This is a genomic window from Paraburkholderia phenazinium, assembly GCF_900142845.1.
Lineage (GTDB): Bacteria > Pseudomonadota > Gammaproteobacteria > Burkholderiales > Burkholderiaceae > Paraburkholderia > Paraburkholderia phenazinium_A.
In genome coordinates, this window is sequence record NZ_FSRU01000002.1 from 2,517,331 (window position 1) to 2,574,023 (window position 56,693).

Consider the following 56,693-nt stretch of genomic DNA (forward strand, 5'->3'; position numbering starts at 1 on the left):
ACCCCAAGGACAACGCGACGGCGCCGCGATCGGCGCGAACGCCGACACCGAGCGGTAGATCTGCGGATTGCGCAGCGCCAGCATCAGCGCGCCGTGGCCGCCCATCGAGTGTCCGAAGATGCCGAGGCGCTCGCCGTCGACCGGCAGGTTGGCAAGCACGGTCTCACGCAGTTCGTCGCGCACGTAGGAGTACATCCGGAAGTGCCTCGACCACGGTTCTTCGGTGGCATCGACATAGAAGCCCGCTCCCACGCCGAAGTCCCACGCTGCGCTTTCGCCGGGGATGCCCGCACCGCGCGGACTGGTGTCCGGCGCGATCAGGGCGATGCCGTGGCGCGCGGCGAAGCGCTGCGCGCCCGCCTTGATCGGGAAAGTCTCCTCGGTACAGGTGAGCCCGGCGAGATAGAACAGCGCCGGCACGCGCACCGCAGCCGCTTCGCCGCCGTGCAAGGCCTGCGGCGGCAAATACACCGAAAAGCGCATGGGCAATCCGGTGACCTTCGAGTCATGCCTGTAGAAGCGTTGCACGCCGCCGTGGCAAGCGTGCGCAGCTAGCAGTTCGAGCATCGCGCGCTCCCTTGGTTGCTCAGTGAGTCCGGCGTCAGTACAGCACGACCGAGCGGATCGACTCGCCCTTCTTCATCAGGTCGAAGCCTTCGTTGATGCGTTCGAGCGGCAGGCGGTGCGTGATCAGATCGTCGATGTTGATCTTGCCTTCCATGTACCAGTCGACGATCTTCGGCACGTCGGTGCGGCCGCGAGCGCCGCCGAACGCCGAGCCCTTCCATTCGCGGCCCGTCACGAGCTGGAACGGACGCGTGCTGATTTCTTCTCCGGCCGCCGCCACGCCGATGATGAACGACTGCCCCCAGCCCTTGTGCGTGCACTCCAAAGCCTGGCGCATCACCTTGGTGTTGCCGATGCATTCGAACGAGTAATCGGCGCCGCCGTCGGTCAACTGCACGATATGGTCGACGACGTTCTCGACTTCATTGGGGTTGATGAAGTGCGTCATGCCGAACTTCTTCGCCAGTTCGACGCGGCCCGGGTTGATGTCGACACCGATGATCTTGTCCGCACCCACCATCTTCGCGCCCTGGATCACGTTCAGGCCAATGCCGCCCAGGCCGAACACCACCACATTCGCGCCCGCCTCGACCTTGGCCGAATACACGACCGCGCCGACGCCCGTCGTCACGCCGCAGCCGATGTAGCAGATCTTGTCGAACGGCGCGTCTTCACGCACCTTCGCCACGGCAATTTCCGGCACGACGATGTAGTTCGAAAACGTGGACGTGCCCATGTAGTGAAACAGCGGCTTGCCGTCCAGCGAGAAACGCGAGGTGGCATCGGGCATCAGGCCCTTGCCTTGGGTGGAGCGAATCGCCTGGCACAGGTTGGTCTTGCGCGACAGGCAGAACTTGCACTGGCGGCACTCGGGCGTGTAGAGCGGAATCACGTGATCGCCCTTCTTGAGCGTGCCGACACCAGGCCCGACGTCGACGATCACGCCCGCGCCTTCATGGCCGAGAATCGCAGGGAAGAGGCCTTCCGGGTCCGCGCCCGACAGCGTGTAGTAGTCGGTGTGGCAGATGCCCGTCGCCTTCACTTCGATCAGCACTTCGCCTGCGCGCGGCCCTTCGAGATCGACCTCTTCGATCGTCAGCGGTGCGCCGGCTTTCCATGCGATGGCGGCTTTCGTCTTCATGATGAATGCTCCTGTAGTTCCCTGAATCGTTCTCTGAATGCAAGGCATGCAGCCGCGCCGTGGCGCCGGCAGGCATGCCGTGACTTGCGTCCGGTCGTCATGCCCGCTTGCGCGGGTTGTCGAACGGAGCGTGTTCCGTGGCCGGCGCCTATGATCGCCGAAAACGCCGTCATGCGTATTCCAGCACTCGCCGCGTCATTGCTCATACACGACATCGCGTCACACCACGCGAGCGCCTCCGCAAAGCGCCACTCGCGGGTTAACCCCGCCATCCGGGAAGCGGCGTCAAAACAGCACTATGCGTCGCTTCGAATACACCTCATGGATTTTCACACATATCGCTTTTGCCCGACCCGCTGGCGCCCCTACGAATTCGCACCGCAGCAAGGGGCTCACAGCCGGTTTGCGCAGCATAGGCATTTCGATTGCCTTTCAAACCGCCCTCACCCATATGATCATCGCGAAGCCGGGAATAGGCCCCAGTGGTCTTGTTGCGCCTTTTCTCTCCGCATACCTTGGAGCCATCCCAAAACGAGATGGTGGAGAGAGACAAGATGCAATCGAACACGGTTCACCCGTGCGACGAGCGACTGCCCGCAGGCCAGTTGCTCACGCTCGGCATTCAGCACGTCCTCGTGATGTACGCGGGTGCAGTGGCGGTGCCGCTCATCATCGGCAGCGCGCTCAAACTGCCCAAGGATCAGATTGCGTTTCTGATCAGCGCCGACCTCTTCTCGTGCGGTATCGCGACGCTGATCCAGACGCTCGGCCTGTGGATCTTCGGCATTCGCCTGCCCGTCATCATGGGCTGCACGTTCGCGGCCGTCGGCCCGATGGTGGCGATCGGCACCAACCCGAGCCTGGGCATCCTCGATATCTTCGGCTCCACCATCGCGGCGGGGGTCATAGGCATCCTGCTCGCGCCCGCCGTCGGCAAGTTGTTGCGCTTTTTCCCGCCGGTGGTGATCGGCGTGGTGATTTCCGTGATCGGGCTCTCGCTGATGGAAGTCGGCATCAACTGGGCGGCCGGCGGCGTCGGGAACCCCGACTACGGCAACCCGGTCTATCTGGGCCTGTCGCTGGTCGTGCTGACGCTGATCCTGATGATCAACAAGTTCGGCAAGGGCTTCATCGCCAACATCTCGGTGCTGCTCGGCATCGTCGCCGGCTTCGTGATCGCGGCGCTGCTCGGGCGCGTCAACATGGCAGGCGTGACGGCCGCCCCGTGGGTCGGCATCGTGATGCCGTTCCACTTCGGCTTGCCGCACTTCGATCCGCTCGCCATCGCGACGATGGTCACTGTGATGTTCGTCACCTTCATCGAATCGACCGGCATGTTCCTCGCGGTCGGCGATATGGTGGATCGTCCGGTGGATCAGAAGACACTGGTGCGCGGCCTGCGCGTCGACGGTCTGGGTACGCTGATCGGCGGCATCTTCAACTCGTTCCCGCATACGTCGTTCTCGCAGAACGTCGGGCTGATCGGCGTGACGGGTGTGAAAAGCCGCTTTGTCTGCGCGATGGGCGGCGTGATTCTCGTGCTGCTCGGTCTGTTTCCGAAGATGGCCCAGGTGGTCGCCTCGGTGCCGGCATTCGTGCTCGGCGGCGCGGGGATCGTGATGTTCGGGATGGTGGCCGCGAACGGCATCAAGGTGCTGTCGAAGGTGGACTTCGTGAAGAACCACCACAACCTGTTTATCGTCGCGGTCAGTATCGGCCTCGGGCTCGTGCCGGTGGTCTCGCCGCATTTCTTCGAGAAGCTGCCGCCGGCGCTCTCGCCGCTGCTGCATAGCGGGATTCTGCTTGCTTCGGTGTCCGCGGTGGTGCTGAACCTGGTGTTCAACGGCGTCAAAGGGGAACGTGCGGCGAAGCGTGAGATCCGCCGCGCCGGACATGATTTCGACGGGCGTGGCGGGAATGACGACGCGGCGGCTGGCGATGAGATGTTGCGGGCGGTGGATCTGCATTGAGGTGAGACTGAGGGATAACTGAGGTACAACCTCAGGACAGTGAGCGATAAGGCATCTACCCTGCGCTCCAAACAAAAAAACGCCACGGCAAGCCGTGGCGTTTTTCTTTGCTGCACGCGAAGCGGATTCCGCAAAAGAACCCGCCCGCGCCTGCTGCCTTAGGCTTAGTTCACCGAAGCCGCGGAAGCCACCGCCGGCGTACTGGCCGCGCTATAGTCGACCGGCGCATCGGCCGGGCGCGGTTGTTCGCCGCTGCGCTCGATCCAGCCGCCACCCAGGTACTGGTACAGATCGACCAGGTTCGTGAGACGGTTCAGACGCGCCGCAATCAGCGACTGCTGCGCCGAGTACAGGTTGGTCTGCGCAGTCAGCACAGACAGGTAGCTGTCCACGCCGTTCTTGTAGCGCAACTCCGACAGAGTCAGCGCGCGCTGTTCAGCAAACGTATTGCGCTCGAGTGCCTGGATCTGCTGATCGTACGTGCCGCGTGCCGCGAGACCGTCCGCCACTTCCCGGAAGGCCGTCTGGATCGCCTTTTCGTACTGCGCGATCTGGATGTTCTTCTGGATGTGGGCGAGATCGAGATTCGCCTTGTTCTCGCCACCGGTGAAGATCGGCAACGTGATCTGCGGCGCAAACGACCACGCCGCGGAACCCGGCTTGAACAGCCCACCCAGCGACGGGCTCAGCGTGCCGAAATTGCCGGTCAGCGAGACCTTCGGGAAGAACGCAGCGCGCGCCGCCCCAATGTTCGCGTTCGCAGCAAGCAGGCTCTCTTCAGCCTCGACGATGTCCGGACGACGCGTCAGCAGATCGGACGGCAAGCCGGCCGGGATGTCCGTGAGGAGATCCTGATCGCCAAGCTGCTTGCCCACCGGCAGATCGTCCGGCAACGGCTCACCCACCAGCAGCACAAGGGCGTTTTCCGCCTGCGCCCGCAGACGCGCCTGCGCCTGCTGGTTCGCCAGCGCCTGCTGGACCACCGTCTCGGCCTGACGCAGATCGAGCTCGGAACCCGTACCCGTCTCGAACTGCAGCTTCGTGATGTTGTACGAGGCCTGCGCCGTGTTCAACGTATCCTGGGTGACCCTCAGCAGATCGTCATCCGAGAGCAAGGTCAGATACTGGTCCGCCACCGACGACACCAGCGCGATTTCCGCCGCCTTGCGAGCCTGGGCCGTGGACAGGTATTGGTCCAGGGCCTGGTCCTTCAGGCTGCGAATCCGGCCGAAGAAGTCGAGCTCCCACGACGCGTTGAGCCCCACCGAATATTCGGTCGTGAGCTCCTGACCCGGTAGCGAAAGATCCGTCGGCGTACGCGTCTTGGTCTCCGAACCTGCCGCGTTGATGGTCGGGAACAGGCTCGAGCGCGCCACCCGGTACTGCGCCTGCGCCTGCTGGATATTCAGCACCGACACGCGCAGATCGCGGTTGTTCTTCAGCGCAAGCTCGATCAGCCGCTGCAGACGCGCGTCGGCGAAGAAGTCGCGCCAGCCGATGTCCACCGCGGCCTGGCCGTTGGCGCTACGCGCGCCCCCGCCCGCCGCGCCCGGCTGCGTCGCGTACACGCCGCTCGCCGGGAACGCGCCGGAGACCGGCGCGGCCGGCCGCTCGTATTTCGGCTCCATCGTGCAAGCCGTTGCGAGGAGCGCGACCGCCACTGCAATCAAAGAGTGTTTTTGCATCTCAATGTCCTTCCTTGCCCGAGCCGTTGCCGCCCTGCGGGTCATGAGGATGGTGCTGGTTATAGTGTTCGAGCGCCTCATCCGGGTCTTCTTTCTCGCCGCCGAACTTCGCACGAACCACGACGAAGAACATCGGGATCATGAAAATCGCGAGGAAGGTGGCGGTCAACATCCCGCCGATCACGCCGGTACCAATTGCGTGCTGGCTCGCCGAGCCCGCGCCGTTACTGATAGCCAGCGGCATCACGCCGAGAATGAACGCGAGCGAGGTCATCAGGATCGGCCGCAACCGCAGACGCGCCGCTTCCAGCGCGGCCTCGATCGGCCCCATGCCTTCACCCTGCTGCAGCTCGCGGGCGAATTCCACGATCAGAATCGCGTTCTTCGCCGACAGCCCCACCGTGGTCAACAGACCCACCTGGAAGAACACGTCGTTCTCGAGGCCACGCAGCGTGGCAGCCAGCAGTGCGCCCAACACGCCGAGCGGCACCACCATGATCACCGAGAACGGGATCGACCAGCTTTCATACAGTGCCGCGAGACACAGGAACACGACGAGGATCGAGATGCCGTACAGAATCGGCGCTTGCGAACCGGACTGGATTTCCTGGAACGACAGACCCGTCCATTCGTAACCGATACCGGCCGGCAGCTTCGCCGCAATCGCTTCGATGGCCGCGTTCGCCTGACCCGTACTCTTGCCCGGCGCCGCCGCACCCTGGATTTCCACTGCGGAAATACCGTTGTAGCGCTCCAGCTTCGGCGAGCCATACGTCCACGCGCCGCTGGCGAATGCCGAGAACGGCACCATGGTGCCCGCACCGTTACGCACATACCACGCGTTCAGGTCTTCCGGGTTCATCCGGAACGGCGAATCGCCCTGCAGATACACCTTCTTGATCCGGCTGTCCGTATCGAGGAAGTTGTTCACGTAGGAGGACGCCCAGGCGATCGAGAACGTCTGGTCGATCGTGGCGAGCGAAACACCCAGCGCCGACGCCTTCTCGTGGTCGATCGTCACCTTGAACTGCGGCGTGTCGTTCAGGCCGTTCGGACGCACCTGCGCCAGCATCGGGTCCTTCGCCGCCATGCCGAGCAGCATGTTACGCGCTTCCATCAGCTTCTCGTGACCCACCCCGGCACGGTCTTCCAGTTCGAAGTCGAAGCCGGCTGCGGTGCCGAGTTCAGGAATCGACGGCGGGTTGACCGGATACACCAGCGCGTTCTTGTAGCCCGCGAAGTGCATGAACAGACGCCCCACCAGAGCCTGGACCTTTTCGTCCGCATGTTGGCGCTGCGAGTAGTCCTTCATCCGCACGAACACCAGACCCGCGTTCTGGCCACGACCCGCGAAGCTGAAGCCGTTCACCGTAAACACGGATTCGACGATGCCCTTCTCGGTGGTGAGCAGGTAGTCCGAGATGTCCTTCAGCGCGTGCGCCGTGGTTTCCTGGGTCGAGCCCGACGGGGTCTGCACCAGCACGAACATCGTGCCCTGGTCTTCATCCGGCAGGAACGACTTCGGCAGACGCACGAACAGCATCCCCACCGCCACGATCACCACCAGGTAGATGATGAGCCAGCGGCCCGAGCGCTTGATCACGTGGTGCACGCCGCTGTGGTACTTGTCGCGGCTCTTCTCGAAGGTCCGGTTGAACCAGCCGAAGAAGCCTTTCTTCTCTTCGTGATGGCCCTGCGGAATCGGCTTGAGAATCGTCGCGCAAAGTGCCGGCGTCAGCACCAGCGCCACCATCACGGACAGCACCATCGCCGACACGATGGTCAGCGAGAACTGCCGGTAAATTGCGCCCACCGAACCGCCCGAGAACGCCACCGGCACGAACACCGCCGACAGCACGAGCGCCACGCCGACCAGCGCGCCGGTGATCTGGTCCATGGCCTTGCGGGTCGCGTCGCGTGGCGACAAGCCCTCTTCGGCCATCACCCGCTCGACGTTCTCCACCACCACGATCGCATCGTCCACCAGCAAGCCGATGGCGAGCACCAGGCCGAACATGGACAGCACGTTGATCGAGAAGCCCACCGCACTCATGATCGCAAACGTACCCAGCAGCACCACCGGCACCGCGATCGTCGGAATCAACGTCGCGCGCAGGTTCTGCAGGAACAGGTACATCACGAGGAACACCAGCACGATCCCTTCGAGCAGCGTCTTGACCACTTCCTCGATCGACAGGCGCACGAACGGCGTCGTGTCATACGGGTACTTCACGACGAGACCGTGCGGGAAGTACTTCGACAACTGCTCGATCTTCGCACGCACCGCGTTGGCCGTAGCCAGCGCGTTGGCGCCCGTGGCAAGCTGAATACCGAAGCCTGCCGTCGGCACGCCGTTGTACTTCGTGTCGAAGTTGTAGTTTTCGCCGCCCAGCTCGATACGCGCCACGTCCTTCAGCAGCACGCGCGAGCCGTCCTGGTTCACCTTCAGCAGAATGTTGCCGAACTGCTCCGGCGTCTGCAGCAAGGTGGCTTCGCTGATGGTCGCCTGCAGCAGTTGCCCCGGTACCGCAGGCGTGCCGCCGAGCGAGCCGCCCGACACCTGGACGTTCTGGTTCGTGATGGCCGTCTGCACATCAACCGGCGTCAGGCCGAAGTTGTTGAGCTTGTTGGCGTCGAGCCAGATCCGCATGGCGTACTGCGAGCCGAACAGCGTGACCGTACCCACACCGTCGATCCGGCTGATCGGATCTTCGATGTTCGAGGCGACGTAGTTCGCCAGGTCATACTTGTTCATGCTGCCGTCTTCGGAGTTGAAGGCCATGACGAGCAGGAAGCTGCTGCTCGACTTGGTGACCTTCGTCCCCTGCTGCTGCACTTCCTGCGGCAGAAGCGGCGTGGCGAGCTGCAGCTTGTTCTGCACCTGCACCTGCGCAATGTCAGGATTGGTGCCGGCCGCGAACGTCAGCGTGATGGTCGCCGTGCCCGAGTCGTCCGAGGTGGACGACAGGTACAGCAAGTGGTCGAGACCACTCATCTGCTGCTCGATCACCTGCGTGACGGTGTTTTCAACCGTCTTCGCCGACGCGCCCGGATAGGTTGCGCTGATCTGGATAGCCGGCGGTGCAATGGTCGGGTATTGCGCGATCGGTAGCGTAAAGATCGACGCGATGCCCGCGAGCATCAGGATGATGGCGATCACCCATGCAAAAATCGGGCGATCGATAAAGAACTTTGCCATGAAACAGGCTCCCTGTTATTACGCGCCCGATGCAGCAGAGGCAGCTTGTGCCGACTGCGCACCGCTGGCGGCCGGCGCACCTTGAGCAGTGGCGTCGGAAGCGGGTGTGGCAGGCAGTTGCGCGGGGACGGTCTTGACTTCCATGCCCGGGCGAACCTTGTCGGTGCCTTGCACGATCACGCGGTCGCCGGCGTTCAGGCCGCTATCGACGACCCAGTTCGAACCGTACGTGGCCGACGTGACGAGCTGGCGCAACGCAACCTTGTTGTCCGCACCGACGACCAGCGCCGTGGGCGTACCCTTCTGGTCATGCGTAATGCCGATCTGCGGCACGACGATCGCCTTGTCGTTCAGGCCTTCCTCGATCCGCGCACGCACGAACATGCCCGGCAGCAGCACGCCGTCCTTGTTCTGGAACAGCGCGCGAACCGTGACCGAACCCGTGCTCTGGTCGACCGTGACGTCGCTGAACTGCAGCTTGCCGGTTTCCGAATAGGTGCGGCCGTCTTCGAGAATCAGCGCGACCTTGGCGGCATCCGGGCCGGTCGTCTTCAGACGCCCTTCCTGCACTTCGCGGCGCAGCTTCAGGCCGTCGAGGCTCGATTGCGTCAGGTCGACGTACATCGGGTCGAGCTGCTGCACGGTGGACATCAGCGTGGCCGCGCTCGCCTGCACATAGGCGCCCGGCGTCACCTGCGAAATGCCGACCTGGCCGCTCACCGGCGACACCACGTCCGTGTAGCCGAGGTTGATCTGCGCCGTATCGACCGCCGCCTTGCCCGACGCGACGTCTGCTGCCGCCTGGCCTTCCGAGGCCACGGCGTTGTCGTAGTCCTGCTTGCTGACCGCATTGGCCGCGACCAGCACCTTGTAGCGGTTGGCCTGGGCGGTGACCGACACCAGATTCGCCTGGGCCTTGGCCAGCGTCGCCTTGGCGCTATTCAAGGCGGCGATATACGGCGCCGGGTCGATCTTGTAGAGACGCTGGCCGGCCTTCACCTGGCTGCCTTCGGTGAATTCGCGGCGCAGCACGATGCCGTCCACCCGCGCGCGCACTTGCGCCACGAGAAACGCATTGGTACGGCCCGGCAGTTCGGTGACGACAGGCACGGCCGTCGGTTCGACGGTCACGATGCCGACTTCCGGCGTTTGTTGTGGCGGGGCCGATTGTTTTGGTCCGCACGCTGCCAGCAAGATGGCAGCCGTCGCGGCACTGATTAAGCGAAATGGAACCCGTTCGACGCGCATGGAGCGACCTCTGTCAAGGCTGAGAGAATGAAAAAGTGCGCGCATCCCTACCCCGGGGACAACAGCGCACACATGCGTCTCGCGACGCGTGACCGGAAGCCCAGTGCTGCGAACCTCGCTGGACATCCATTGGTGAATGGCACCAAACCCGGAAATGCCGCACGGCGCCGACCTTTCCGGTTCGGCGCATTAGCGTTTTGAAAGACAACAGTGACGGATATTAACCGGTCGTCACCGCTTGGGCTATCCGATCGATGGGGTGCTATTATATATACATTCGCGTATGGATGTTAAAGTGTGTTTCACTAACCTTACGGGCTTCGTGCGGCAATAATTGTTCGCAAAAGTCACAACAATCGGATGTATTGTGACGGGCCGCGTTTAAAAGTGCCCGGGAAATCCCGCAAAACAGGCAGGTCAGACGAACATGGTCAGAAGGACCAAGGAAGAAGCGCTGGAGACGCGCGCCGGCATCCTCGATGCCGCCGAACAGGTCTTTTTTGAGAAAGGCGTGTCGCGCACGTCGCTGGCCGACATCGCCCAGGCCGCGGGCGTCACCCGCGGCGCGATCTATTGGCACTTCGCCAACAAGGGCGATCTGTTCAACGAGATGTTCGACCGCGTGCTGCTGCCGCTCGACGAACTCAAGGCCGCCTCGGTCAACCCGGAAGAAGCTGACCCGCTCGGGCGGCTGATCGAAATTTGCACCGTGTGCCTGCGCGACACCGCGGCGGACCCGCGGCGGCGGCGCGTGTTCGACATCCTGTTTCTGAAGTGCGAATTCGTCGAAGAGATGGGGCCGGTGATGGCCCGCTATCAGAGCAATATGCGCGAGGGGCTCCGCAAGCTCGAAGTCGGCTTGCGCAATGCGATCTCCAAAGGACAGATGCCCGCCGATCTGAACACGAGGCTCGCGGCGACCATGCTGCACGCGTTCGTCGGCGGGTCGCTGCGCGACATGCTGCTCCTGCCCGAGTCCGACGATTTCGACGTGCACGCGCAGCAGATGGTCGAAGCGATGTTCGACGCGCTGAGGCTCAGTCCCGCGTTGCGCACGGCGGGCGGTGCGGCTTAGGCGGTACGGCTTAGGCGTTTGGGCGCCTGCCCGCGCGCGGGTCTTCAGGCCTCTTCAGGCCTTTAGCCATTCACCCCCTTCACGCCTTTGCCAGCCTCGCGCGGGCCTGCTGATTCGACACGTAGATATTGCCGCGCTCGAGCGCCACACCCGCCTCTACCGCCGCGATCCACTGCTGCGTGCTCGCCACCGCCGCGAAGCGCGAATGCAGCACCACGCTGAACACCCGGTGAATCTCCTCTGCGCTGGCAAACCCCGCCTGGTTCTCGTACGACAACGACCCCGTCGCATCCTCCAGAAACTCGACCGTCAATCCGGCGTGCACCGCATGATTGATGGTCGACGCGTCGCAGTTGTGCGTCATGTAGCCGACCACCGTCAAGGTATCGATCTGCCGCGCGGCCAGCCAGTCGGCCAGATCGGTGCCGGTGAACGCGCTCGGCAGATCCTTGACGATCAGGTGATCGCGCTCGCGCGAGGCCACCACCGGATGCAACTCCGCCCCCGGCGTGCCGCGAGCGAAGATCGGCGAGCCGGCCGGCGAGTAGTTCTGCACCACCGCCACCGGCACGCCGGCAGCGCGCGCCGCGTCCATCGCCCGGCCGATATTGGCGAGCGAAGTCTGCACGTCCGGGTATTCGATCGGCAGATCGCCGGTGACATATTCGTTCTGTACGTCGATGACCAGCAGGGCGCGGCGCGGCGTTGTTGACATGGCAAGGCTCCTTCGTTGATTGGGTGGACTCGCCGTGCGTCTGCTGTATTGAGTCGGTGTTCGAGTCTGTGCGGCGCAGCGGCATTGACGGCATTGTTCGCTTTCGCGCGCGCCGCCGACAGTGACCCACATGACAAGCTTCGCTAGAATCGGGCCATTGTGAATTTTCCGGGAAGGTCTGCCGTGGCCCAGCCGCACATCGTCGCCGTCATCGCCTTCGACGGCATCAGTCCGTTCCACTTGTCCGTGCCATGCGTGGTGTTCGGGGAGAACCGCGACGATGGCGGCGTGCCGCTGTTCGACTTCCGCGTGTGCGCCGTCGAACCCGGCGTGCTTTCGACCACCGCGGGGTTTTCGATTGCCGCGACGCACGGGCTTGAAGCCCTCGACGACGCCGACACGATCATTGTGCCCACCTGGCGCGATCCCGATGAGACGCCGCCTGCCGCGCTGCTCGACGCGCTGCGCCGCGCCCATGCACGCGGCGCGCAACTGGTCGGCCTGTGCCTGGGCGCCTTCGTGCTGGCGGCCGCGGGGATACTCGACGGGCGTCCGGCCAGCACGCACTGGGCATGGGCCGACGACTTCGCGCGCCGCTACCCGCGCGTGCGGCTCGACCCCGACGTGCTCTATATCGACGACGGCGATGTCCTGACCTCGGCCGGCACGGCCGCCGGACTCGACTGCTGTCTGCATGTGCTGCGGCGCCTGTGCGGCGCGCAGGCTGCCAACTACGTCGCGCGCCGGCTGGTCGTCTCGCCGCATCGGCAAGGCGGCCAGGCTCAATACATCCAGCAACCGGTGCCGCCGAACCTGCGCGGCGACCGGCTTTCGGGCCTGCTCGACTGGGTCGCGGCGAACCTCGATGCGCCGCACACGCTCGACACGCTGGCAGAGCGGGCCCTGATGAGCCGTCGCACCTTCACGCGGCGCTTCAGGCTCGCGACCGGTTCGACGGTGGGCGCATGGCTGCTCGCGCAGCGTCTCAGCCGCGCGCAGCAGTTGCTTGAAAGCAGCGATCAGTCAGTTGAAGCGATTGCCGGCATGGTGGGCTTCGGCTCGACGGCCTCGCTGCGGCAACATTTCCAGGAGACGTTTCGCACCTCGCCGTCGGCGTGGCGACGGGAGTTTCGCGGCGTCTGACACGGCGAGGGGGTGGGCCCCGCCCTCGCTCAGCTCTGGCTGAACCAGTGCGCCGCGTACATCAGCACGGCCACCAGCAGAATCATGACGGCCCAGAGCCACTGCGGCATGGCATGCGGAGTGGGCTCCCGATGCGACACGCTATGCGAAGCGCGCGCCCCGAACAGCGTGCTGGTCGCGCGCCCGCTCAGGCTGCCGCTGTGATCGTGCGGCCGCACGCGCCGCGCCATTCCGCCCAGGTTGATCGGCCGCAGAAACACGTGCTGGCGGCGGCTGTGCGCGCCGCGTGCGCGGTTCGGTCCCTGGCCGTGCTTGGCCTGCACGACCGCGCAGAATTCGGCGAAGAAATCGTCGGCCAGCTCGTGCAGCGCGTTCTCGATCTGACGCGTCGGCAATTCCGCGAGCGGTCCGGTCAAGGTGGCCCACACCGAATAGTCGATCCGCGTGCTGGGCGCCCGGTTCGGGGCCATTTCGTCCGCGCGCAGCGTGACGTCGATCTGTCCGCGCAGCGACCCCACACCCTCGGCGCGCGCCTTGAAGTTGAGCGCGCGATGCGGCGCGTCGGGCTCGGCGGCATTTTTGCTGGCGACATGGGCCCGCACTTCGTAGCGGGCGCGCAACGGTCCGAGCGGCACGGTCAGCGTCAGGGCGTACTCGCCGCCCGCCAGACGGGTGAACGATTCGCAATTGTCGAGGCTGGCGCGCAGCAACGCGAGATCCTGCAGCGCGTCCCAGACATCGGACGGTGCAAGTGCAATCCGTAACGCGTTGTTCAGTTCCATGGCAGCCTCCCCGATGAACGCGCGCCCGCGAGATCAGGACGTCTGATCGATGCGGTCAACGCGCGATGCATAAAACGCCAGATATCCCTTGATCTGCTGGACCCCGTCAAGCGGGCTTTCATAACACCAGACGGCATTCTCGACCAGGCCGTCTTCGGTGCGCAGATGGAAATACGACGCCTCGCCCTTGAACGGGCAATGCGACGTATGGTTGGAGCGTTCGAGCCGCGCCATATTGACATCGCTGCGCGGAAAATAAAACACCTCGGGAAGGCCGGTTTCGGCCAGCGTGAGGGCGGCCTGGGTGTCGGCCATCGTGACGCCCTGGTGAATCACCCGCACCCGGCGCCCGTTGACGGCAATTTCGATGCGATGAGCGCTGTTCGATGCAGCGGACGCCTGAGCGCCATGGGCGGCATCACCTCCGGCGGGGTTTCCTTTGGGCGCCCCACAGGGACTTCCGTTGGTCGTCGAAGCGTCGCTCATGTCACGGCTCCGTATGCGAAAAAAAAGCCACGGGAGACCCCGTGGCTTCATTATCGGCCAATCTTCGGCCGATTGCGCGACCTTCGCGCAGGCGCCCGTTACTGCGTGTTCCAGTAGAACGCCGACTTCGCGCTGCCCGTGGCCGGAATCGTCACCGCCTTCTGCTGATCGTCGCTCTTGTAGCGTGCATGCACCGTGTAGCGGCCCGGACGCAGCTTCACCAGCATGTACGGTCCGCGCGAGGTCGCCTGCAGCACGTCCGCGCCGTGCGCGTCGACGATCTGCACATGCACGTCCGCAAGGAAGTCCGACCCGGGGCCGGTAAAGCGCAACGCCAGCGGCCAGCGCCGCTCCGCGCCCTGCAGGGCCTTCGACTCGTCGCTGCCGACGCCGCCCGACACGAAGGCCACGTCACCCTGATGCTGGATCTGCGGCATGCCGCCGCCGTTGTCGTTGCCGGCGCTCGTGTTGTCGGAGGTACTGCCGCCCGTGGTGTCGCTGGGCTGCTGCGCCCAGGCGCCGCCCGCGAGACCTAGCGTCAGCGCCGCGGTTGCCACAGCCGCAACGAGCCATCGCTGATTGCCTTGAAGTTTCATTGCATCGCTCCTTTTGAGTCCTGGTAGGTCTGCCCGACTGATAGCTGCAACAGTCGTGCCCGCCTACCCTCCGGCGCCCGCCGCAATCCCGCGTGCCGCCCGGAGCCTGATCGAGCGCCGGGCGGACCTCGTACTCCCGCGAGAAAACGGGCGCAATGCATGAGCAAGACGCCGGTCCGTCGGCAGTTTATGCAAATGGACCGGCAACTTTTACGTCAGCCCAGATCGACCGGCACAAAAATCTGTGCGTTGTCGCGCTGGATCAGCAAGGCGATGCTGTTGCCCGCCTGAGCGATCATCTGCTTGAGCTGATCGACCGTCGTCACCGGACGGCCGTTGACCGCCAGAATGACGTCGCCCGGTTGAATGCCGGCGTTCTCAGCCGCACCGCCCGACTGTTGCACCAGCAGACCGTGCGACACGGAGGCGCTGTTCTTTTCGTCCGGCGTGAGCGGCCGAACCGCCACACCGAGACGTCCCTGGACCTGCTCGGGCGCATTGTCGTTCTTCGCGACCTTGGCATCCGACATGGAACCGATGGTCACCTTGATGTCCTTGCTTGCCTTGTCGCGCCACACGGTCACGGTCGCCGTGCTGCCGGGCGCGAGGCTCGCCACCTGCGAAGGCAGGTCAGTCGAATCCGCCACCGGCGAACCGTTCACCGCGGTGATCACGTCGCCGGGCTGCAGACCCGCCTTGGCGGCCGGCCCGCCCGCATCCACCGAGCTGACCAGTGCGCCGTTCGGCGTCTTGAGGCCGAACGAGTTGGCCAGCGTCTGGTTCAAGCCCTGCACCGCGACACCCAGGCGCCCGCGGCTCACATGGCCGGTCTTGACGAGGTCGTCCTTGACCTTGATCGCCTCGTTGATCGGAATCGCGAACGACAGGCCCTGGAAGCCGCCGGTCTGCGAGTAGATCATCGAATTGATGCCAATCACCTCACCCTGCAGGTTGAACAGCGGGCCACCCGAGTTGCCGGGATTGACCGGCACGTCGGTCTGGATGAACGGCGTGTAGTTTTCGTTCGGCAGCGAGCGCGATTTCGCGCTGATGATGCCCGAGGTGACCGTGTTGTCGAAGCCGTACGGCGAGCCGATTGCCACGACCCACTGGCCGACCTTGCTCTGGTTCGGATCGCCGATCTTGACGGTAGGCAGGTTGCTCGCGTCGATCTTCAACACGGCGACGTCCGACTGCTTGTCCGCGCCGACCACCTTCGCCCGGAATTCGCGCTTGTCGGTCAGCTTGACCGTGACGACGTTGGCGCCGTCGACAACGTGCGCGTTGGTCAGGATGTAGCCGTCGCTGCTGACGATGAAGCCCGAGCCGAGACTCGCGCTCGGCTGGTCGGACTGATCGCCGCCGTCGCCACCGCCGCCCTGCATGCCGGGCATGCCGCCGAAGAAGTGCTTGTAGAACTGGTAAAACGGATCGCTCGGATCGATCGGCAGTTGCTGCGCATTGCCGGCATTGCCGGCATTGTCGCCGCCGCTGCGCACCGCGGTCTGCTTCACCACGTGCTTGGCGCTGATGTTGACGACGGCCGGGCCATACGTTTCAACCAGGCCGGAGAAATCGGGGATGCCGGTTTTTGCTGCGGCCTCGGCAGGCATCATCGCGGCCTGCGCCTGGGTGATGACCTGAGGCGCGGGGACATCGCGATGGCCCGCCACATAGCCGGCGGACAACGCCACGGCAACTGCAACGGCAACAGCGCTGCGGGACAGGGTTTTCGCATTCATCGTGTACTCCTGACAGGGAGAAAGGCTTTGGGGATGGGATGAAGCGTACGTGCTATCGCTTAAAGGAGTCTTAAACAGTGGAACTCCCGCAGATCTGCTCGCTTTTCCTTACCGCGCGCCGCAAATTTTCTTCGGCGCATAGCCCTGAGATCGAAGGCGATCAGAACCGCACGCTGACCTCGAGACCGCCCGCGGGCGAGTCGCCCAACATGACGCTCGCGCCATGTTGAAGCGCAATCCGGCGCACGATGGCGAGTCCCAGGCCGCTGCCCGAGACATCGGTACGCGCGCGGTCGGCGCTCTCCCCGGCGCGATAGAAACGATCGAATACGCGCTCGCGTTCGGCAGGCGGAATGCCCGGTCCGTTATCGGCGATGCGCACCACCGGATGGCCCGCGTCGACCAGCAGGCTCACGTCCACACGACCGCCGCGCGGCGTATATTTGGTTGCGTTGTCCACCAGATTGTTGAGCATCACGCGCAGCGCATCGGGGTCGCCGATCACAGTGGCGGCCTCGTTCGCCTCGACGCCCAGATCGACGCCACGCTGCTGCGCAAGCGGCGTGTAGGCCAGCACGCAATCCGCGAGCAGCGCGTGCAGATCGATCGCCTTGGTTTGCGTGTGGCCGTCCGGTTCCGAGCGCGCCAGCGCCAGCAACTGTTCGGCGAGCCGCGTGGCGCGCGTGACGCCGGCTTGCAGATCCGTCAGCGCTTCGCGGCGGGTGGCGTCGTCGGTGGCGCGCGCCACCAGTTGGGTCTGGATCTGCACGGCGGCGAGCGGCGTGCGCAGTTCGTGCGCGGCATCGGCGACGAAGGCTTTCTGCGTATCGAGTGCCGTGGCGAGCCGCTGCAGCAGACCGTTGAGCGCGCGCACCAGCGGCTGCACTTCGAGCGGCAGACGGCTGTCAGGCAAAGGATCGAGCGCTTCGGGATGCCGTGTTTCGAGCGCGCCGGTCACCCGGCGCAGCGGCCTGAGCCCGCGACCGACCACCACCCACACCGCCAGCCCGAGCAGCGGCAGCAACACGATCAGCGGCCACAGCGTGCGTAACGCGACGTTGGCGGCAAGCCGGTTGCGCACCGACACAGGCTGCGCCAGTTGCACGACGTTGTCGCCGACGATCGCGCCGTAGACGCGCCAGTCGCCACGATCGGTGCGCTCCGTCGAAAAGCCGAGTTCCGCGCGCGGCGCGAGCGGCGCGCGCGGCCGCGAGTAGTACATCAACGCGCCGTTGCGATTCCAGATCTGCAGCACGATGCCCTCGTCGCCGGTATCGCGCGAGCCGAGCACCTGCGAGAACGGCTCGGACGGCAACGCTTCCGCGATCTCCTGCAACTGGTAATCGAACAGCTCGTTGGCTTCGGCGAGCGCCTGGCGGTAGATCAGCCAGCCGGCAATACCGACGCCCAGCAACACGATGGCGAGCAGCCAGAACAGCAATTGACGGCGAATGGAACGCATCGGCTCAGGCGTCCTTCGCGATCATGTAGCCGAGACCTCGCACGTTGCGGATCAGGTCGGCGCCGAGCTTCTTGCGCAGCGCGTGGATATACACCTCGACGGTATTGCTGCCGATTTCCTCGCCCCAGCCGTACATCTTTTCTTCGAGCTGGCTCTTCGACAACACGGCGCCCGGCCGCGCAATCAGCGCCTCGAGCAGCGCGAATTCGCGCGCCGACAGCGCCACCGGCGCGCCCGCGAGCGTGACCTGGTGCGACGCGGGGTCGAGCGTGAGGGTGCCGTGGCGGATGGTCGAATCGCTGCGGCCCGACTGGCGGCGAATCAGCGCGCGCATGCGGGCGCCGAGTTCGTCGAGATCGAACGGTTTGACGAGGTAATCGTCGGCGCCGGCGTCGAGTCCTTTGACGCGATCGGCCACGGCATCGCGCGCCGTGACGATCAGCACGGGCAGCGTGTGGCCGCGGGCGCGCAGCGCGCGCAGCACATCGAGGCCGTCGCGCTTGGGCAGGCCCAGGTCGAGCAGAACCAGATCGTAAGGTTCGCCGCCGGCCGCGCTGAGCGCCGCCTCGCCGTCCTCCACCCAGTCGACGGCAAAGCCTTCGCCGCGCAGCGCCTTGCGCACGCCCTCGGCAATCATCCGGTCGTCTTCGACTAGCAATATGCGCATGGCTCTACGATTCCGAAACATTCATGATGCCGCATTCTAGCGCCCGGCCCGGGCTCGTGCGATTGGACCCCCGTCGATTGCTGCAGGTGCGATGCAATTTCACCGCATGGCCGCGGCATGTCTCTACAATGAGCGCTTTTGCGTAACGCGCCATGCGGCTCCGGCTCAGTGACCCCATGGCGGCACGCACAAGTAATGTAACGGCCTCGCATATGGCGATGAAGATTTGCTGCGCGCGGCCGTTACACCACTTGCATGCCCTACATGAGCGCAGCGCTTGGCGCGCCGCGCTTCAGCCGTGACTCTTTGGTTTTTTCGCCCGTTCATGACGCACGCCTTTCTGTCTTTTCTCGTCCGCCGCCTCGCGCCGTCCGCCCCGCCGTACGCCCCTTCATCCGTCCCATTTGCCGCCGCTGCGCGGCGCGCTCCGCTGGGCGCCGCCGCCCTGCTGCTCGCGTGCGCCGCGCTCGCATGCGCCACGCCGGCGCAGGCCCGCATCAAGGCCAAGCATCCTTCGGTCAACGTCAGCACTGTGCTGCCGGCCACCGTCATGGCCGGCCTCGCGCACGCCCACGTGCCGCTGTCCGCGATCAGCGTGGTGATCGAGAAAGTCGGCGACCGCACGCCGATCGTCGCACTCAACGCCGGCAAGCCGATGATGCCCGCCTCGACGATGAAGCTCGTCACCACCTACTCGGGCCTGTCGATCCTCGGGCCCGACTATCGCTGGCGCACCAGCGCCTATGCGGACGGCAATCTCGACGCCAGCGGCATCCTGCACGGCAATCTGTATATCCAGGGCACCGGCGACCCGAAGCTCGTGCCCGAAGAACTGATCGATCTCGTGCAGAAGATCCGCAAGGCCGGCATCAACGGCATCGACGGCGCGCTGGTGCTCGACAAGCGCTATTTCGACCCGTCGACGCGCGACCTGCCGCCGTTCGACGACGACGCGACCGCGCCCTACAACGTGGGCCCCGATCCGCTGCTCTACGCCTTCAAGTCGCTCTCGTTCACGCTCACGCCGTCGCCCGACGGCAGCGTCGCGATCGACGTGATCCCCGCGCTCGCGCAACTGCAGATCGACAACCAGTTGCACGCCACGGGTGGACCCTGCCGCGGCGAACTACCTACTCCGGCTGTGACGCCGCAACCGAACGGCACGGTGATCGCATCGTTTGCCGGCGACTACGCCGAGCGCTGCGGGCCGCGCACCCTCAACGTGGCGGTGCTCGATCACTCGGCCTTTTTTGCGGGCGGTTTCCTCGCGCTATGGCAGCAGACCGGCGGCACCTTCACCGGTGCGACCCGCGAAGGTCCGGTGCCGGCCGAGGCGCGCCTGATCGCCACGCATGAGGGGCCGGTGCTCTCCGACATCGTTCGCGACATCAACAAGTTCAGCAACAACACGATGGCGCGCAACCTGTTCCTGACGATCGGCGCAGTCACCAGCAAGCCGCCCGCGACACCGGAAAAATCCGCGCACGCGATCGAAGCGTTCCTGCAGAAGAGCGGCCTGAACATGGAGTACCTGTCGCTCGACAACGGCTCGGGCCTGTCGCGCGACGAGCACATCACGGCGCTCTCGCTGGCGGATCTGTTGCAGGCGGCCAACGCGAGCCCGGTCGCGCAGGTGTTCGTCGATTCACTGCCGGTGGCGGGCGTCGACGGCACGATGCGCAACCGTTTGACCTCGCAACCCGTGGGCGGCAATGCGCACATCAAGACCGGCACGTTGCGCGACGTGCGCGCGATCGCCGGCTACGTGGCATCCGCAGACGGCGTGAGCTACATCGTGGTCAGCATCATCAACGATCCACACTCCGAGGCCGCGCGCGCGGCCCACGACGCGCTGCTCGAATGGGTCTATCAGGGACCCTCGCAACCGATGCAGGACGTGGCCGAGGAACCGCACAGCAAGCCCAGGAAAAACCCGCACAAGCGCACCCAGCATTGAGGATTCCTTCTAGCGAAGCCATGCGCGACAAGCCGCAGAGCGTGTACGCTTGCGGCAGTGTTTGAAGCGCGCGTGAAACGCACCATGGCGCGCGCCGGTCGCGCGCCGCCTGCGGCAGCGTTGCCGGTTCAAACGATAACGACAACGCCCGCTGCGGCATTCGCAGCGGTCAGGGACCACGGAGGAAGACGTCCATGCAATTCGATGCCGAATTGCTGCTGCTCGCCATGGCGCCCGTCTTCCTTGCATGTATCGGCTGGGAGGCGTGGCACCTGCATCGCACGCGTCCCGAGGCGCGCCTTTACAGTTGGCGCGACACGCTGTGCAACGCCGCGCTCGCGCTGCTGCAGCAGGCCGCCGACAAAGTCGCGTGGCTCGCGATCATCCCCGTCTATGCGTATTGCTTCGACCACTTCCGCGTCTACACGTGGCAGCCGAGCTGGGTATCGTTCGTTGTGCTGTTCGTCGCGCAGGACCTGCTCTATTACGTGTTTCACCGCTGCAGTCACCGGGTCCGGTGGCTGTGGGCCGCGCATGTGGTGCATCACTCGTCGGAGCGGATGAATTTTTCGACCGCCTTCCGCCAGAGCCTGATGTACCCGATCGCCGGCATGTGGCTGTTCTGGATCCCGCTCGCCGTCATGGGCTTTCCGCCCAGGCAGATTGTCGCCATCGTGCTGATCAATCTCGGCTTTCAGTTTTTCGTGCATACGCAGGCGATCGGCAAGCTCGGCTGGCTCGAATACGTGCTGAACACGCCGTCGATCCACCGCGTTCACCACGCCCGCAACGACCGCTATATCGATCGCAATTACGCCGGCGTGCTGGTGATCTGGGACCGGTTGTTCGGCAGCTACGTGGACGAGGATGCGCACGACGCGCCGGTGTACGGCATCGTCGAACCGCTGCACACCTACAACCCGCTGAAGGCGACGTTTCACGAATGGGCCTCGATGGGCGCCGACGTGCTGCGCGTTCAGGGCTGGCGCAACAAGCTGAGCGCGTTATTCGGGCCGCCCGCGTGGGCCGCTGCGTATCACGCGTCGCTTGGCGCGCAGAACAGCGAGATCGCCGCGAACGCATCGGACAACCACGCATCTGCAAGCAACCGGTCAGCGTTTCAAACGCCCCGCAGACCGGGGAAGATTCTGTAAGCTGTCGTCACGCCGCCGACGCGGTGGACGCCGCCTGCATCACATGGCAAAAGGCCACATACGAGGAGATGAAGTCAACATGAAACAACAGGGAATGAAACAACGGGGGCTGGTGCGCCTGACTCAGGTCGCGATCGCCAGCGCAGCCTTCGCCATGATTGCAGCCTGCGGCGGCGGCAGCAGCAACAACAGCAGCTCCAGCAGCGCCACGCCGGCGGGCGGTGTGAACCTGCAGGTCGTGTCGTTCGGCGACAGCCTCTCGGATGTGGGCACCTATTCGCCGGTCATTACGGCGGACTTCGGTGGCGGCCGCTTCACGACCAACCCGGGTGAAATCTGGACGCAAAAGGTCGCGGAATACTACGGCGGCACCTTGACGCCGGCCTACCTGGGCGGCTTCGGCCAGCCGTTGGCGGCAGCGGGCGGCTACGGCTACGCGCAGGGCGGCTCGGACGTCGTCAACGCAGAAGGCGAAGGCTGGGCGCCGAACAACCTGGCGGCAACGACGGTGCCGGTGCAGACCCAGGTGTCGGAATACCTGAGCGCGCATGGCAGCTTCAACGCGAACCAGCTTGTGTTGATCAATGGCGGTGCGAACGACATCTTCCAGTACGCGACCACAGCCAATCTGACGGCACTCGCCACCGCGTTGCAGACGACCTATCCGCAACTCGTCGCGAACGGGACGTTCCCGAACACCCAGGCCGGCCAGGTGGAGTTCATCGCTTACTACCTGCAGCAGAACAACACCCAGGTGGCGCAGGCCGCCGCCGCGCTTGCGACGCAAATCCAGACCATCGTCAACTCGGGCGCGAAGCACGTGGTCCTGATGACCATACCCGACATCGGCCAGACCCCGCTCGGCGTCGCCGCGAACGCCCAGACGGCCGGCTCGGCCGCGCTGCTGACCGGCATCACCGCCGCCTATAACGGGGCGCTCGAGCAAGCTGTCGCGCCGCTGATCAAGTCCGGCACCGTGGTCCTCGCCGATGCGTTCACGTGGTTCGACACCGTCTTGCTGCCGAACTACCAGTCGCTCGGTTTCACGGTGTCGAACACGGGTACGGCGTGTAACCTGACGGCGATGGCCGCCAACGCCACCGCCTACGCCACGGCGAATCCCGCTGTGCTGAACGGCCTGACGCCGGCCGAGTACGGCTCGCAGTTCGCCTCGTCGCTGTTCTGCTCGCCGCAGAACTACACGGTGTCCGGTGCCGACCAGACCTACGTGTTCGCCGACACGGTTCACCCGACGACGCACACGCACGCGCTGTTCGCGCAGTACGTCGAACAGCAGATCGCTGCGACAGGCCTGGGCAAGTAAGTCATGAGGGAAGCGGCGGGTCTGGGTGATCCGCTGCTTTTTTCACAGGCCGAGCAAGGCCTTCGCTTTCGGCATGGCCATCAGGATGATGTCCACCATTCCGTCCGCTTCTGCTTGCGTGATTGGAGGCAGTGGCTGGAGGCAGTGGCGCGGTGCAGGTGGTCTGGTTGCGCCGCGTGAGGGCGTCGCTGATCGGTTTGAGCGCGCCGGGTCCGAGACCGAGGCTGCCACTGCTTTCGTGGGAATCTACCCCTGTGCCTCGAATGCCGCCGCGGCCCGGCCGAGCCGGTCGTTCACCGCGATCCATTCGATCGTATCGGGCAGCTTTTCGATCAGGATGCGCGCGACGTTCGCGCGGTCGAGTGCCCGCAGCAAGCTGTACAGCTCGCGCGCATAGACATGAGGATCCTCGGGTGCCGCCATGAAGTGCACGCCGTCGGCGTCCGCCCAATGACCCGCGCGCGACACCCGTGCGACCAGGGCGACCCGCTCGCCCGCCTCGCGCGCCGCCAGCAAGGGCTCCAACGCTTCGAAAGGCAATAGTGCAAGCGGCGTGCGCGGCGCGTAGTGCGCCTTGAGCGTGCCGGAGGCACGCGGCGCCGTCGCATCCGAACCATCCGGCAGACGCGGCGCTTCGCCCAGCACCTCGGCAATATCCTGCGGCGTGACATGTCCCGGGCGCAGCAGCGCCGGAAAACCGCGCGACAGATCGAGGATGGTCGACTCGATGCCGACATCCGACGAGCCGCCATCGAGCACGTGAATCGTGCCGCCGAACTCTTCGCGCACGTGTTGCGCCGTGGTCGGGCTGACATGCCCGAAGCGGTTCGCCGACGGCGCAGCCACGCCGCCATGACCGCCGCGCAGCGCGCTGAACGCTTCGAGCAACGCTTGCGCCACCGGATGCGACGGACAGCGCAAACCCACCGAGTCCTGCCCACCGCTCACAGCCGCGGGAATATGCGCGGCACGTTTGAGGATCAGCGTGAGCGGCCCCGGCCAGAACGCATCGATCAAACGCAGCGCTTCGGGCGGCAGATGCTCGGCCCAATAACCCGGGTCGCCGTGCGGTGCGAGATGCACGATCACCGGATGATTCGCCGGCCGCCCCTTCGCCGCGTAGATGCGCGCCACCGCGTCCGGGCTTTGCGCGTCGCCGCCCAGTCCATAAACGGTTTCGGTGGGAAACGCGACGAGTTCGCCCGCGTCGAGCAACGCCGCGGCGTGCTCGATTTGCGCGGCGCTGACCGCCGGTTCTCCCGGCGTAGCGCCAGCGGGTTGGGTTGCTTCGGCGGCGCTCGCCGCCTGAGCAGCCGCCGCAGTCGCAGTCGTGTTCGCACGATCAGCAGGTTTGGCTTGATCCGGCATGATGGCGAGCGCGTCAGCTCTTCAGGATGTGCAGCAGCCGGGCGCAATCGCGCGCGGCCGTGCGGGCTTCGTCGAGCGTCGCCGCGGTGAAGTTGATGTGCCCCATCTTGCGGCCGGGACGCGCCTCTTCCTTGCCGTACAGATGCAGACGCGCGGCCGGCATCGCCGCCACCTCGTGCCACGGCGGCGTGACGGCGGCACGCTTGCCGCCGTCAGGGAACCAGACGTCGCCGAGGATGTTCAGCATCACCGCCGGCGAGTGCTGGCGCGTGTCGCCGAGCGGCATGCCCGTCATGGCGCGCACCTGCTGTTCGAACTGGCTGGTCGCACACGCATCGACGGTGTAGTGGCCGGAATTGTGCGGGCGCGGCGCCATTTCATTGGCAACCAGCGAGCCGTCTTCCAGAATGAAAAACTCCACGCACAGCACGCCGATATAGCCGAGCTTGTCGGCAATCTGCAGCGCGGCCTGCTGCGCCTGGCTGACGAGCGTCGGACTCGCGTCCGGCGCGGGCACGATGGTGTGCGACAGCACGCCGTCGCGGTGCGTGTTCTGCGCCAGCGGATAGACCACCGACGTGCCGTTCGCGCCGCGCGCAATCAGCGCCGACACTTCGAACTTCAACGGCAGCCGTTTTTCCAGCACGCACGGCACGCCGCCGAGCGACGCATGCGCCTCGCGCACTTCCTCGGCATTGCGCACGCTGACCTGGCCCTTGCCGTCATAGCCGAGGCGGGCGGTCTTCAGAATGCCGGGCAGCACGGCGTCGAGTGTGGCGTCGTCGAGCGCGGCGAGCGCGTTCGACGATTCGATCACCACATGCGGCGCCACCGCGACACCCGATTCGACGATAAACCGCTTCTCGGCGATCCGGTTCTGGGCCACGGCGACACAACGGCCGGCCGGACTCACGAAGGTCGTGCGCGCCAGAAAGTCGAGGCTCGTGGCCGGCACGTTCTCGAATTCCGTCGATACCGCCGCGCACAGCCGCGCGAGTTCGGTAAGCGACGCTTCGTCGTCGTAGGCGGCGCGCAGGTGACGGTCGGCGACGGCGCCAGCCGGACTGGCTTCGTCCGGATCGAGCACGGCCACGCGATAGCCCATCGCCTGGGCGGCAAAGCAGAACATGCGGCCGAGCTGGCCGCCACCAACCATGCCAAGCCATGCGCCGGGCAGAATCGGTGAAACCGGTGTGTTGTCTGGATTCATCTCAGTGGTCGGTCACGGGCGGCGCGTAGGGATACGCGCCGCACCGGGGGTCAGGCTAGGGACATCGGGATATCGTGGCGCTTACAGCGCCGGCAATACCATGGCGTGTGCCGCTTCGTTCTGGCGCACGCGGAATGCTGCGAGCGCGTTCGCGTATTCGGTCGACGTGACGCTCAGGATCGACACCGCGAACAGCGCCGCATTGGCCGCGCCCGCTTCGCCGATGGCAAACGTCGCGACCGGCACGCCCTTGGGCATCTGCACGATCGAATGCAGCGAGTCGACGCCCTTCAGGTACTTGCTCGCCACCGGCACGCCGAGCACCGGCACCGTAGTCTTGGCGGCCAGCATGCCGGGCAGGTGCGCGGCGCCGCCGGCGCCCGCGATGATCGCGCGCAGGCCGCGCTCGCGCGCGCCTTCCGCATACGCGAACATTTCGTCGGGCATCCGGTGCGCGGATACGACCTTCGCTTCATACGGTACGCCGAATTCCTGCAGGATCGCAACGGCGTGCTTCATGACTTCCCAGTCGGAACTGGACCCCATCAGCACGCCGACGAGCGGCGCCGCATGCGTGTGGGCTGTCTGTGCCGCGTGGGCAGTCTGGACTTGGCTCATCTGTGAGACTTCCTCATCTTCCTAATCTGCGCTCGCGCCGTTAAGCGAGCTTCTGCCCGGTCAGGCGCTCGAGCGCTTCCTGGTACTTCGCGGCCGTCTTCGCGACCACTTCATCGGGCAGCTTCGGCGCCGGCGGCTCTTTCTTCCACGATTGCGTTTCGAGCCAGTCGCGCACGAACTGCTTGTCGAACGACGGCGGATTGGTGCCCACCTGGTACTCGTCCGCCGGCCAGAAGCGCGACGAATCGGCAGTCAGCGCTTCGTCCATCAGGTACAGCTTGCCGTGGTTATCCAGGCCGAATTCGAATTTCGTGTCCGCAATGATGATGCCGCGCGTAGCCGCGTAATCCGCCGCTTCCTTGTACAGCTTGATCGAGATCTCGCGGATCGTGGCCGACAGTTCGGTGCCGATGCGGCGCTCCATGTCGTCGTACGTGATGTTCTCGTCGTGGTGACCCATTTCGGCCTTGGCGGCCGGCGTGAAGATCGGCTCGGGCAGCTTCTGCGCGTTTTGCAGACCCGGCGGCAGTTCCACGCCGCACACCGAACCGGTAGCCTGGTAGTCTTTCCAGCCGCTACCGGCCAGATAGCCGCGCACCACCGCCTCGACGAGGATCGGCTCGAGGCGCTTCACCACCACGGCGCGGCCCTTCACCTGCTCGGCTTCGTCCGCCGCCACCACCGACTCGGGCGCCACGCCCGTCAGATGATTCGGCACGATGTGCTTCAGCTTGTCGAACCAGAAATTGGCCATCTGGTTCAGCACGCGACCCTTGTTCGGAATCGGCTCGCCCATGATGACGTCGAACGCCGACAGACGGTCGGTAGTGACGATCAGCAACTGGTCGTTGCCCACCGCATAGTTGTCGCGGACCTTGCCGCGACCGAGCAACGGCAGCGAGCGGAGCGTGGATTCGTAGAGGGTAGACATCGTCGTAGTTCGCTAAAAGTGGGGCAAAAATGAGACCGGAACAAAAGGGAAACGCCGTTCCCCCTATGATGCGGGAACGGCGAAACGGACCGCAACCTGGCCGGATGGCCAGGTCCGTACTGTACTGCCTGCCTAGCGGACAACCTGCGAAAGGCCGCCCGACTTGTACTTCTCCGCAATTTTATCAAGCGCAAGCGGCTTGATCTTGCCTGCCTGGCCTTCGGCGCCAAAGGCGACGAAACGGTCCACGCAGATCTTCTTCGCTGCTTCGCGCGCCGGCTTCAGGTAGTCGCGCGGGTCGAACTTGCCCGGATTTTCCGCCATATAGCGGCGGATCGCACCGGTGATCGCCAGACGCAGGTCAGTATCGATATTAACCTTGCGCACGCCGTGCTTGATACCTTCCTGAATTTCTTCGACCGGCACGCCGTAGGTTTCCTTCATGTCGCCGCCGAATTCGCGGATTTCCGCGAGCAGTTCCTGCGGCACTGACGACGAACCATGCATCACCAGGTGGGTGTTCGGAATGCGCTGGTGAATTTCCTTGATGCGCTGAATGGACAGGATGTCGCCGGTGGGCTTCTTGCTGAACTTGTACGCGCCGTGCGAAGTGCCGATGGCGATCGCCAGGGCGTCGCACTGCGTCAGCTTGACGAAGTCGGCCGCCTGCTCCGGATCGGTCAGCAACTGCTCGCGGGTCATCTTGCCGTCCGCGCCGTGGCCGTCTTCCTTGTCGCCCTGCATCGTTTCCAGCGAGCCCAGCACGCCGAGTTCCGCTTCCACCGTCACGCCGATCGAGTGCGCCGCTTCCACCACCTTGCGCGACACGTCGACGTTGTACTCATACGATGCCACCGTCTTGCCGTCCGCTTCCAGCGAACCGTCCATCATCACGCTGCTGAAGCCGCTGCGGATGGCCGCCATGCAGACTGCCGGCGACTGGCCGTGATCCTGGTGCATCACGACCGGAATATGCGGATACGACTCAATGGCCGCTTCGATCAGATGGCGCAGGAACGGCTCGCCCGCATACTTCCGCGCGCCCGCCGACGCCTGCATGATCACCGGGGCGCCGACCTGATCCGCCGCCGCCATGATGGCCTGCACCTGCTCCAGATTGTTCACGTTGAATGCCGGAAGGCCATAACCGTTTTCGGCGGCATGGTCCAGCAGTTGACGCATTGATACGAGAGGCATGCATTACTCCTTAGATTGAAACGAATCCTGTGCCGTCGGCATCTATTTTTGACAATTTTATCGCGAAGCATGCCGCATACCCGTGAGCAGCAGGCTCGGGGCTCGCCGCGAGGCTTGCCCCAAAAGACCTGCGCTCCGCCTCTCGCGGGGTGATGCGGCTGCTTCGCCGTGCCGATCCTAAGCAGTCTTAATGCCGATCAATACGGTTCGCCGACCCGTACGATCTTCAGCGTGTTCGTTCCACCGGCCTGACCCATCGGCTCGCCGACGGTCAGCACAACCATGTCGCCGCGCGATGCGTAGCCCTTGCTCACCACCGTCTCCAGCGCCTGTTGCAAGGCGGTGTCGCGGTCGCTGCTGGTGTCCAGATGCAATGACGTCACGTTGCGGTAGATCGCCATGGCCCGCTCGCTGCCGACGCGCGGCGTGAGCGCGAAAATCGGCACATGGGTCCAATGACGCGACATCCACAGCGCGGTCGAGCCCGATTCGGTCAGCGCGACGATCGCCTTCGCGCCGAGGTGGAACGCCGTGAACAGCGCGCCCATGGCGATGGACTGGTCGATGCGGGTGAACGTGCGGTCGAGGAAATCCTTGTCCAGCTCCGACTGCTCGGACTTCTCCGCTTCGACGCAGATCGCGGCCATCGTTTCGATGGTCTGCACCGGGTACTTGCCGGCGGCCGATTCGGCCGACAGCATCACCGCGTCCGTGCCGTCCAGCACCGCATTGGCGACGTCCGACACTTCGGCGCGGGTCGGCACCGGCGCGTAGATCATCGACTCCATCATCTGCGTGGCGGTGATCACGAACTTGTTCGATTCGCGCGCCATGCGGATCATGCGCTTTTGCAGCGCCGGCACGGCGGCATTGCCCACTTCCACGGCGAGGTCGCCACGCGCGACCATGATGCCGTCCGAGGCGTCGAGGATGCCTTGCAGCGCCGGAATCGCTTCCGCGCGCTCGATCTTGGCGATCATCTTCGGCTTGATGCCGTACGGCGCGCCTGCAATGTTGGCGAGCTGGCGGGCCATTTCCATGTCGGTGGCGTTCTTCGGGAACGAGACCGCGACGAAATCCACCCCGAGCGACATGGCCGTGCGGATGTCTTCCATGTCTTTCGCGGTGAGCGCCGGCGCCGTGAGGCCGCCGCCCTGGCGATTGATACCCTTGTTGTTCGACAGCTCGCCGCCGATCTTCACGGTAGTGTGAATCTCGCTGCCGAGCACGCGCACGACGTCGAGCACGATCAGGCCGTCGTTGAGCAACAGCACGTCGCCCGGTTTCAGGTCGCGCGGCAGGTCTTTGTAGTCGAGACCGACGCGATCGTCGTTGCCGAGTTCGCATTCGGAATCGAGGACGAACGGGTTGCCGGGAATCAGCGTGGTTTTGCCGTTTTCAAACTTGCCGACCCGAATCTTCGGGCCTTGCAGGTCGGCCATGATGGCAACTTCGCGGCCCGCCTGACGGGCCGCTTCGCGCACGTATTCGGCGCGCTGGCGGTGGTCGTCGGCCGTGCCGTGCGAGAAGTTGAGGCGCACCACATCGAGCCCCGCCTTAATCATTTGCAACAGGATTTCGGGCGTGCTGGAAGCCGGGCCGATGGTGGCGACAATCTTGGTGGCGCGATGCATGAGTCTCCTCGTCTGGATGGGATCGCTGGAAAGAGCGCTGCGAGTCGGGTGCGGAGGCTGCGCACCGAAGGATGCTGCCAGGGGCTGCGCGCCAGTTGGAACCGGCGTCGCTTTATGGGATGAAGCGGTGTTCGAGACCGGCGTGCGGGACGCCAGCGGTGCTGCGGATAATGCGCCGCCGGCATGACCGGCGGGTGAAATAGCCGGTGAAACGGCGGGAACCGCGGACTGCGGTGTCCCGGCGGAGCGTGCGGCACGCTCCCCTGCTGGTGCTGACTTCGCTGCGGTGGCCGCCGGGTGTTTCGCCGACGGCTTCACCCGCGTCTTTGCAGTTTTCGGCGATGGGGAGCGCGTCGCCACGTTAAGCCCGCGATTCCAGGACAACGACTGCCGGCAGCTTCTTGCCCTCGAGGAATTCGAGGAAGGCGCCACCGCCCGTCGAGATGTAGCTCACCTTGTCGTGGATGCCGTACTTGGCGATGGCCGCGAGCGTGTCGCCGCCGCCTGCAATCGAGAACGCCGACGAGCGGGCGATGGCGTCTGCCAGGGTCTTCGTGCCGTTGCCGAACTGGTCGAATTCGAACACGCCAACCGGGCCGTTCCAGACGATCGTGCCGGCCTTTTCCAGTTGCGCGGCGAGCGCCCTGGCGGTGTCCGGTCCGATGTCGAGGATCAGGTCGTCGTCCTGCACGTCGGCTACGGCCTTGACTTCAGCTTTGGCGGTGGGCGAAAACTCCTTGGCCGTGACGACGTCGGTCGGGATCGGCACCGAGGCGCCGCGCGCTTTCGCTGCGTCGAGAATGGCTTTGGCTTCGTTGACCAGATCGGCTTCGGCGAGCGACTTGCCGATCTTCAGGCCGGCCGCCAGCATGAACGTATTGGCAATGCCGCCACCGACGATCAGCTGGTCGACCTTCTCGGCCAGCGACTTCAGAATGGTCAGCTTGGTGGACACCTTCGAGCCGGCGACGATCGCCACCAGCGGACGCTTCGGCGCGCCGAGTGCCTTGCCGAGCGCTTCGAGCTCAGCGGCCAGCAGCGGGCCGGCGCACGCCACCGGCGCGTACTTCGCGATGCCGTGGGTGGTGGCTTCCGCGCGGTGCGCGGTGCCGAACGCGTCGTTGACGTAGATGTCGCAGAGCTTCGCCATCTTCTGCGCGAGCTCGTCCGAATCTTTCTTTTCGCCCTTGTTGACGCGGCAGTTTTCCAGCAGCACGAACTGGCCGGGCGCCACGTTCACGCCGTTTTCAACCCAGTTCGCCACCAGCGGCACGTCGCGGCCCAGCAGTTCGGACAGACGCTTCGCAACCGGCGCAAGCGAGTCTTCCGGCTTGAGTTCGCCCTCGGTGGGACGGCCCAGATGCGAGGTGACCATGACGGCCGCGCCCGCGTCGAGCGCAGCCTTGATGGCCGGCACCGAGGCGCGGATACGGGTGTCTTCGGTGATGTTGCCTTGATCGTCCTGCGGAACGTTCAGGTCGGCGCGAATGAACACGCGCTTGCCGGACAGCTTGCCTTCGGCGATCAGATCGGAGAGACGCAATACCTGGTTCATGAGCGTTGGGTTGCGAGTTGATTGGAAGGCGGTGATGGACAGCGCGCGAACAGCCTCCGCTCAGGAGCCCCGCAGGGGTGGCTCCTCGAACAGGCGCCGACGGCATCTGCCGCAGCGTCGCGCAGTGATCCGGGAGTCGAGTATTTTAACCGATTGCCATCCCGTTCTGCCCCGCGCCCGCCCGAATGTCCCGTATTTGGGAGATACGGCAGCATGCTGCATCGCAACATCGGCGCGGCGCTCACTGAAAAACAAGACGCAGAACCGTGAAGGTCAGCATCCCGACCACGATCGTGCCGAGCATCGTGCGGCGCCACAGGAACCAGGCGAGCCCGGCAAGCGTGGCGTAAAAATCGTGATTCGACAGCGCGAACGAGAGTCCGCCGGGGGTCGCCAGCACGTCCGGCAGCACCACGGCGGCGAGCGCCGCAGCCGGCGCATAACGCAGCATACGCTGGACGCGCTCCGGCAGGACGGTGCGTTCGCCGCCGATCAGGAACAGCGCGCGCGTGAGCGCCGTGACGAACATCATGCCGAAGATGGCGATCCAGATTTGCGTGCTGGTCATGGGGCATCTCCGTGGGAATCGGCGGCGGCGCTGCGGATGCGCCGCAAATCGGCCCGCTCGATCAGCAGGTCGGCGCCGCTGCCGGCGACAATCGCCGCCAGCACCGCCAACGGCAGCGCCAGCCGGTACGGCAGGTCGAAGCCGAGCAGCGCGACGACCGCGGCAACACAAACGGCGACGAGCGTCGACCGGCTGTTGATGGCCGAGACCATCACGGGAATCAGGGCCAGCGTCCCGGCGAGCGCGAGGCCCCACTTGTCCGGAATCATGCTGGCGAGCAGGATGCCGATGATCGACGACACCTGCCAGGACAGCCAGCTCGCGCTCGCCATGCCCCAGTAATAGGCCTCCTTGCCCGGCACGTAACCGGTCTGAAAGCTTTTCTTCTGAAACAGCAGATAGATGACGTCGCCGTTGAAGTAGCCGAGCACGATCCGGCGCCACATGGGCAGATAGGAGAAATGGGGCGCCAGACCCGCGCTGAAGATCACAAAACGCGTATTCACCATGGCCGCGGTCAGCAGCACGGTCCAGACCGGCAATTTGGCGGCGAGCAGCGGCAGCACCGCCAGTTGCGACGAACCGGCATAGCAGAGCAGCGACATGGTGAGCGCCTGCGGCAGCGTGAGCACGGATTTGCTCATCGCGATGCCGGTGACGAGCCCCCAGGAGAAGATCGCCATCAGCGTGGGCGAATAGTCGCGCAGGCCTTCGCGGAAGGCACGGCGGTGGAGATCGGACAGGCTAGCGAGCATCAGCGGACGGCGAGACGCGGGGTGGCGCCGCGACAGCATGGAGTCGGCGCCAGGTCGTCGAGCACCCGCTGGCGCATTCGGATTTGTATTATGCGTGCGCCGAATTATAGCGTCCGCCGTGCGGCCAAATGCCCGTTCCGTGTGCAAAAGACGTTAAAATAACGGACTTCGCCGCTTGCCGGACATCGGGTCGGCCTCGCGCCCGGCGCGCCCCGCTTGAGGGGCTTGCGCGTGATGGGGCCTGCTGAGCCCCATCCGAGCGTCCCGGCGGCCTTGCGCAACACCCTTCACAAACGCACTGCTGGAGAATCGTATGTCAATGGCCGACCGCGACGGCAAGATCTGGATGGATGGCAAGCTCATCGATTGGCGCGACGCCAAGATCCACGTGCTCACGCATACCCTGCACTACGGCATGGGCGTCTTCGAGGGCGTACGCGCCTACAAGACGGCAGACGGCGGCACCGCCATTTTCCGTCTGCAGGAACACACCAAGCGCCTGCTGAATTCGGCCAAGATCTTCCAGATGGACGTACCGTTCGACCACGAAACGCTCGCCGCCGCGCAGCGCGAAGTGGTGCGCGAAAACAAGCTCGAGTCCTGCTACCTGCGCCCGATCATCTGGGTCGGCTCGGAAAAGCTCGGCGTCTCGGCCAAGGGCAACACCATCCACGTGGCGATCGCCGCCTGGCCGTGGGGCGCGTATCTGGGCGAAGACGGCCTGAAGAAAGGCATTCGCGTGAAGACCTCCTCGTTCACGCGCCACCATGTGAATGTCTCCATGGTCCGCGCCAAGGCATCGGGCTGGTACGTGAACTCGATCCTCGCCAACCAGGAAGCCACCGCCGACGGCTACGACGAAGCGCTCCTGCTCGACGTGGACGGCTACGTGTCGGAAGGTTCGGGCGAAAATTTCTTCCTCGTGAACAACGGCAAGCTGTACACGCCCGACCTGTCGTCGTGCCTCGACGGCATCACGCGCGACACGATCATCACGCTGGCGAAAGACGCCGGCATCGAAGTGATCGAAAAGCGCATCACGCGCGACGAGGTTTACACCTGCGACGAAGCGTTCTTCACCGGCACCGCCGCTGAAGTCACGCCGATCCGCGAACTCGACAACCGCACCATCGGTTCGGGCTCGCGCGGTCCGATCACGGAAAAGCTGCAAAGCGGCTTCTTCGACATCGTCAACGGCAAGAGCGAGAAGTACGCGCACTGGCTCGCGAAAATCTGATTCTGAAAATACAGCAGGCCGCCCTAGCCGGCGCGCCTGCGCCCTGTCTCCACAGAGAAAGCCCACATGAGCGAAATCAAGGAAATGCCGCTGGTCGAACTGTCGGCAAAAGACCTGCCCGCCTACTGTCCGAACCCGTCCATGGCGCGCTGGAGCGCCCATCCGCGGGTGTTTATCGACGTCACGCACGGCGAAGCGCGCTGCCCGTATTGCGGCACGCGCTACAAGCTGCGTGACGGCGAAGTGGTCAAAGGCCACTGATCGCCGCGCACCCGCTGGGCACGCCCATCACAATCAGGCCGCAACCGCGGCGAGGCCCGACACACGGGCTTCGCGCGAGGTATGCGGCCGCTTCCCTATTTAAACCCGAACGCCGCGCGCAGATAGGCGCAGCGCTTCGTTTCGACTCCGGAAATCCACCCTGATGCGTCGCGCGTTGGTTATCGCACCGAACTGGATCGGTGACGCATTGATGGCGCAGCCTTTGTTCTCGCGCCTCGTGAAACTGCATCCGCGCATCGTGATCGACGCGGTTGCGCCCTCGTGGGTCGCACCCGTACTCGAACGCATGCCCGAGATCCGCGACGTCTACGCCACGGATCTCGCGCACGGCAAGCTGCAGATGCTGCGCCGCTGGCAGTTGTCCAGCGACCTGCGCGACGTCGGCTACGACGCGGCTTACGTGCTGCCGAACTCGCTGAAATCAGCGCTGATTCCGTGGATGGCCGGTATTCCGCTGCGCATCGGCTATACCGGCGAAAGCCGCTATGGCCTGTTGAACGTGCGCCATGCGAATCCGCGCAAGGACGCGCGGCCGCCGATGGTCGGCCACTACGCGGCGCTCGCCTACAAGCCGGGCGCCAAAGTACCCGACGACCTGCCGATGCCGCGGCTCGACGCCGACCTGAACGAAGCCTCGCGCGTGTCGGCTCGTTTCAATCTGGACACGCGGGTGCCGCTGCTGGTGTTCTGCCCCGGCGCCGAATACGGTCCGGCCAAGCGCTGGCCGCCCGAGCATTTCGCGGCGCTGGCGCAAATCGTCGGCCAGTCGTTCCCCTATACGCAGATCGTCGCGCTCGGTTCGCCGAAAGACGCACCGCTCGCCCAGGCCATCGCCGAGCGCGCGCCGAACGTGCGCAACCTGTGCGGCCAGACCGCGCTGGGCGAAGCGTGCGCGCTGATCTCGCGCGCCAACGCCGTGGTCACCAACGATTCCGGCCTGATGCACGTGGCGGCCGCGCTGCGCCGGCCGCTCGTGGCCGTGTACGGCTCGACCGATCCGCGCCACACGCCGCCATTGTCCGAGCTTGCGAAGGTACAATGGTTGCATCTCGAATGCAGTCCCTGTTTTGAGCGCGAGTGTCCGCTCGGTCACCTGAACTGCTTGCGGCAACTGAGCGCCGAGCAGGTTTTCGGCGATCTGCGCGGCATGCTCCTCGCGCAACGCTGAACCGTCGGACAGCCGCACGCCGCGTTGCAAGCACGCCACGCGGCGTCATCCCCGCGCCCTGGAGCGCGGGCATCCTCGCGGTTGTCCCGCCGGGTTGTTCCTGGTTGTCCTGTTTTTACTGCTGCCCCGCAACCGCGCGCGCCGCGCACAAGAGACTGACGAGCCATGCCACGTTTTGCCCACATCTTCGAAGCCGCTGCGGATACCCTCAACGCCTATTACCAGGCGGTCGCGGAGGTCAATATCGACAGTTTGATGGGCCTGTGGATCGATGAGGAATTCGCGAGCTACATCAGCGCCGACGGCGCCCACCTGCACGGTCTCGATACCATTCGCGCGGGTCTGGCCGTCCAGCTCGCAGCCACGCCGGTTTCGATCGAACCCGTCGACATCCGCGTGTACGACAGTCTCGGCACGGTGGTGTATGCGATTGCAGAAGCGCACCGCCCGGCCGATCCGAAAGTCGCGCCCACCATGGTCTTCACCACCTACGTGATGGTCCACGAGCGCGGTGAATGGAAAATCGCACATATTCACGCAAGTGCGATGCCGAACGAAGCGGCGAATCAGTTTGCTGCCAAAATGCGTCATGGTCAGGGGTCTTTGCACTGACGCTGCACGTTTCTGCTTTTTCCGGTCGCAGGTATGAGTACGACGCACAACAAGAACGCTTCCCCCGCAACTGCCGTCGTGGCGGCGGTTGAGGCGAGCGTCGACATGTTCTATCGCGCGCCGCTGTGGCTGCCGAACAGTCATGTCCAAACCATTGTTCCCGCTCTGTTCGCCCGCCTTCCCGCGGTGGCTTACCGGCGCGAGCGCTGGGATACGCCGGATGGCGATTTCATCGAACTCGACTGGCTGGTGACCGGGCCGCAAGCACCGCAAACATCGAATCACGCCGGCTCGTCCGACACTCCGCTGTTCGTCCTGTTTCACGGCCTCGAAGGAAATTCCGGCTCACACTACGCCCGCACCTTGATGGCTGCGGCGCACGCGCGCGGCTGGCACGGCGTCGTGCCGCACTTTCGGAGCTGCAGTGGACCGCTGAATCTGTTGCCGCGCTTCTATCACCTCGCCGATAGCGCCGAAGTCGACTGGGTGCTGCGACGACTGCGCGAGACGCATCGCGGCCCGATCGTCGCGGCGGGCGTTTCGCTGGGCGGCAACGTGCTGTTGCGCTGGCTCGGCGAGCGGCGCGAAGACGCGTCGTTTGTCAGCGCGGCGGCGGCGATCTCCGCCCCGCTCGACGTGCATGCAGGCGGCCGGGCGTTGTCGCAAGGCTTCGGCAAGATCTACACGCGCAACTTCCTGAAGACGCTGAAGGTGAAGGCGCTGCAGAAGCTCGAACAGTATCCGGGCCTGTTCGACGCCAACGCGGTACTCGCCAGCCGTACCATGTACGAGTTCGACAACGTCGTCACCGCGCCGCTGCACGGCTTTCGCGATGCCGACGACTATTGGACCCGGGCGACCACCCGGCCGCTGCTGCCGGAGATCACCGTGCCCACCCTCGTGCTCAATGCGCGCAACGATCCGTTCCTGCCGGGCGCGGTGCTGCCGGCGCGGCATGAGGTATCGGGCGCGGTCGAGCTTGATCAGCCGCAGCATGGCGGCCATGTCGGCTTCATGACGGGACCGTTTCCGGGGCGTATCGACTGGCTGTCGCAGCGCGTTTTCAACTACCTCACCCCATTCGTCGACCATGGATGACATCGTTCGCCAGGCGCTCGCCAAATGGCCCAACGTGCCGCATTGCACCGGCTGGCTGCTGCTCGACCGGCGCGGCAACTGGCGCATGCGCGACGAGGCGGCCCAGGCGCGTGGGGCACCGGGTGAACCGATCCGTCATGCGGCGTTGCTGGCGTTCATCAACCGGAACTATGAAGCGGATCCCAGCGGGCAGTGGTTCTTTCAGAACGGGCCGCAGCGGGTGTATGTGGAGTTGGGTTATACGCCGTGGGTGGTTCGGCTTGCTGCGGCTGACGATGGTGGCAGTGGCGCGAGTGACGGCGACGGCGATGACGGCGGCGATGGCTCGCTGACGCTGACGTTGACGGATCAGGCGGGAAACGCGTTTGAGCCTGTCGCGGCGTATCTGGATGATGAAGGCGGTGTGCTGTTCACGGACTCATCGACGCCGCCGCGTATCGCCGTGCTGCACGATCACGATCTCGATCTGTTCTCTGAGCACGCCGAACTGGCGGAGGACGGCCACAGCGGACGGTTCCATTGGCGCGACGGCGTCGCGCTGCCGTTGCAGCCCGTAACGCATGCCGATGTGGCGGCGCGGTTTGGTTTTGTGGCGAGTCCGGCGCAGGCGGTTGTTCAAAAAGGCGCGGGCTTGTAGTTGGCCCGCAGCGAGGCCATCGCCCGCGGCACCGCGCTGTTAAGATAAGCGCCCTCAGAAGGAGCCCCACCATGCCTGAACTCACTCACTTCGACGCCGCCGGCCAAGCGCATATGGTGGACGTCGGCGCCAAACAGGAAACCAAACGCATCGCCATTGCGCGCGGCTCGATCCGCATGTTGCCGGAGACGTTTGCGCTGATCCGCGACGGCAACGCGAAGAAAGGCGATGTGATCGGGATCGCGCGCATCGCCGCGATTCAAGGCGCGAAGCGCACCGCCGATCTGATTCCGCTGTGTCATCCGCTCGCGCTAACGCGCGTCAAGGTGGATTTCGAACTCGACGAGACGCTCCCTGGCGTGCATTGCACGGTGCAGGTGGAAACGTTGGGGCGCACGGGCGTGGAGATGGAAGCGCTGACCGCCGTACAGGTGGGTCTGCTGACCGTGTACGACATGTGCAAGGCGGTGGATCGCGGCATGACGATCACCGATGTGAAAGTGCTGGAGAAGCACGGCGGGAAGTCGGGAGATTGGGTGGCGGCTTAAGCGCCGCTGCGCCCAACCGCCCCCCCTCAAGCCGGACAGCGACGGCGCTCAGTTGTCGCTGTCGTCATCGTCCTGGTTGACGTCCTTCGGCGGCGTACCGTACCGCTTGACGAGTTCCGCCTTGAAGCTCGCGAGGCTCTTCTGCTCATCGCACAGTTCGTACAGATAGCCCTGCTGCGACGGCCAGTCATGCAGCTCCTCCGAAAAAATCTTCAGACGCGCCACGGTATCGAAGGCGGCATTCGTATCGCCGCTCAGCGCCTGCAGCACCGCATAGCGACGCAATACCGTTTCCCCCGGCAGCAGCGCAAGCGCCTGCTTGTGCATGGCCAGCTTGTGATCCAGATCCATCGCGTTCATCGGCAACAGCGTCGCCATCCCGTATTCGCCCCACGCGCGGAACAGGAACGACGGATCGTCGGCATACTGCTCGGCCGGACGCGCGCCGTAGTACAGCACCTCGGCGCGGTTATAGTCGCGGCAGACCGGATACAACGCCGCCAACCCACCGAACACGATGACCGCGTAGACGCCAAACGACACGCGCCCCGGCACCAGTCGCAACGAACGCGTTTCCAGCAGACCGAACACGAACATCGCCGGCAGCAGGAAGAACATGTATTGCTGCGGATACTCGACCAGTGCGTGCATCACCAGCACGCCGATCAACGCAATGCCGAACACGCGCGCCGCAGTGTGCGGTGCACGCACCACGCGCACGAGCCAGGCCAGCAGACCCAGCAGCACGATCGCCAAGCCGATCAGCCCGGTCTTGCCCAACAGATCGAGGAAGATGTCGTGCGAGTTGTTGGCAATCTCGACGCCGCCCAGCGTGCGGACAAAATCGTACTGGTAACGCGGAAACTCGCCCCAGCCGACGCCCAGCAACGGGTGCGTCTTGAACATCGTCCAGCCGTATTTCCACAGCGCGAGGCGCGGGGCAATCTGACCAGCGTCCTTGAAGCGGTCGGCCGCGGACTCCGCCAGATCGAGCTGGTAGTGCACGTTGGCCCAACGGACCACGGCATTGACGATGAAGAACAACACGCCAAGCGCCACGGGAATCAGCCATTCGCGGTTACTGCGGCGCAAGGCGGGATTGCTGCGGATTTCGGCAAACGCCATCCAGAAACCGGCCACCACGATCACACCCATCTGCAGCCACGGACCACGCGAAACAGTCAGCGCCAGCCCCGTCGAGAAAATAATCGACAGCAATGCCCACGCGATCACCGGCAAGCGCCGCGTCTGCACGAGGAACAGGGCGCCGGCCATCGCGAAGGCAATATAGGTGGCGAGGTGATTGGCCTGCGCCATATTGCCGAACGGCCGGCGATCGACCGTGATGTTGTACGCGACGACCAGCGGCGTCACCTTGGTCTCCAGATGAAACACCTGGATTACCTGGCAGAACACCGCGAACAGCCCGCCGACGATCAGCGCCGCCGCCGCCCAGCGCAGCACCGTCTCGGTCATCTTGACCCGGGTGAAGCTGTAGCCGGCGTGAGTCGCCATGAAGGCCGCCAGCAGATAGCCGCCGCCGAGCCAGTTCATCGACGGCTGGGCGACCGGGATTACGAACGTCTGCGCGACCAGCAGCAGCCCAAACAGCAAGGGCACCAGCGCGACCACCGGCGACGCAAACGTGACGCGCGAGCGCTCCGTCCAGACCAGCAGCACGACGGCGGCGCTGGTCAGCACGTACAGCGTCAACGCGGTAAATTCCGCGTAAAACGTCGGGATCGGATACGTATGGTTGACTACGGCGTAAGGAAGAATCAACGCACAAGCCAGCAGTACCAGAGATAAATAGCGCGCAAATGGGGTGGGCATGAGTAACCGGGGGCGTCAGCAACCGGCGCACTATACAAAAAAATCCTCCCGCTGTGCGCCGGACAGCCTAAATATCCCGAAATCACACAGCTCCGGCACCCTTACGCCATCTCCACGCCTGTCTGAGCCTCAACTCCGGCATTCAGGCGGCGCCAGGTTAGACGGTAAGGTCGGCGCGTCGGCAGGTGCCGGCCCAGCACCCGGCGCGGGCAATGACGACGCGCTCTTGCCGCCGGCAAAACACTCCCAGGTCACCGTTCCCGGTTGGGTCGCGCCCTTGACCAGCGCGACCCGTGCAGTCGGCGTATCGGCGTTGTCGGGCACCGACGGCACCAGCACCAGCGTATTCGAGCCGGCCGGCGCCACGCGTGTCGAGTAGGCGACGGTGATCTGGCCGGTATCGTCATCGACGCTCACGGACTCGACGTTGCGCGTGGCCGTAGGCGGGGCATAGCCGCCGCCGAGCGCGCTGCCGCTGGCCGCGTTTTCCGCCACCGCAAGCCGCGCCGAAGCGGCGAGCGACAAGCCCTCGCCCACGCGGCTGCGGGCCAGATAGTCCTGGTAGGCGGGAATCGCATACGCGGCGATCACCCCGACGATGGCGAGCACGATCATCAGTTCGATCAGCGTGAAGCCGAGCTTGCGGCTGGCGCGCGCGATCCGCGCGGGCCATTGCACGCCGGGGTCGGCGATCGGTGCGCCCGAGGCAGGGTCGTCGCGCCGCAACAGGACGCAACGGAATGAAGAGGTGAGAACAGTAACGGTCATCGACAGGCTCCTGAAACGAAAAACGCCTGCTCCGTGAATCGGAACAGGCGCCTTGATCGTAGCCAGCCGCGCGGATCCTAAACAGTCAGCCGAATGGCTAACGCGAGGCCTCTACTGCCGGACGGTCCGCAGACCACCCCACCCTCAATGCGAAGGTGGCGGCGCGCCGGGCGGCAACTGTCCGGCGGCCCGGCTCGCGTTGCGGCGCTTGAGCAGGTAGCCGAGGATCACCACGAATAGCGCACCGGCGATACTCGTGCCGTACTCGGCCACCGGCGAGTCGAGGATCGGCCAGCGGTCGCCGGCCGGGTCGTTGATGATGAGGCCGCCGGCAATCCAGCCCAGCAGCGCCGCCCCGAGCGTAATGACGATGGGAAAGCGGTCCAGCAGTTTCAGCACCAACTGACTGCCCCACACGATCAGCGGGATGCTCACGATCAGCCCGAAGATCACCAGCGCGAGGCGATGCTCCGGATCGGCCGCTTCGGCCGCGCCGGCAATCGCGATGACGTTGTCGAGGCTCATCACCGCGTCCGCGACGATGATGGTTTTGATCGCGGTGATCAGCTTGTCGGCGGGCTTGATGCTGTCGTGGGCATCGTGCGCGGGTGCCATCAGACGCACGCCGATCCACAGCAGCAGCAAGCCGCCGGCGAATTTCAGCAACGGCACGTCGAGCAGCACCACCGCGAACGCGATCAGCGCGACACGCAGCACGATCGCCCCGGCCGTGCCCCACAAGACACCCTTCACGCGCTGCGACGCCGGCAGGTTGCGGCAGGCGAGCGCAATCACCACCGCGTTATCGCCACCCAGCAGGATGTCGATCACGATGATCTGAATGACGGCGCCCCAATGGAGCGTGGTGAAGAACTCGAGCATGAACAGAAAACCAAAGAATGCAGAGCGCGCAGTCGATCGCGATGAGGCTGCATGGGACCAGAGTAAGAGCTTTGCGTGGGACCGGAGTAACGCGCTAAAGCGCGAACTCTGACCGACAGCCAAAGCGCTGACTCTGGTCGACAAAAAAGCGAGGGAGCAATTACTCGCTCCCTCGCTTTAGGACTGCGCTCTTACGAAAGGAGTTCGTAAGAGTATCAAAAAACAGGCCGATCTGGCCGGCCTATTTCGATTTACAGCATCGCCTTCAGAAGACGCGCCATTTCCGACGGGTTCTTCGTGACCTTGATACCGCAAGCTTCCATGATTTCCAGCTTGGCTTCAGCCGTATCGGCACCGCCCGAGATCAGCGCGCCAGCGTGACCCATGCGCTTGCCGGCCGGAGCCGTGACACCCGCGATGAAGCCAACCACCGGCTTCTTCATGTTGCCCTTGATCCACTCAGCGGCATTCGCTTCGTCCGGACCGCCGATCTCGCCGATCATGATGACGGCGTCCGTATCCGGATCGTCGTTGAACATCTTCATGACGTCGATGTGCTTCAGACCGTTGATCGGGTCGCCGCCGATACCGACTGCCGACGACTGGCCGAGGCCGATCGCCGTCAACTGGCCGACTGCTTCATACGTCAGCGTGCCCGAACGCGACACGACGCCGATGCGGCCCTTGCGGTGGATGTGACCCGGCATGATGCCGATCTTCAGTTCGTCCGGCGTGATCGTGCCCGGGCAGTTCGGTCCGAGCAGCAGCGTCTTGCGGTTTTCGCGACGCATACGGTCCTTGATCTCGATCATGTCGCGGACAGGAATGCCTTCCGTGATACAGATTGCGAGATCCAGATCCGCCTCGACGGCTTCCCAGATTGCTGCCGCTGCGCCTGCCGGCGGAACGTAGATGACCGAAACGGTTGCGCCGGTTTCAGCCGCCGCTTCCTTCACGCTTGCGTAGATAGGAATGCCTTCGAAATCTTCGCCGGCCTTCTTCGGGTTCACGCCGGCGACGAAAGCTTCGCGGCCGTTTGCGTATTCACGGCAAGCACGCGTGTGGAACTGACCGGTCTTGCCGGTAATGCCCTGCGTGATGACCTTGGTGTCTTTGTTGATCAGAATCGACATGTATTGACCTCTGTTCGTCTGGCGCCGCGAGCGGGGCGGGATTGTTCTTCACCCGCGTCGCTCACGCGCCGCCATTCGTAATCCTGGTTAATCCTTGGCAAACCCGCCTTGGCAAATTCGCCTGGAAAACGCCCGGCAGGCTTACGCCTTGCCCGCAGCGGCCGCGACGACCTTCTGAGCCGCTTCTTCCATGCTGTCTGCCGCGATGATCGGCAGGCCGGATTCAGCCAGCATCTTCTTGCCCAGGTCTTCGTTCGTGCCCTTCATGCGGACCACGAGCGGCACCTTCAGCGAGACAGCCTTCGAAGCCGCGATCACGCCTTCCGCGATCACGTCGCAGCGCATGATGCCACCGAAAATATTGACCAGAATGGCCGTCAGGTTCGGGTTCTTCAGCATGATCTTGAACGCTTCCGTGACCTTCTCGGTCGTGGCGCCACCGCCCACGTCCAGGAAGTTCGCCGGTTCGCCGCCGAACAGCTTGATGGTGTCCATCGTTGCCATTGCAAGGCCAGCGCCGTTCACGAGGCAGCCGATGTTGCCGTCGAGCGAGATATACGCGAGATCGAACTTCGATGCTTCGACTTCAGCCGGATCTTCTTCGTCCAGATCGCGGTAAGCCACGATTTCCGGATGACGGAACAGGGCGTTCGAGTCGAAGTTGAACTTGGCGTCCAGCGCGATGACCTTGCCGTCGCCGGTCAGGATCAGCGGGTTGATTTCGGCCAGCGATGCGTCGGTGTCCCAGAACGCCTTGTACAGGCCTTGCAGGATCGCGCGTGCTTGCGGCAGCGAAGCGGCGGGCACGCCGATCTTCGTGGCGAGTTCATCCGCTTCCGAATCTTTCAGACCGACCGACGGGTCGACAGCGATCTTGTGGATCAGCTCAGGCGTCTTTTCCGCGACTTCTTCGACGTCCATGCCGCCTTCGCTCGAAGCCATCACGACGACTTTCTGCGAGACGCGATCGATCACGAGGCCGACATACAGTTCCTTCTTGATGTCAGCGCCTTCTTCGATCAGCAGGCGGTTCACCTTCTGGCCTTCCGGGCCAGTCTGGTGCGTGACGAGTTGCATGCCGAGGATCTGGTTCGAGTATTCACGAACCTGTTCCAGCGACTTTGCGACCTTCACGCCGCCACCCTTGCCACGGCCACCCGCGTGGATCTGAGCCTTCACGACCCATACCGGGCCGCCGAGCTCTTCAGCGGCCTTGACCGCGTCATCCACCGAGAAGACCGGCTTGCCGCGCGGTACCGCGACGCCGAATTTCCGCAGGATTTCCTTACCCTGGTACTCGTGAATCTTCATGCGTGATTCCCTTCAGTCTGAGAGTTGGATTGAACTTCGTTTCCGCTGCTGTCGTTCAAACGGGACGTGCCGGCGCCGTTGCCGTTTCCGGCGGCGTGGCGTGTTTGTTCGCTTGCTGTATCCGCACGCTCCGTTGAACGCGGCGCGTGGCCATACCAGCGCGGATAAAACTGTCGCACCGCCTCGCCGTCGAATCGCAGCGCGTGGCAGCGACCCAGCTGGAATGGCGGCTTGTCGTTTGAGTGTTCGTCTGAGGCTTTGGGTGAACCGTCCCCTGATGCGTCCCCTGGAGCCGCTTCGTGCGGCGGCTTACTGTCGTTCGTGTTCCACACTTCACCGGCGAACGCCTGAATGGCGGCCGTGGGAAGGAAAGCGCACAACTCGGTGAGATGCGTGCAACCTGCCGTGCCTCCCAGCAAACGGGCGGCTTCGCGGCGAAAGTTGTTGAACAGATTGAGCCCGATGAGGGCCCGATAGGCGGGATTGGTGGCTTCGCACAGACCGGGATAGGGCACCCAGTCGGACGACGCTTGCGCGTCGACAACGTTGAGCTTGCGATCGATCGTAATGCGGAGCCAGAGTTCATGGATCGGCAGACCGTTGGGCCGGACGCCCGACGCAAGTGCCACATCACGTGGCTTTTGGTCGGTGAGACACGCCTCTATGTCCCACAGGCCGTCCTCGCGCTCATAGGCTTCCGCACGAATTGCGCGGCGATGGCGCAACTGACGGGAGACGGGCGGGGAAAGCGGCATGCGGAAGGAAAAGGCCGAATTGGAAAACCCCTTGATTTTAGCATACCGGGTATTTGAGACAGGTTGGATTGTGCATAGCACCAATCCGGGGCCGGCGGATGCGGCCTGGTGTCGCGTCGGGTGTGGGCGCCAAACGGTTCGGACGGGGGTGTGGGTTGCTGGGTGGTGTGGGTGTGAGTTGCTGGGTCCGGCTGCGTCCTGGCTGCGGCCCGCTGCGCGTCTGATGTTAGCCGTCGTTAGCCGTTAGCCGTTAGCCGTCAGCCGTTAGCCGTTAGCCGTCAGCCCACTCGTCCTCGATGCCCTTAAGGATCTTGCTGATCGTCGCGCCGGAGAATCCGCGCGCGGCGAGAAAGCGCGCCTGCTTTGCTCGCTCAGCCTGGGTTTGCGGAAGCTCGCCGTATTTCTTGCGCCAGACCGCCTGGGCACGCGCCAGTTCGGTTTCGCGCAACTGGGCGCTCGCCTCCTCGATCAACGTCTGGCCGACCGCGTGCCGCTTCAACTCACCGACAATCCGGTTGGCGCCAAGACGTGACGAGCGACGGTGGACCAGGCTCTCGGCGAAACGCGAATCGGATAGCCAACCCTCGCTTTCAAGCGAATCGAGCAAAGTCTCTAGAGAATCGGTCTCTTCGACGAAGGGCGTCAGCTTGCGCGCGAGTTCGGCGCGGCTGTATTCGCGGCGGGACAGGTAACCGAGCGCGCGGCCTTTCAGCGAACGAGCGGGGCGCTGGGATTTTGCGGCGCGGTCGTCATCGGACGGCGCCTCGCCGGGCGTGCGGCGCGAGCGGGTGTAGGTGGTTTCTGCGGAAGCGCTGGCGGCATCGCCAGAATCCGGCGAGGTGGAACTGCCGGAAGTGCGCGGAGATGCAGACGCGCGGCCCGAAGCCTGATCGTGCGCGTCGAAAGACTCGAACGGGTCAAAGGAGTCTCCGTCGGGATCACCGTCACGCGGGCCGTCCGCATCACGTCCTGCATGAGATACAGGCCGGCCCTTGCGTATCACGCGACGATCACTCCTCTTCGCCCGCGACTTCAGCGCTTGCGCCTACGGCGGCTTCCGCCATTGCGTTCACGCCCAGCGATTCACGGATGCGATTTTCGATTTCGCGTGCGATCTCGGGATTCTCACGCAGGAATTCGCGTGCGTTATCTTTACCCTGACCGATCCGGTCGCCGTTGTAGCTGTACCAGGCGCCAGCCTTGTCGACGATCTTCGCCGACACACCCAGGTCGATCACTTCACCCTGACGCGAAATGCCTTCGCCGTACAGGATGTCGAAAATCGCCTCGCGGAACGGCGGCGCGACCTTGTTCTTGACGACCTTCACGCGCGTTTCGTTGCCGATCACTTCGTCGTTCTTCTTGATCGAACCGATCCGGCGAATGTCCAGACGCACCGACGCATAGAACTTCAGCGCATTACCACCCGTGGTGGTTTCCGGGTTGCCGAACATCACACCGATCTTCATACGGATCTGGTTGATGAAGATGACGAGGCAGTTCGTACGCTTGATCGTGCCGGTGAGCTTGCGCAGCGCCTGCGACATCAGACGCGCTTGCAGACCCGGCAGCGAGTCGCCCATTTCGCCTTCGATTTCAGCCTTCGGCACCAGTGCCGCGACCGAGTCGATCACGATCATGTCGATGGAACCCGAACGCACCAGCGCGTCGCAGATTTCCAGCGCCTGTTCGCCCGTGTCCGGCTGCGAAACCAGCAGATCGTTCACGTTCACGCCGAGCTTGCCGGCGTATTGGATGTCCAACGCGTGTTCCGCGTCGATAAACGCTGCTGTGCCGCCGAGCTTCTGCATTTCGGCGACGACCTGCAGTGTCAGCGTGGTTTTACCCGACGATTCCGGCCCGTAGATTTCGACCACACGGCCACGCGGCAAACCGCCGACACCCAGTGCGATGTCAAGACCCAGCGATCCCGTTGAGACCACCTGGATATCTTCGACCACCTCACCTGCGCCGAGTCGCATGACCGACCCTTTGCCGAACTGTTTTTCAATCTGCGCGAGCGCGGCAGCCAATGCCTTGCTCTTTTCAGCAGTCAGTCCAGCCGAGCCTTTCTTGCTTTCTTCCATGAATCGTCCTTTGCTATGATGAACGGCGTCTGAGGCAGATGTGCAGCCCATTCATCACGGACAGCACGCTAAACGCAGACACTGTATAAAAAAACAGTAGTTTTGGCAAGCACGATTCGCACGTGGAGACATTTATGTGCGATCGGGGTGCGCCACACTACCCACAAAAATCGTTGGAGACCGCTGCGCGCCGGGCGATATCACGGTGCCGGCAAAGCCAGGCTGGCGCATCATGCGAATTCTCATTGCCGAAGATGACAGCATACTCGCGGACGGTCTCGTTCGATCACTCCGCCAATCGGCATACGCCGTTGATCACGTGAAGAACGGCGTCGAAGCCGATACCGCGCTGTCGATGCAAACGTTCGACCTGCTGATACTCGATCTCGGCCTGCCGCGCATGTCCGGGCTCGAGGTGCTGCGCCGTCTGCGGGCGCGCAATTCGAACCTGCCGGTGCTGATCCTGACCGCGGCGGACAGCGTCGACGAACGCGTCAAAGGCCTCGACCTCGGCGCCGACGACTATATGGCCAAGCCCTTCGCCCTCAACGAACTCGAGGCGCGCGTGCGGGCGCTGACCCGCCGCGGCGCGGGCGGCGGCCCGACGGTGGTGCGGCATGGCTCGCTGTCGTTCGATCAGGTTGGCCGGATCGCTTATATCAACGAGCAGGTGATCGAGTTGTCCGCGCGCGAACTGGGCCTGCTCGAAGTGCTGCTGCAGCGGATCGGCCGGCTGGTGTCGAAAGAGCAACTGGTCGATCACCTGTGCGAATGGGGCGAAGAGGTCAGCAACAACGCGATCGAAGTCTACGTGCACCGGCTGCGCAAGAAGATCGAGCCGAGCGGCGTGCGCATCATCACCGTGCGCGGCCTCGGCTACTGCCTGGAAAAGGCTACCTCGGCCACGCCGGCCGGAGCGGCGTCCGACACGCACGCCTCACGCTCGACGCCCGAACCGGCCGCGCCCGCCTCGCCCGCATCCAGCGCGATGCCCGCGAGCCACCACTTCAAATAGAGACCACCCATGTCCGCACGCGTAGAGCGCGCCACAGCGCAAGCGGCGGACCTCGACGACGAGGCGCGCGACGCCCGCTACGCGAACCCGTTCGCGCCGCCCGACGAAACCGAAGCCTCCGCCGAGGCCCGGCCGCGCTCGCTGTTCGGCGAAATTCTCGACTGGATGCTGGCGCCGCTACTGCTGCTGTGGCCGATGAGCATTGCGGTCACGTATCTGGTCGCCAAGTCGATCGCCAACGGCCCGTTCGACCGCGCGCTCGAAACCGATGCCTATGTACTGGCGCGGCAGATCCATCCGGTCAACGGCGTCGCCGAACTGTCGCTGCCCGATGCGACGCGTGACTTCCTGAGTGCGGACAACGTCGACAAGGTGTTCTACCAGGTGCTCGGCACGCGCGGCGAACTGGTGGGCGGCGACCGCGACATGCCGCTGCCGCACGAGGAAGACCGGCCGCCGCCGGGGCTCGTCGAGTTCCGCGACGACGTGCTGCGCGGCAACGACATCCGCGTCGCCTATACGACGGTAGAGTTTCCACAGACACCGGGCGCGCTGCCGGTGCTGGTGCAGGTGGGCGAGACGCTCGACAAGCGCAGCCAGCTCGCCAACGACATCATCAAAGGCGTGATCCTGCCGCAGTTCGTGATCCTGCCGCTGGCGATCGTGCTGGTGTGGTTCGGACTGTCGCGCGGGCTCGCGCCGCTGCACGCGCTGCAGGCCCATATCCGGGCGCGGCGTCCGGACGACCTGTCGCCGCTCGAATCGCGCCGCGCACCGCCGGAGATCGAACCGCTGGTCACGTCGTTCAACGACCTGCTAACGCGTCTAGAACAGGTTATGGAGCTGCAAAAGCGCTTCATCGCCGATGCGGCCCACCAGATGAAGACCCCGCTCGCCGGCCTGCGCACCCAGGCCGAGCTAGCGCTGCGCCAGGACGTGTCCGAGGAAGTGCACCGCTCGCTCGAGCAGATCGCCACCAGCTCCGAACACGCGGCGCGGCTCGTCACACAGTTGCTGGCGTTGGCGCGGGCGGAAAACCGGCTGTCGGGGCAGATTTTTGCGCCGGTCGAGATCACCGAGGTTGCCCGCAACGCGGTACGCGACTGGGTGCAGGCCGCACTCGCCAAGCAGATGGATCTCGGCTATGAAGGGCCGGACGAAGCGGTGGAAATAGACGGCAGTCTGCTGATGTTGCGCGAGATGCTCTCCAACCTGATCGACAACGCGATCCGCTACACACCGGCCGGCGGACGTATCACCGTGCGGGTGCGGCCGGACGCGGCCACGCGGCAGGTCCATCTGGAGGTGGAAGACACCGGCCTCGGCATTCCGGTCGCGGAACGGGCGCGGGTGATCGAACGCTTCTACCGGATTCTCGGCAGGGAGGGCGACGGCAGCGGGCTTGGCCTCGCCATCGTCCGCGAGATCGCAACCATGCATGGCGGCACGCTGACGATCGACGACAACGTCTATCAATCGGCGCCGCGGCTGGCCGGCACACTCGTGCGCGTCAGCTTAAAGGTACGCGAAACGGCCCGGGACTTACCCTAACCGCCCGGCGCCCAGAAAATATAAATTCGCGAGATGCCGACAACTTATTTGACGATGCGCGACACTTGAATGCCTCTTGGCAGACAAAGACCGCATCCGACCCCACCTCCCTATTCTCTTTGTTTTGAGATACCGCGTCAGTAGGCCGTAAGTTTCCACTCCAATAATCCGATCACGGGCGCGTCTTCCGGGCGGGCCGCGTATATATCAATATTGGAGACGACATATGGCAACCGTTGGCGGGCAAATCTCCCACGTGCCGATGACGCACGAAGAGAAGCGAGTAATCTTCGCATCGTCGCTAGGCACGGTTTTCGAGTGGTACGACTTCTACCTGGCCGGCTCACTCGCGATCTACATTAGCAAGAGCTTTTTCTCCGGGGTCAATCCCACCGCAGCCTTCATCTTTACGCTGCTCAGCTTCGCGGCAGGCTTCGCCGTGCGGCCGTTCGGCGCGATTGTGTTCGGGCGTCTCGGCGATATGGTCGGGCGCAAGTACACGTTCCTGATCACCATCGTGATCATGGGCGTCTCGACTTTCCTGGTCGGTTTTCTGCCCGGATACGCGGCGATCGGCATGGCTTCGCCGGTGATCTTCATCGCGATGCGGCTGCTGCAGGGCCTCGCGCTCGGCGGCGAGTACGGCGGCGCGGCAACTTACGTCGCGGAACACGCACCGGCTGGCCGGCGCGGCTTCTACACTGCCTGGATCCAGACGACGGCCACGCTCGGCCTGTTCCTGTCGTTGCTCGTGATTCTCGGCGTGCGGACGTCGATCGGCGAGGACGCGTTCGGCGTCTGGGGATGGCGCGTGCCGTTCATTGCATCGATCATCCTGCTGGCGGTCTCGGTGTGGATCCGCTTGAAACTGCATGAATCGCCGGCATTCGAGCGCATCAAGTCGGAAGGCAAGACCTCCAAGGCGCCGCTGACCGAAGCATTCGGCCAATGGAAGAACTTGAAGATCGTGATTCTCGCGCTGATCGGGCTGACGGCCGGCCAGGCCGTGGTCTGGTACACGGGGCAGTTCTACACGCTGTTCTTCCTGACGCAGACGCTCAAGGTTGCCGGTTCGAGCGCCAACATCCTGATTGCGCTGGCTCTGCTGATCGGCACGCCGTTCTTCCTGTTCTTCGGCTCGCTGTCGGACCGGATCGGCCGCAAGCCGATCATCATGGCCGGCCTGCTGATCGCCGCGTTGACGTACTTCCCGCTGTTCAAGGCGCTCACGCACTTCACCAACCCGGCGCTCGAAGCCGCGACGCAAAAGTCGCCGATCGTGGTGATCGCCAATCCGGATGAGTGTTCGTTCCAGTTCAACCCGGTGGGTACGGCGAAGTTCACCTCGTCGTGCGACATTGCGAAGAGCGCGCTGTCGAAGGCGGGCTTGAACTACGACAACGTTGCGGCGCCGGCCGGCACCCTCGCGCAGATCAAGGTGGGCGATACGGTGATCAACACGTTCGACGGCAAGGCGGCGGACGCGAAGGCGCAGGGCAAGGCGTTCGACGAGTCGCTCGGCTCGACGCTCAAGGCCGCCGGCTATCCGGCCAAGGCCGATCCGTCGCAGATCAACTGGCCGATGAGCGTGGTGATCCTGACCATCATGATGATCTACGTGACGATGGTGTATGGGCCGATTGCGGCAATGCTGGTGGAGATGTTCCCGACGCGGATCCGCTATACGTCGATGTCGCTGCCGTACCACATCGGCAATGGCTGGTTCGGCGGGTTCCTGCCGGCTACCGCGTTCGCCATCGTGGCGGCGAAGGGCAATATTTACTCGGGGCTGTGGTATCCGATTGTGATCGCGCTCATCACGTTTGTGATTGGCGTGCTGTTCGTCAAGGAAACCAAGGACTCGGATATTTACGCGAAGGATTGAGGCTTGCGCCTCCCGCCGCCGGGTCCGGTTAGGGTCTCGGCGGTGAAGGGTGAAAATGTTGGGCGGCAGGGGTTGACAGCTCCCGCCGCCATCTTCATAATCTCGCTTCTTCTTTAGGCGAATTAGCTCAGCCGGTTAGAGCGACGGAATCATAATCCGCAGGTCCGGGGTTCGAATCCCTGATTCGCCACCAGTTTCGCTGACGGCCCCGCCCCTCTTCACTGAGCGGCGGGGCTTGTTGTTTGGGCGGTAAACTCGCGCGCTGCCGGCGAGGCCGTGCGCGTTGACACCCAGACTCAACGGTATGGCGAAGGATAGGGTCGCGCTTTCGCGCTGGATGTTTTACGCCATTCGGACCGCCTTTGTCATGCCCGCAGACTGATCACCGCCGCGCGCATCGCCTCCAGGTTGTCCATCGCGGCATCCACGGTGGTCTTTTTCGGCGCCAACTGCTCCCCACGCGCCTCGCTAGGTGCGCATCCGAAACGTTCCTTGAACGCGCGCGCAAATGTCGTCTCGCTCGCGAACCCCACGCCATAACCGATCTCGCCGACGCGCTCACGCAGCCGCTTCGGGTCGACCAGGCGACGCATCGCCTCATCCAACCGGCGTTCCCGAACGTGTTTAGCCACCCCGCCCGATACCGCAAAAAGGTCATAGAGAGCGGTTCGGGAAACCTTTAGCGCTTTGCAGAGCGACGCGACGCCCAGTTCAGGATCGATCAAATGGCGTTCAATGTGCGCCTCTGCTTGCGTGCGCAGCATCGGGGCCAGGCGCGGATCGTCTTTTGTGACTTCACGCTTAATCGCCTTCGGCAACAGGCACGCAGCGAGCAATTCCAGCGTGGCCTCCGCCGCAACGCTCGATTGCTCGTCCGTCATCTCGCTCAAGACCTGTGCCAAGGCGCGCATGTGAGACGCGACGAGCGCGCCGACAGGGTCAGCCGCATCCCAACAGGCGCCGTGCAGAACAGCCCCTTGAGGCATGCGTTTGTCCAGCGCTCGCCGTGGAATGCTCAGAGTCAGCATGGGTGCATCACGCGCAAAGCCAATGTTTTCGCGCGACATGTCGCGAACAGCGACGGAGTTGAGCGGCACTCGCTGCTCGCCCTCCGCGGACGCCGACATCAGTTCGCCGCCAAGCAGGCAGTGGACGAGGTATTGGTCCAAATCGGAAGTCGCGATGCGCTTCCGCGTCCGCCGGAATTGCACTTCGTCTTTCGCGGCGTGATGTGTGAGCAGCATCGTGCCGCCAAGGCTCCAAGCGGTTATCTGGGCGGCCAGATCTGATTTCGACCGCTCAATCTCATACATGGGGCGCATCACTTCGCGCCAAATTTCTTCCGCGTCGTCCGCTTTAAGGCGCGCGCTATCAAATCGCAATGGCTGCGGCATTGACAACCCCTTTTGGCTTTTCCGCATCTTATTCGCGAAACCTGTCATTCAAAAGATCGAGAACTCACAAAACGACACGTTGGACAAAACGACGGGTTTTCGTGGACAAAATGAGGGACGCTCCGGGTGCCTTTTGTCGATCATTTGCACAACGGTCAGGGCGCGACGGCAAACAACAAAGTCGCTCCGACCATCATCGGGGAATCGTCATGTCGAGAACTATCAATCCAAACGCAGGCCGAGCGTCGCCAGTTGTCGAAGCAAAAGATGGCCGCGCCACTCGATGCGATCTGCATCGCGGAAACCTTCGTTATGCCTTTGGCCGCGCCCACGCGCTGCAATGCGGCCGCGCTCGTTGTCGCTCAGCCTCGTGGCGCCTGGCCATCGCTGCCCGACTCCTCACTTGTCATTTGTCGCCTCCTGGCGTCACAAAAAACGACGCGAGACGCTCGTATCAGCTTCGCCACGCACAAAAAGTTGACGCGTAACGCTATAGCGAGAACGCAATACGCCTCATTTAACGCACGGAGATCGACGGATTGGACGTCGATGCTCCGGCAACAGCCAGGACCATCATGAAAAGAACAGCAATTTGCGCCGCAGCGGCGGCGTGCATGCTCGCCGCATGCGGCGGAGGGGGCGGTAGCAGCGGCGGGGAATCTTCCAGTGGCACAAGCTCGAGCGCCGCAGCGCCAAGCGTCGCCCTGCTCGCCGCGCCGGGCGCAAGCGCCGGCTCGTTCGCCGCGACCGGCGACACGACAACGGATGCGCTCAACTTCATCAACTATCAGCGCGCGCAAATCGGTCTGCCAGCGCTTTCGTCGCAGACGGGCGTGGCCCAGGCGGCACAAAACCATTCGATCTGGGAGCAGGACAACGACATCGTCGGGCACGACGAGACTTCGGGACAAGCGGGTTACACCGCAGCGACGCCACTCGAACGAGTCAACCTCTATTACTCGACTCAGTCCGTCGGCGAGATCACAGCCGGATTCTCAGGGCCCTTCGCAAATTCCACGGAAGCGATCACAGGGCTCTTTGACGCTCCGTTCCATCGCGCGGTTGCCCTGTTCGATTCAGTGCATGCCGGGGTTGGCGTCGCGAACACAACAAGCGATTCCCAACTGTCGACGCTGACTGTCGATTTCGCCGACTACAAGCAGTTCATCGCCGACAGCCAACTCGTCGCGTGGCCATACAACGGCATGTTGAACGTCGACACCTCGTGGTTCGCCAACGAAAGCCCCAATCCGATGGCGCAGACGACGCAATCTCAGCCGTATGAAAACACGGTGGTCGGCTATCCGGTGACGCTAACGGGTGGAGACAACGCCGCGTTCTCGAACGTGTCGTTCGTTATCACGGATTCCACGGGCGCAAGCGTCCCGTGCCAGGAAGTCGACAGCTCGAACAACTCCGAGGCGGCGCGCGAGGCCATGTGCGTACCGTTCTCGCCGCTGAAAACGGGCACGACTTACACAGTTAAAGTGACCGGCACGCTCTCGAACACGTCTCTGGCCGCGACGCCCTTCTCGCTGTCCTGGGCTTTTACGACCGCCGCGACCGCCAACACGCCGATCGGCGCGCCGACGTCGACCAGCTCGTCAAGCGCAAGCGAAGCCAATGCCTTGAAGCAAGTCGCACCGCGGCGAATCATCCTGAACTGAAGAGATTTCGACATGAAACAACTAATCGAACGCGCGGCCACCGTCGGCACCATCTGCGTCTCTGTTCTGCTGTCAGCATGCAGTGGCTCTCCGAGCGAGGGCGATGTGCGCGCCGCGCTGCAAAAGCAAGTCGAGGCCGGGCGCGCGCAAGCCGAGCAGCTAATGGGCAAGAGCGCCTTCCTGGACAAGCAAATCGACCAGCAAAAGCAGGCAGTCGATGGGATCAAGCTCATCGGCTGCAAGAACGATGGCGACAAGGCCTACGTATGCGACCTTGAATCCAATGGCGGAGCCAGTCGCGTTCGCATGCTCAAAGGCTCGGATGGATGGATCGCCAGCGACGTCGGCAAAGGCTGACGCGTGGGCAGTCGGCAACGGCAAGCGTTGAGCGGCGGTCGCCCACTTTTTGAACCATTTTGGATTGCTGATTATGGACCTGACTTCACTCGCCGCTTCAGCGGCAATCGCGGCCTCCGCCGTGTCTCCGGCGAGCTTTCCCGCTCCCGTCGCCCAGCCGGTGCCGCTTACGCAAGCTGACGCGCCCGCCTACGTCACGGGCGAGACCTGGACGTTTCAATACAGGAACGACCTTGAACCCGCCAAAAATTCAACTTACACGCAGACTGTCGCGCGAGTCGAGGACGGCCGCGCGATAGTCAACGGTGGCGCGACGATCCTCGACGCCAACGGCAATATCGTGAAGCTGGGAACGGCCAGCTACGAGCCGAGCGATGGCAAGCTTCGCTTCCCTTTACGCGTCGGCGACGAATGGACCTCGTCCTACGCCTATCACTCCGGCTCGTGGGAAGCCATCGGCCAGCGGCAAACGAAGGTCGTCGGCGTGGAGCGCGTTGACACGGCTGCAGGCTCGTTCGAAGCTTTGCGCGTCGAGCAGCTCGTCTCATGGTCCGCAGGCGGGGGAAACAAAGGGGGCGGGCGCACTAGCGAAACGGACTGGTATGCCCCGAGCGTCGGTCGCATCGTGAAAGCCGACTTCTCCGACAAAGCAGCCGGCGTCGCGCCGACGAGCACCCACGTCGAGCTAGTCAAGTTTTCCAGGCCCTAATGACCCTTTCAGCGGCCCCTTCGCCGACGCCCGCCAACCGCGCGGCCTCGGCGCTTTTCCAAGGAACAACCATGCAAGCGCAAAAACCGAAGATCGCAAGCGTTGAAACCCAAATGCAGCGCAGCAAGAACATCGGTCGCACGATGTTCATTTTCATCTTCTCTTTCGTCATGTCGATTCCAATCCTAAACATGCTTTTCGGGTTCGGAATCGTAATTTTCCTGACTATGCCGATCCTCACAACGAGCGCTCAGCGAGCCGTCGATTTCGGCTGGCTGCTGCTTGGAGCAGCGCTGTGCATGTTCGGCTTCTTTTTGCCGGGCATTTTCTCCGGGCCTACGTCATCCGGCTTTTTTCACGGCTGGCTGCTCGAGGTCTTTCTGAATGCCGCAGTCGGATGGTTCATCCTCGCCAGCAGACTTGGCCACCTGTTCGTGAAGTCGGCGAGCGAGGCGTGACGGTTGCGAGTTCCGATGGTCAAGAGCAACGCTCCCTCCCGGCCCAACAAATTGAACCTTTGCCTCGCCGCGCGTGTCGAGTATAAACACACCTTCCGAGAGTAAAGCCCCCCGATGAAGAACCTCGCAGCCTCAGCCCTCCTCTCCCTCGCCGCCCTGTCTGCCCACGCGGCTCCGAACCAGCAATGGAAAGACGCCTCGACCACCTTCGCGACCTTAATTCAAAGCGGATACAAGCTTGTCGCGGTGGACCATGCCCCGTCGCCTGGCAGCCTCAGTCTGGTCACAACCGTCTACTACCTGCAAAAAGACGCGAGCATGTTCGCGTGCAATGAGACTCACCGCGTCACCGACGCGAAAACAGGTTCGACAACGGGTGAGTTCACATGCTTGGAACTGGTTCAGCCTTACGACTCGACCATGCCGCCTCAACAGTAAGCTCAGCGGGAGCAAACATTCATAGCCTAGACCAGCGCATCCTGCTCCACCGGATTCTGAAAGAACGCTTCCAGACTCACGTGCTCCTCGTTGGCGACCTGCTGAAGGCAACGCGCGTT

General features: G+C 64.1%; 52 protein-coding genes and 1 tRNA gene (2 of these 53 only partly in view). 22 read left to right on the forward strand and 31 right to left on the reverse strand.

Annotated features, from left to right (window positions below; translation table 11 throughout):
- On the reverse strand, window positions 1–567 hold the 5' portion of the coding sequence (fghA, locus tag BUS12_RS28245; protein ID WP_074300669.1) for an S-formylglutathione hydrolase. The gene continues 297 nt to the left of window position 1, outside the view; 567 of the gene's 864 nt are visible here — the first part of the coding sequence; it begins with the start codon at window positions 565–567; the stop codon falls past the left edge of the window.
- A 34-nt stretch (window positions 568–601) separates the two neighbouring features.
- The gene (locus BUS12_RS28250) at window positions 602–1,708 is read right to left on the reverse strand and encodes an S-(hydroxymethyl)glutathione dehydrogenase/class III alcohol dehydrogenase (protein WP_074300670.1); all 1,107 of its coding nucleotides are present in this window, start codon (window positions 1,706–1,708) and stop codon (window positions 602–604) included.
- Window positions 1,709–2,262: 554 nt separating this feature from the next.
- Here BUS12_RS28250 and BUS12_RS28255 point away from each other — a divergent pair.
- Window positions 2,263–3,678, forward strand: a complete 1,416-nt coding sequence (locus BUS12_RS28255) for a nucleobase:cation symporter-2 family protein (RefSeq protein WP_074301749.1) — start codon at window positions 2,263–2,265, stop codon at window positions 3,676–3,678.
- Window positions 3,679–3,842: 164 nt separating this feature from the next.
- Here the strand turns inward: BUS12_RS28255 and BUS12_RS28260 are convergent, their stop codons facing one another.
- From BUS12_RS28260 to BUS12_RS28270, 3 genes are read right to left on the reverse strand one after another with little or no spacing between them, the layout of a single operon-like run.
- The gene (locus BUS12_RS28260; protein WP_074300671.1) at window positions 3,843–5,363 is read right to left on the reverse strand and encodes an efflux transporter outer membrane subunit; all 1,521 of its coding nucleotides are present in this window, start codon (window positions 5,361–5,363) and stop codon (window positions 3,843–3,845) included.
- A 1-nt stretch (window position 5,364) separates the two neighbouring features.
- Window positions 5,365–8,562, reverse strand: a complete 3,198-nt coding sequence (locus tag BUS12_RS28265; RefSeq protein ID WP_074300672.1) for an efflux RND transporter permease subunit — start codon at window positions 8,560–8,562, stop codon at window positions 5,365–5,367.
- Between the two features lie 18 nt (window positions 8,563–8,580).
- Complete coding sequence (locus BUS12_RS28270) at window positions 8,581–9,810, reverse strand: efflux RND transporter periplasmic adaptor subunit (RefSeq protein ID WP_074300673.1); 1,230 nt, start codon at window positions 9,808–9,810, stop codon at window positions 8,581–8,583.
- 427 nt (window positions 9,811–10,237) lie between these two features.
- Between BUS12_RS28270 and BUS12_RS28275 the strand changes: the two genes are divergently transcribed.
- Complete coding sequence (locus BUS12_RS28275; protein ID WP_074300674.1) at window positions 10,238–10,885, forward strand: TetR family transcriptional regulator; 648 nt, start codon at window positions 10,238–10,240, stop codon at window positions 10,883–10,885.
- 79 nt (window positions 10,886–10,964) lie between these two features.
- On the opposite strand, the gene BUS12_RS28280 is transcribed toward BUS12_RS28275, so the two are convergent.
- Window positions 10,965–11,600 carry a cysteine hydrolase family protein gene (locus BUS12_RS28280; RefSeq protein ID WP_074300675.1) on the reverse strand — a complete coding sequence of 212 codons (636 nt, stop codon included), beginning with the start codon at window positions 11,598–11,600 and terminating at the stop codon, window positions 10,965–10,967.
- Between the two features lie 156 nt (window positions 11,601–11,756).
- On the opposite strand from BUS12_RS28280, the gene BUS12_RS28285 reads away from it, so the two are divergent.
- The gene (locus BUS12_RS28285) at window positions 11,757–12,743 is read left to right on the forward strand and encodes a helix-turn-helix domain-containing protein (RefSeq protein WP_074300676.1); all 987 of its coding nucleotides are present in this window, start codon (window positions 11,757–11,759) and stop codon (window positions 12,741–12,743) included.
- Between the two features lie 29 nt (window positions 12,744–12,772).
- Here BUS12_RS28285 and BUS12_RS28290 read toward each other — a convergent pair whose 3' ends face one another.
- The 6 genes from BUS12_RS28290 to BUS12_RS28315 form a co-directional block, all read right to left on the reverse strand.
- On the reverse strand, window positions 12,773–13,525 hold the full coding sequence (locus tag BUS12_RS28290; RefSeq protein WP_074300677.1) for an SRPBCC family protein: 753 nt from the start codon (window positions 13,523–13,525) through the stop codon (window positions 12,773–12,775).
- Between the two features lie 33 nt (window positions 13,526–13,558).
- The gene (locus tag BUS12_RS28295) at window positions 13,559–14,011 is read right to left on the reverse strand and encodes a DUF427 domain-containing protein (RefSeq protein WP_083640650.1); all 453 of its coding nucleotides are present in this window, start codon (window positions 14,009–14,011) and stop codon (window positions 13,559–13,561) included.
- A gap of 98 nt (window positions 14,012–14,109) precedes the next feature.
- Complete coding sequence (locus BUS12_RS28300; RefSeq protein ID WP_074300678.1) at window positions 14,110–14,607, reverse strand: hypothetical protein; 498 nt, start codon at window positions 14,605–14,607, stop codon at window positions 14,110–14,112.
- Between the two features lie 215 nt (window positions 14,608–14,822).
- Complete coding sequence (locus BUS12_RS28305; RefSeq protein WP_074300679.1) at window positions 14,823–16,349, reverse strand: DegQ family serine endoprotease; 1,527 nt, start codon at window positions 16,347–16,349, stop codon at window positions 14,823–14,825.
- Between the two features lie 160 nt (window positions 16,350–16,509).
- Window positions 16,510–17,811 (reverse strand): ATP-binding protein, encoded by a 1,302-nt coding sequence (locus BUS12_RS28310; protein WP_074300680.1) that lies wholly within the window; start codon window positions 17,809–17,811, stop codon window positions 16,510–16,512.
- Window positions 17,812–17,815: 4 nt separating this feature from the next.
- A complete protein-coding gene (locus BUS12_RS28315) occupies window positions 17,816–18,478 on the reverse strand; it encodes a response regulator (RefSeq protein ID WP_074300681.1) in 663 nt (220 codons plus the stop codon).
- A 325-nt stretch (window positions 18,479–18,803) separates the two neighbouring features.
- Here BUS12_RS28315 and dacB point away from each other — a divergent pair, with 325 nt between their 5' ends.
- The 3 genes from dacB (at window position 18,804) to BUS12_RS28330 (ending at window position 22,913) form a co-directional block, all read left to right on the forward strand.
- Window positions 18,804–20,435 carry a D-alanyl-D-alanine carboxypeptidase/D-alanyl-D-alanine endopeptidase gene (gene dacB, locus BUS12_RS28320; RefSeq protein WP_074300682.1) on the forward strand — a complete coding sequence of 544 codons (1,632 nt, stop codon included), beginning with the start codon at window positions 18,804–18,806 and terminating at the stop codon, window positions 20,433–20,435.
- A gap of 194 nt (window positions 20,436–20,629) precedes the next feature.
- Entirely contained in the window at window positions 20,630–21,589 is a 960-nt protein-coding gene (locus BUS12_RS28325) for a sterol desaturase family protein (protein ID WP_074300683.1), read from the forward strand.
- Window positions 21,590–21,668: 79 nt separating this feature from the next.
- Complete coding sequence (locus BUS12_RS28330; protein ID WP_074300684.1) at window positions 21,669–22,913, forward strand: SGNH/GDSL hydrolase family protein; 1,245 nt, start codon at window positions 21,669–21,671, stop codon at window positions 22,911–22,913.
- Window positions 22,914–23,159: 246 nt separating this feature from the next.
- Here the strand turns inward: BUS12_RS28330 and BUS12_RS28335 are convergent, their stop codons facing one another.
- The 9 genes from BUS12_RS28335 to BUS12_RS28375 all read right to left on the reverse strand — a co-directional run bounded on the left by BUS12_RS28335 (window position 23,160) and on the right by BUS12_RS28375 (window position 32,749).
- Window positions 23,160–24,281, reverse strand: a complete 1,122-nt coding sequence (locus tag BUS12_RS28335) for an L-threonylcarbamoyladenylate synthase (protein ID WP_171991726.1) — start codon at window positions 24,279–24,281, stop codon at window positions 23,160–23,162.
- Between the two features lie 13 nt (window positions 24,282–24,294).
- On the reverse strand, window positions 24,295–25,491 hold the full coding sequence (locus BUS12_RS28340) for a 5-(carboxyamino)imidazole ribonucleotide synthase (protein WP_074300685.1): 1,197 nt from the start codon (window positions 25,489–25,491) through the stop codon (window positions 24,295–24,297).
- 81 nt (window positions 25,492–25,572) lie between these two features.
- On the reverse strand, window positions 25,573–26,109 hold the full coding sequence (gene purE / locus BUS12_RS28345; RefSeq protein ID WP_074300686.1) for a 5-(carboxyamino)imidazole ribonucleotide mutase: 537 nt from the start codon (window positions 26,107–26,109) through the stop codon (window positions 25,573–25,575).
- 40 nt (window positions 26,110–26,149) lie between these two features.
- Window positions 26,150–27,040 (reverse strand): phosphoribosylaminoimidazolesuccinocarboxamide synthase, encoded by an 891-nt coding sequence (locus tag BUS12_RS28350; protein ID WP_074300687.1) that lies wholly within the window; start codon window positions 27,038–27,040, stop codon window positions 26,150–26,152.
- 132 nt (window positions 27,041–27,172) lie between these two features.
- Window positions 27,173–28,237 carry a class II fructose-bisphosphate aldolase gene (gene fba, locus BUS12_RS28355; protein WP_074300688.1) on the reverse strand — a complete coding sequence of 355 codons (1,065 nt, stop codon included), beginning with the start codon at window positions 28,235–28,237 and terminating at the stop codon, window positions 27,173–27,175.
- 197 nt (window positions 28,238–28,434) lie between these two features.
- Window positions 28,435–29,871, reverse strand: coding sequence for a pyruvate kinase (gene pyk / locus BUS12_RS28360; protein ID WP_074300689.1), 1,437 nt, complete (start codon window positions 29,869–29,871; stop codon window positions 28,435–28,437).
- A gap of 361 nt (window positions 29,872–30,232) precedes the next feature.
- Entirely contained in the window at window positions 30,233–31,426 is a 1,194-nt protein-coding gene (locus tag BUS12_RS28365) for a phosphoglycerate kinase (RefSeq protein ID WP_074300690.1), read from the reverse strand.
- A 241-nt stretch (window positions 31,427–31,667) separates the two neighbouring features.
- Entirely contained in the window at window positions 31,668–31,994 is a 327-nt protein-coding gene (locus BUS12_RS28370; protein ID WP_074300691.1) for an AzlD domain-containing protein, read from the reverse strand.
- Complete coding sequence (locus tag BUS12_RS28375) at window positions 31,991–32,749, reverse strand: AzlC family ABC transporter permease (protein ID WP_074301752.1); 759 nt, start codon at window positions 32,747–32,749, stop codon at window positions 31,991–31,993. The genes BUS12_RS28370 and BUS12_RS28375 overlap by 4 nt, the downstream gene beginning before the upstream one ends.
- Window positions 32,750–33,062: 313 nt before the next feature.
- Here BUS12_RS28375 and BUS12_RS28380 point away from each other — a divergent pair, with 313 nt between their 5' ends.
- The 7 genes from BUS12_RS28380 to moaC all read left to right on the forward strand — a co-directional run bounded on the left by BUS12_RS28380 (window position 33,063) and on the right by moaC (window position 38,331).
- Entirely contained in the window at window positions 33,063–33,986 is a 924-nt protein-coding gene (locus BUS12_RS28380) for a branched-chain amino acid transaminase (protein ID WP_074300692.1), read from the forward strand.
- A 66-nt stretch (window positions 33,987–34,052) separates the two neighbouring features.
- Window positions 34,053–34,247 carry a zinc-finger domain-containing protein gene (locus BUS12_RS28385; protein ID WP_074300693.1) on the forward strand — a complete coding sequence of 65 codons (195 nt, stop codon included), beginning with the start codon at window positions 34,053–34,055 and terminating at the stop codon, window positions 34,245–34,247.
- Between the two features lie 163 nt (window positions 34,248–34,410).
- On the forward strand, window positions 34,411–35,436 hold the full coding sequence (gene waaF / locus BUS12_RS28390) for a lipopolysaccharide heptosyltransferase II (protein ID WP_074300694.1): 1,026 nt from the start codon (window positions 34,411–34,413) through the stop codon (window positions 35,434–35,436).
- Window positions 35,437–35,601: 165 nt separating this feature from the next.
- On the forward strand, window positions 35,602–36,048 hold the full coding sequence (locus BUS12_RS28395; protein ID WP_074300695.1) for a nuclear transport factor 2 family protein: 447 nt from the start codon (window positions 35,602–35,604) through the stop codon (window positions 36,046–36,048).
- Window positions 36,049–36,081: 33 nt separating this feature from the next.
- Window positions 36,082–37,146 carry a hydrolase gene (locus BUS12_RS28400; RefSeq protein ID WP_074300696.1) on the forward strand — a complete coding sequence of 355 codons (1,065 nt, stop codon included), beginning with the start codon at window positions 36,082–36,084 and terminating at the stop codon, window positions 37,144–37,146.
- Window positions 37,139–37,783 (forward strand): DUF2946 family protein, encoded by a 645-nt coding sequence (locus BUS12_RS28405; protein WP_074300697.1) that lies wholly within the window; start codon window positions 37,139–37,141, stop codon window positions 37,781–37,783. The genes BUS12_RS28400 and BUS12_RS28405 overlap by 8 nt, the downstream gene beginning before the upstream one ends.
- 71 nt (window positions 37,784–37,854) lie before the next feature.
- Window positions 37,855–38,331: a cyclic pyranopterin monophosphate synthase MoaC gene (gene moaC, locus BUS12_RS28410; RefSeq protein ID WP_074300698.1), complete on the forward strand. Its 477-nt coding sequence runs from the start codon at window positions 37,855–37,857 to the stop codon at window positions 38,329–38,331.
- Window positions 38,332–38,379: 48 nt separating this feature from the next.
- On the opposite strand, the gene BUS12_RS28415 is transcribed toward moaC, so the two are convergent.
- From BUS12_RS28415 to recA, 8 genes are all read right to left on the reverse strand, one after another.
- A complete protein-coding gene (locus BUS12_RS28415; protein ID WP_074300699.1) occupies window positions 38,380–40,164 on the reverse strand; it encodes a PglL family O-oligosaccharyltransferase in 1,785 nt (594 codons plus the stop codon).
- 129 nt (window positions 40,165–40,293) lie between these two features.
- A complete protein-coding gene (locus BUS12_RS28420; protein WP_083640652.1) occupies window positions 40,294–40,932 on the reverse strand; it encodes a pilin in 639 nt (212 codons plus the stop codon).
- Between the two features lie 144 nt (window positions 40,933–41,076).
- Window positions 41,077–41,814 carry a TerC family protein gene (locus tag BUS12_RS28425; protein WP_074300700.1) on the reverse strand — a complete coding sequence of 246 codons (738 nt, stop codon included), beginning with the start codon at window positions 41,812–41,814 and terminating at the stop codon, window positions 41,077–41,079.
- A 251-nt stretch (window positions 41,815–42,065) separates the two neighbouring features.
- The gene (gene sucD / locus BUS12_RS28430) at window positions 42,066–42,947 is read right to left on the reverse strand and encodes a succinate--CoA ligase subunit alpha (protein WP_074300701.1); all 882 of its coding nucleotides are present in this window, start codon (window positions 42,945–42,947) and stop codon (window positions 42,066–42,068) included.
- A gap of 141 nt (window positions 42,948–43,088) precedes the next feature.
- Complete coding sequence (gene sucC / locus BUS12_RS28435) at window positions 43,089–44,258, reverse strand: ADP-forming succinate--CoA ligase subunit beta (RefSeq protein WP_074300702.1); 1,170 nt, start codon at window positions 44,256–44,258, stop codon at window positions 43,089–43,091.
- Entirely contained in the window at window positions 44,255–45,013 is a 759-nt protein-coding gene (locus BUS12_RS28440) for a DUF2889 domain-containing protein (RefSeq protein WP_074300703.1), read from the reverse strand. The genes sucC and BUS12_RS28440 overlap by 4 nt, the downstream gene beginning before the upstream one ends.
- A gap of 271 nt (window positions 45,014–45,284) precedes the next feature.
- Window positions 45,285–46,016: a recombination regulator RecX gene (gene recX, locus BUS12_RS28445; RefSeq protein ID WP_074300704.1), complete on the reverse strand. Its 732-nt coding sequence runs from the start codon at window positions 46,014–46,016 to the stop codon at window positions 45,285–45,287.
- Between the two features lie 7 nt (window positions 46,017–46,023).
- Window positions 46,024–47,100, reverse strand: coding sequence for a recombinase RecA (gene recA / locus BUS12_RS28450; RefSeq protein ID WP_074300705.1), 1,077 nt, complete (start codon window positions 47,098–47,100; stop codon window positions 46,024–46,026).
- 232 nt (window positions 47,101–47,332) lie between these two features.
- On the opposite strand from recA, the gene BUS12_RS28455 reads away from it, so the two are divergent.
- The 4 genes from BUS12_RS28455 (at window position 47,333) to BUS12_RS28470 (ending at window position 51,744) form a co-directional block, all read left to right on the forward strand.
- Complete coding sequence (locus tag BUS12_RS28455; RefSeq protein ID WP_074300706.1) at window positions 47,333–48,115, forward strand: response regulator transcription factor; 783 nt, start codon at window positions 47,333–47,335, stop codon at window positions 48,113–48,115.
- 9 nt (window positions 48,116–48,124) lie between these two features.
- Window positions 48,125–49,666, forward strand: coding sequence for a sensor histidine kinase (locus BUS12_RS28460; protein ID WP_074300707.1), 1,542 nt, complete (start codon window positions 48,125–48,127; stop codon window positions 49,664–49,666).
- Window positions 49,667–49,892: 226 nt separating this feature from the next.
- The gene (locus tag BUS12_RS28465) at window positions 49,893–51,551 is read left to right on the forward strand and encodes an MFS transporter (RefSeq protein WP_074300708.1); all 1,659 of its coding nucleotides are present in this window, start codon (window positions 49,893–49,895) and stop codon (window positions 51,549–51,551) included.
- 116 nt (window positions 51,552–51,667) lie between these two features.
- Window positions 51,668–51,744: transfer RNA gene (locus BUS12_RS28470), tRNA-Met, on the forward strand.
- A 172-nt stretch (window positions 51,745–51,916) separates the two neighbouring features.
- Here BUS12_RS28470 and BUS12_RS28475 read toward each other — a convergent pair.
- A complete protein-coding gene (locus BUS12_RS28475) occupies window positions 51,917–52,945 on the reverse strand; it encodes a helix-turn-helix domain-containing protein (protein ID WP_171991727.1) in 1,029 nt (342 codons plus the stop codon).
- Between the two features lie 575 nt (window positions 52,946–53,520).
- Here BUS12_RS28475 and BUS12_RS28480 point away from each other — a divergent pair.
- From BUS12_RS28480 to BUS12_RS28500, 5 genes are all read left to right on the forward strand, one after another.
- Window positions 53,521–54,612: a CAP domain-containing protein gene (locus tag BUS12_RS28480; protein WP_074300710.1), complete on the forward strand. Its 1,092-nt coding sequence runs from the start codon at window positions 53,521–53,523 to the stop codon at window positions 54,610–54,612.
- A gap of 12 nt (window positions 54,613–54,624) precedes the next feature.
- On the forward strand, window positions 54,625–54,969 hold the full coding sequence (locus BUS12_RS28485) for a hypothetical protein (protein ID WP_074300711.1): 345 nt from the start codon (window positions 54,625–54,627) through the stop codon (window positions 54,967–54,969).
- Window positions 54,970–55,033: 64 nt separating this feature from the next.
- The gene (locus tag BUS12_RS28490) at window positions 55,034–55,678 is read left to right on the forward strand and encodes a hypothetical protein (RefSeq protein ID WP_074300712.1); all 645 of its coding nucleotides are present in this window, start codon (window positions 55,034–55,036) and stop codon (window positions 55,676–55,678) included.
- 71 nt (window positions 55,679–55,749) lie between these two features.
- Entirely contained in the window at window positions 55,750–56,136 is a 387-nt protein-coding gene (locus tag BUS12_RS28495) for a hypothetical protein (protein ID WP_074300713.1), read from the forward strand.
- A 114-nt stretch (window positions 56,137–56,250) separates the two neighbouring features.
- The gene (locus BUS12_RS28500; protein WP_074300714.1) at window positions 56,251–56,574 is read left to right on the forward strand and encodes a hypothetical protein; all 324 of its coding nucleotides are present in this window, start codon (window positions 56,251–56,253) and stop codon (window positions 56,572–56,574) included.
- A gap of 26 nt (window positions 56,575–56,600) precedes the next feature.
- On the opposite strand, the gene BUS12_RS28505 is transcribed toward BUS12_RS28500, so the two are convergent.
- A protein-coding gene (locus BUS12_RS28505) for a hypothetical protein (protein ID WP_074300715.1) crosses the window boundary here: on the reverse strand, window positions 56,601–56,693 show its end. The gene runs 168 nt beyond the window's last position; only the last 93 of its 261 coding nucleotides appear in the window; the start codon falls outside the window, past its right edge; it ends in the stop codon at window positions 56,601–56,603.

Coding starts and splice junctions, on each gene's coding strand:
- BUS12_RS28250 (WP_074300670.1), bottom strand. CDS start 1,708: ATGAAGACGAAAGCCGCCATCGCATGGAAAGCCGGCGCACCGCTGACG.
- BUS12_RS28255 (WP_074301749.1), top strand. CDS start 2,263: ATGCAATCGAACACGGTTCACCCGTGCGACGAGCGACTGCCCGCAGGC.
- BUS12_RS28260 (WP_074300671.1), bottom strand. CDS start 5,363: ATGCAAAAACACTCTTTGATTGCAGTGGCGGTCGCGCTCCTCGCAACG.
- BUS12_RS28265 (WP_074300672.1), bottom strand. CDS start 8,562: ATGGCAAAGTTCTTTATCGATCGCCCGATTTTTGCATGGGTGATCGCC.
- BUS12_RS28270 (WP_074300673.1), bottom strand. CDS start 9,810: ATGCGCGTCGAACGGGTTCCATTTCGCTTAATCAGTGCCGCGACGGCT.
- BUS12_RS28275 (WP_074300674.1), top strand. CDS start 10,238: ATGGTCAGAAGGACCAAGGAAGAAGCGCTGGAGACGCGCGCCGGCATC.
- BUS12_RS28280 (WP_074300675.1), bottom strand. CDS start 11,600: ATGTCAACAACGCCGCGCCGCGCCCTGCTGGTCATCGACGTACAGAAC.
- BUS12_RS28290 (WP_074300677.1), bottom strand. CDS start 13,525: ATGGAACTGAACAACGCGTTACGGATTGCACTTGCACCGTCCGATGTC.
- BUS12_RS28295 (WP_083640650.1), bottom strand. CDS start 14,011: ATGAGCGACGCTTCGACGACCAACGGAAGTCCCTGTGGGGCGCCCAAA.
- BUS12_RS28300 (WP_074300678.1), bottom strand. CDS start 14,607: ATGAAACTTCAAGGCAATCAGCGATGGCTCGTTGCGGCTGTGGCAACC.
- BUS12_RS28305 (WP_074300679.1), bottom strand. CDS start 16,349: ATGAATGCGAAAACCCTGTCCCGCAGCGCTGTTGCCGTTGCAGTTGCC.
- BUS12_RS28310 (WP_074300680.1), bottom strand. CDS start 17,811: ATGCGTTCCATTCGCCGTCAATTGCTGTTCTGGCTGCTCGCCATCGTG.
- BUS12_RS28315 (WP_074300681.1), bottom strand. CDS start 18,478: ATGCGCATATTGCTAGTCGAAGACGACCGGATGATTGCCGAGGGCGTG.
- dacB (WP_074300682.1), top strand. CDS start 18,804: ATGACGCACGCCTTTCTGTCTTTTCTCGTCCGCCGCCTCGCGCCGTCC.
- BUS12_RS28325 (WP_074300683.1), top strand. CDS start 20,630: ATGCAATTCGATGCCGAATTGCTGCTGCTCGCCATGGCGCCCGTCTTC.
- BUS12_RS28330 (WP_074300684.1), top strand. CDS start 21,669: ATGAAACAACAGGGAATGAAACAACGGGGGCTGGTGCGCCTGACTCAG.
- BUS12_RS28335 (WP_171991726.1), bottom strand. CDS start 24,281: ATGCCGGATCAAGCCAAACCTGCTGATCGTGCGAACACGACTGCGACT.
- BUS12_RS28340 (WP_074300685.1), bottom strand. CDS start 25,491: ATGAATCCAGACAACACACCGGTTTCACCGATTCTGCCCGGCGCATGG.
- purE (WP_074300686.1), bottom strand. CDS start 26,109: ATGAGCCAAGTCCAGACTGCCCACGCGGCACAGACAGCCCACACGCAT.
- BUS12_RS28350 (WP_074300687.1), bottom strand. CDS start 27,040: ATGTCTACCCTCTACGAATCCACGCTCCGCTCGCTGCCGTTGCTCGGT.
- fba (WP_074300688.1), bottom strand. CDS start 28,237: ATGCCTCTCGTATCAATGCGTCAACTGCTGGACCATGCCGCCGAAAAC.
- pyk (WP_074300689.1), bottom strand. CDS start 29,871: ATGCATCGCGCCACCAAGATTGTCGCCACCATCGGCCCGGCTTCCAGC.
- BUS12_RS28365 (WP_074300690.1), bottom strand. CDS start 31,426: ATGAACCAGGTATTGCGTCTCTCCGATCTGATCGCCGAAGGCAAGCTG.
- BUS12_RS28370 (WP_074300691.1), bottom strand. CDS start 31,994: ATGACCAGCACGCAAATCTGGATCGCCATCTTCGGCATGATGTTCGTC.
- BUS12_RS28375 (WP_074301752.1), bottom strand. CDS start 32,749: ATGCTCGCTAGCCTGTCCGATCTCCACCGCCGTGCCTTCCGCGAAGGC.
- BUS12_RS28380 (WP_074300692.1), top strand. CDS start 33,063: ATGTCAATGGCCGACCGCGACGGCAAGATCTGGATGGATGGCAAGCTC.
- BUS12_RS28385 (WP_074300693.1), top strand. CDS start 34,053: ATGAGCGAAATCAAGGAAATGCCGCTGGTCGAACTGTCGGCAAAAGAC.
- waaF (WP_074300694.1), top strand. CDS start 34,411: ATGCGTCGCGCGTTGGTTATCGCACCGAACTGGATCGGTGACGCATTG.
- BUS12_RS28395 (WP_074300695.1), top strand. CDS start 35,602: ATGCCACGTTTTGCCCACATCTTCGAAGCCGCTGCGGATACCCTCAAC.
- BUS12_RS28400 (WP_074300696.1), top strand. CDS start 36,082: ATGAGTACGACGCACAACAAGAACGCTTCCCCCGCAACTGCCGTCGTG.
- BUS12_RS28405 (WP_074300697.1), top strand. CDS start 37,139: ATGGATGACATCGTTCGCCAGGCGCTCGCCAAATGGCCCAACGTGCCG.
- moaC (WP_074300698.1), top strand. CDS start 37,855: ATGCCTGAACTCACTCACTTCGACGCCGCCGGCCAAGCGCATATGGTG.
- BUS12_RS28415 (WP_074300699.1), bottom strand. CDS start 40,164: ATGCCCACCCCATTTGCGCGCTATTTATCTCTGGTACTGCTGGCTTGT.
- BUS12_RS28420 (WP_083640652.1), bottom strand. CDS start 40,932: ATGACCGTTACTGTTCTCACCTCTTCATTCCGTTGCGTCCTGTTGCGG.
- BUS12_RS28425 (WP_074300700.1), bottom strand. CDS start 41,814: ATGCTCGAGTTCTTCACCACGCTCCATTGGGGCGCCGTCATTCAGATC.
- sucD (WP_074300701.1), bottom strand. CDS start 42,947: ATGTCGATTCTGATCAACAAAGACACCAAGGTCATCACGCAGGGCATT.
- sucC (WP_074300702.1), bottom strand. CDS start 44,258: ATGAAGATTCACGAGTACCAGGGTAAGGAAATCCTGCGGAAATTCGGC.
- BUS12_RS28440 (WP_074300703.1), bottom strand. CDS start 45,013: ATGCCGCTTTCCCCGCCCGTCTCCCGTCAGTTGCGCCATCGCCGCGCA.
- recA (WP_074300705.1), bottom strand. CDS start 47,100: ATGGAAGAAAGCAAGAAAGGCTCGGCTGGACTGACTGCTGAAAAGAGC.
- BUS12_RS28455 (WP_074300706.1), top strand. CDS start 47,333: ATGCGAATTCTCATTGCCGAAGATGACAGCATACTCGCGGACGGTCTC.
- BUS12_RS28460 (WP_074300707.1), top strand. CDS start 48,125: ATGTCCGCACGCGTAGAGCGCGCCACAGCGCAAGCGGCGGACCTCGAC.
- BUS12_RS28465 (WP_074300708.1), top strand. CDS start 49,893: ATGGCAACCGTTGGCGGGCAAATCTCCCACGTGCCGATGACGCACGAA.
- BUS12_RS28475 (WP_171991727.1), bottom strand. CDS start 52,945: ATGCCGCAGCCATTGCGATTTGATAGCGCGCGCCTTAAAGCGGACGAC.
- BUS12_RS28480 (WP_074300710.1), top strand. CDS start 53,521: ATGAAAAGAACAGCAATTTGCGCCGCAGCGGCGGCGTGCATGCTCGCC.
- BUS12_RS28485 (WP_074300711.1), top strand. CDS start 54,625: ATGAAACAACTAATCGAACGCGCGGCCACCGTCGGCACCATCTGCGTC.
- BUS12_RS28495 (WP_074300713.1), top strand. CDS start 55,750: ATGCAAGCGCAAAAACCGAAGATCGCAAGCGTTGAAACCCAAATGCAG.
- BUS12_RS28500 (WP_074300714.1), top strand. CDS start 56,251: ATGAAGAACCTCGCAGCCTCAGCCCTCCTCTCCCTCGCCGCCCTGTCT.